36 protein-coding genes, 1 tRNA gene and 1 rRNA gene (1 of these 38 cut by a window edge) are annotated in these 51,675 nt (G+C 72.2%); 14 read left to right on the forward strand and 24 right to left on the reverse strand.

All coding sequences use genetic code 11. The features are described from left to right. Positions 1-6,119: the 3' portion of a LamG-like jellyroll fold domain-containing protein gene (locus tag TNCT1_RS36440; protein WP_235902921.1), read on the forward strand. Its footprint begins 10 nt before the window's first position; 6,119 of the gene's 6,129 nt are visible here — the last part of the coding sequence; the start codon falls outside the window, past its left edge; the stop codon is at positions 6,117-6,119. A gap of 164 nt (positions 6,120-6,283) precedes the next feature. Here TNCT1_RS36440 and TNCT1_RS27195 read toward each other — a convergent pair whose 3' ends face one another. Beyond that, positions 6,284-6,691, reverse strand: coding sequence for a MazG nucleotide pyrophosphohydrolase domain-containing protein (locus tag TNCT1_RS27195; RefSeq protein ID WP_143636963.1), 408 nt, complete (start codon positions 6,689-6,691; stop codon positions 6,284-6,286). Between the two features lie 106 nt (positions 6,692-6,797). Here TNCT1_RS27195 and TNCT1_RS27200 point away from each other — a divergent pair, with 106 nt between their 5' ends. After that, positions 6,798-7,796, forward strand: a complete 999-nt coding sequence (locus TNCT1_RS27200) for a TAXI family TRAP transporter solute-binding subunit (RefSeq protein WP_143636966.1) — start codon at positions 6,798-6,800, stop codon at positions 7,794-7,796. A gap of 135 nt (positions 7,797-7,931) precedes the next feature. Here the strand turns inward: TNCT1_RS27200 and TNCT1_RS27205 are convergent, their stop codons facing one another. Both TNCT1_RS27205 and TNCT1_RS27210 read right to left on the reverse strand, forming a co-directional pair. Further along, positions 7,932-9,338, reverse strand: a complete 1,407-nt coding sequence (locus TNCT1_RS27205) for a HAMP domain-containing sensor histidine kinase (protein WP_143636969.1) — start codon at positions 9,336-9,338, stop codon at positions 7,932-7,934. Between the two features lie 9 nt (positions 9,339-9,347). Next, positions 9,348-10,034 carry a response regulator transcription factor gene (locus TNCT1_RS27210; RefSeq protein WP_143636972.1) on the reverse strand — a complete coding sequence of 229 codons (687 nt, stop codon included), beginning with the start codon at positions 10,032-10,034 and terminating at the stop codon, positions 9,348-9,350. A 295-nt stretch (positions 10,035-10,329) separates the two neighbouring features. Between TNCT1_RS27210 and TNCT1_RS27215 the strand changes: the two genes are divergently transcribed. The 8 genes from TNCT1_RS27215 (at position 10,330) to TNCT1_RS27245 (ending at position 16,719) form a co-directional block, all read left to right on the forward strand. After that, on the forward strand, positions 10,330-11,106 hold the full coding sequence (locus tag TNCT1_RS27215; protein ID WP_143636975.1) for an amino acid ABC transporter ATP-binding protein: 777 nt from the start codon (positions 10,330-10,332) through the stop codon (positions 11,104-11,106). Between the two features lie 85 nt (positions 11,107-11,191). Then, positions 11,192-12,022, forward strand: coding sequence for a glutamate ABC transporter substrate-binding protein (locus TNCT1_RS27220; protein WP_143636978.1), 831 nt, complete (start codon positions 11,192-11,194; stop codon positions 12,020-12,022). Between the two features lie 121 nt (positions 12,023-12,143). Further along, positions 12,144-12,809, forward strand: a complete 666-nt coding sequence (locus TNCT1_RS27225; protein WP_143636981.1) for an amino acid ABC transporter permease — start codon at positions 12,144-12,146, stop codon at positions 12,807-12,809. Continuing rightward, on the forward strand, positions 12,806-13,708 hold the full coding sequence (locus TNCT1_RS27230) for an amino acid ABC transporter permease (protein WP_143636984.1): 903 nt from the start codon (positions 12,806-12,808) through the stop codon (positions 13,706-13,708). The genes TNCT1_RS27225 and TNCT1_RS27230 overlap by 4 nt, the downstream gene beginning before the upstream one ends. A gap of 178 nt (positions 13,709-13,886) precedes the next feature. Beyond that, positions 13,887-15,488: an FAD-dependent monooxygenase gene (locus TNCT1_RS27235; RefSeq protein WP_143636987.1), complete on the forward strand. Its 1,602-nt coding sequence runs from the start codon at positions 13,887-13,889 to the stop codon at positions 15,486-15,488. A gap of 92 nt (positions 15,489-15,580) precedes the next feature. Beyond that, positions 15,581-15,652 (forward strand): putative leader peptide, encoded by a 72-nt coding sequence (locus tag TNCT1_RS37005; RefSeq protein ID WP_309544753.1) that lies wholly within the window; start codon positions 15,581-15,583, stop codon positions 15,650-15,652. 69 nt (positions 15,653-15,721) lie between these two features. Next, on the forward strand, positions 15,722-16,309 hold the full coding sequence (locus tag TNCT1_RS27240; protein ID WP_143636989.1) for a cysteine dioxygenase: 588 nt from the start codon (positions 15,722-15,724) through the stop codon (positions 16,307-16,309). Next, positions 16,306-16,719 carry a rhodanese-like domain-containing protein gene (locus TNCT1_RS27245; protein ID WP_235902923.1) on the forward strand — a complete coding sequence of 138 codons (414 nt, stop codon included), beginning with the start codon at positions 16,306-16,308 and terminating at the stop codon, positions 16,717-16,719. The genes TNCT1_RS27240 and TNCT1_RS27245 overlap by 4 nt, the downstream gene beginning before the upstream one ends. 83 nt (positions 16,720-16,802) lie before the next feature. On the opposite strand, the gene TNCT1_RS27250 is transcribed toward TNCT1_RS27245, so the two are convergent. The 5 genes from TNCT1_RS27250 to TNCT1_RS27270 form a co-directional block, all read right to left on the reverse strand. Further along, complete coding sequence (locus TNCT1_RS27250) at positions 16,803-19,331, reverse strand: FtsX-like permease family protein (protein ID WP_143636994.1); 2,529 nt, start codon at positions 19,329-19,331, stop codon at positions 16,803-16,805. A gap of 205 nt (positions 19,332-19,536) precedes the next feature. Further along, a complete protein-coding gene (gene recX, locus TNCT1_RS27255) occupies positions 19,537-20,373 on the reverse strand; it encodes a recombination regulator RecX (protein WP_143636997.1) in 837 nt (278 codons plus the stop codon). Positions 20,374-20,376: 3 nt separating this feature from the next. Then, complete coding sequence (gene recA / locus TNCT1_RS27260) at positions 20,377-21,498, reverse strand: recombinase RecA (protein WP_143637000.1); 1,122 nt, start codon at positions 21,496-21,498, stop codon at positions 20,377-20,379. Positions 21,499-21,729: 231 nt separating this feature from the next. Then, positions 21,730-22,983: an AI-2E family transporter gene (locus tag TNCT1_RS27265; protein ID WP_174266473.1), complete on the reverse strand. Its 1,254-nt coding sequence runs from the start codon at positions 22,981-22,983 to the stop codon at positions 21,730-21,732. 60 nt (positions 22,984-23,043) lie between these two features. After that, positions 23,044-23,238: a DUF3046 domain-containing protein gene (locus tag TNCT1_RS27270; RefSeq protein WP_143637002.1), complete on the reverse strand. Its 195-nt coding sequence runs from the start codon at positions 23,236-23,238 to the stop codon at positions 23,044-23,046. An 80-nt stretch (positions 23,239-23,318) separates the two neighbouring features. Between TNCT1_RS27270 and TNCT1_RS27275 the strand changes: the two genes are divergently transcribed. Continuing rightward, the gene (locus TNCT1_RS27275) at positions 23,319-24,263 is read left to right on the forward strand and encodes a hypothetical protein (protein ID WP_143637005.1); all 945 of its coding nucleotides are present in this window, start codon (positions 23,319-23,321) and stop codon (positions 24,261-24,263) included. A gap of 12 nt (positions 24,264-24,275) precedes the next feature. Here the strand turns inward: TNCT1_RS27275 and TNCT1_RS27280 are convergent, their stop codons facing one another. Genes TNCT1_RS27280 through TNCT1_RS27290 form a run of 3 tightly spaced genes read right to left on the reverse strand, consistent with a single transcriptional unit; the run spans position 24,276 to position 26,199 of the window. Further along, on the reverse strand, positions 24,276-24,584 hold the full coding sequence (locus tag TNCT1_RS27280) for an AzlD domain-containing protein (RefSeq protein WP_143637008.1): 309 nt from the start codon (positions 24,582-24,584) through the stop codon (positions 24,276-24,278). After that, positions 24,581-25,336: an AzlC family ABC transporter permease gene (locus tag TNCT1_RS27285; RefSeq protein ID WP_143637011.1), complete on the reverse strand. Its 756-nt coding sequence runs from the start codon at positions 25,334-25,336 to the stop codon at positions 24,581-24,583. The genes TNCT1_RS27280 and TNCT1_RS27285 overlap by 4 nt, the downstream gene beginning before the upstream one ends. A gap of 23 nt (positions 25,337-25,359) precedes the next feature. Continuing rightward, entirely contained in the window at positions 25,360-26,199 is an 840-nt protein-coding gene (locus tag TNCT1_RS27290; RefSeq protein WP_143637014.1) for an AraC family transcriptional regulator, read from the reverse strand. A gap of 114 nt (positions 26,200-26,313) precedes the next feature. Here TNCT1_RS27290 and TNCT1_RS27295 point away from each other — a divergent pair, with 114 nt between their 5' ends. Together TNCT1_RS27295 and TNCT1_RS27300 are read left to right on the forward strand one after the other, a co-directional pair. Then, positions 26,314-31,314 (forward strand): ATP-dependent helicase, encoded by a 5,001-nt coding sequence (locus TNCT1_RS27295; RefSeq protein WP_143637017.1) that lies wholly within the window; start codon positions 26,314-26,316, stop codon positions 31,312-31,314. A gap of 269 nt (positions 31,315-31,583) precedes the next feature. Further along, positions 31,584-32,435: an Fpg/Nei family DNA glycosylase gene (locus TNCT1_RS27300; protein ID WP_143637021.1), complete on the forward strand. Its 852-nt coding sequence runs from the start codon at positions 31,584-31,586 to the stop codon at positions 32,433-32,435. A gap of 11 nt (positions 32,436-32,446) precedes the next feature. Here the strand turns inward: TNCT1_RS27300 and TNCT1_RS36445 are convergent, their stop codons facing one another. The 10 genes from TNCT1_RS36445 to TNCT1_RS27350 all read right to left on the reverse strand — a co-directional run bounded on the left by TNCT1_RS36445 (position 32,447) and on the right by TNCT1_RS27350 (position 47,388). Beyond that, positions 32,447-32,896, reverse strand: coding sequence for a hypothetical protein (locus TNCT1_RS36445; RefSeq protein ID WP_373920508.1), 450 nt, complete (start codon positions 32,894-32,896; stop codon positions 32,447-32,449). A 61-nt stretch (positions 32,897-32,957) separates the two neighbouring features. Beyond that, positions 32,958-33,428 (reverse strand): Dps family protein, encoded by a 471-nt coding sequence (locus TNCT1_RS27310; RefSeq protein WP_143637026.1) that lies wholly within the window; start codon positions 33,426-33,428, stop codon positions 32,958-32,960. A 192-nt stretch (positions 33,429-33,620) separates the two neighbouring features. After that, a complete protein-coding gene (locus TNCT1_RS27315; RefSeq protein WP_143637031.1) occupies positions 33,621-33,995 on the reverse strand; it encodes a helix-turn-helix domain-containing protein in 375 nt (124 codons plus the stop codon). A gap of 109 nt (positions 33,996-34,104) precedes the next feature. Continuing rightward, positions 34,105-34,650, reverse strand: a complete 546-nt coding sequence (locus TNCT1_RS27320) for a CinA family protein (protein WP_143637037.1) — start codon at positions 34,648-34,650, stop codon at positions 34,105-34,107. Then, positions 34,647-35,423 (reverse strand): CDP-diacylglycerol--glycerol-3-phosphate 3-phosphatidyltransferase, encoded by a 777-nt coding sequence (pgsA, locus tag TNCT1_RS27325; protein ID WP_143637042.1) that lies wholly within the window; start codon positions 35,421-35,423, stop codon positions 34,647-34,649. Before pgsA ends, TNCT1_RS27320 begins: the two co-directional genes overlap by 4 nt. Continuing rightward, positions 35,420-36,892, reverse strand: a complete 1,473-nt coding sequence (rimO, locus tag TNCT1_RS27330; protein WP_143637047.1) for a 30S ribosomal protein S12 methylthiotransferase RimO — start codon at positions 36,890-36,892, stop codon at positions 35,420-35,422. The genes pgsA and rimO overlap by 4 nt, the downstream gene beginning before the upstream one ends. A gap of 91 nt (positions 36,893-36,983) precedes the next feature. Then, the gene (locus TNCT1_RS27335) at positions 36,984-37,826 is read right to left on the reverse strand and encodes a helix-turn-helix domain-containing protein (RefSeq protein WP_143637051.1); all 843 of its coding nucleotides are present in this window, start codon (positions 37,824-37,826) and stop codon (positions 36,984-36,986) included. A gap of 279 nt (positions 37,827-38,105) precedes the next feature. Beyond that, on the reverse strand, positions 38,106-40,850 hold the full coding sequence (locus TNCT1_RS27340) for a DNA translocase FtsK (RefSeq protein ID WP_174266474.1): 2,745 nt from the start codon (positions 40,848-40,850) through the stop codon (positions 38,106-38,108). 124 nt (positions 40,851-40,974) lie between these two features. Then, the gene (locus tag TNCT1_RS27345; RefSeq protein WP_143637058.1) at positions 40,975-41,655 is read right to left on the reverse strand and encodes a two-component system response regulator; all 681 of its coding nucleotides are present in this window, start codon (positions 41,653-41,655) and stop codon (positions 40,975-40,977) included. 273 nt (positions 41,656-41,928) lie between these two features. Continuing rightward, the gene (locus TNCT1_RS27350) at positions 41,929-47,388 is read right to left on the reverse strand and encodes a HAMP domain-containing protein (RefSeq protein ID WP_143637060.1); all 5,460 of its coding nucleotides are present in this window, start codon (positions 47,386-47,388) and stop codon (positions 41,929-41,931) included. 413 nt (positions 47,389-47,801) lie between these two features. On the opposite strand from TNCT1_RS27350, the gene TNCT1_RS27360 reads away from it, so the two are divergent. Beyond that, positions 47,802-50,561 carry a SpoIIE family protein phosphatase gene (locus TNCT1_RS27360; protein ID WP_143637063.1) on the forward strand — a complete coding sequence of 920 codons (2,760 nt, stop codon included), beginning with the start codon at positions 47,802-47,804 and terminating at the stop codon, positions 50,559-50,561. A gap of 61 nt (positions 50,562-50,622) precedes the next feature. On the opposite strand, the gene TNCT1_RS27365 is transcribed toward TNCT1_RS27360, so the two are convergent. The 3 genes from TNCT1_RS27365 to rrf form a co-directional block, all read right to left on the reverse strand. Further along, positions 50,623-50,695 (reverse strand) — tRNA-Thr (locus TNCT1_RS27365). Positions 50,696-50,779: 84 nt separating this feature from the next. Then, complete coding sequence (locus tag TNCT1_RS27370; RefSeq protein ID WP_143637121.1) at positions 50,780-51,442, reverse strand: DegT/DnrJ/EryC1/StrS family aminotransferase; 663 nt, start codon at positions 51,440-51,442, stop codon at positions 50,780-50,782. Between the two features lie 114 nt (positions 51,443-51,556). Beyond that, positions 51,557-51,673: ribosomal RNA gene (rrf, locus tag TNCT1_RS27375) — 5S ribosomal RNA — on the reverse strand. Positions 51,674-51,675: the final 2 nt, after the last annotated feature.

Raw genomic sequence — 51,675 nt, forward strand, 5'->3', positions numbered from 1 at the left:
TTCGCACACCCATGCGCGCGTCCAGACGCCCGGCCTCCAGACCACTGGCCGTCGCCGTGGTCGCGGCCCTCGCGGCCGGATCGCTGACCGCCACGGTGACGGCCCACGCGGCGCCCGCCGCCCCCGGCCGGCCGTCCCAGAAGTCGCACAGCACGCGTTCCGGGTCCGCCGCCCGCCGCTTCAACGCCACCGAGTCCGCGTCCGCGCGCGCCAAGGCCTCCGGCAAGCCGGTGACGGTCGACCAGCTCACCGACGTCGGCACGACGGTGGTGGCCAACCCGGACGGCACCTTCACCCGCACCGACTCCTCGATGCCGCAGCGCACCCGGCAGCACGGCAAGTGGGTGCCGATCGACACCACGCTGGTGCGGCGGGCCGACGGCACCTGGGCGCCCAAGGCCGCCGTGACCGACGTGTCCTTCTCCGGCGGCGGTTCCCGCGCGCTGGTCACGATGCGCAGCGACGGCGACAGGCTGGGCTTCTCCTGGCCCGGCAGGCTGCCCCGGCCGGTGATCTCGGGAGACACCGCCACCTACCCGGACGTCCTGCCGCAGGTCGACCTCCAGCTCACCGCGGACGCCTCCGGCTACTCCTCGGTCCTGGTCGTCAAGACCCGCAAGGCAGCAGCCGATCCGCGTCTGCGGCACCTCGCGCTGAACACCACCTCGGCCCGTCTGAAGCTGGTGTCCACCCGCGACGGCGGTGCGCAGGCCACGGACAGGCGCACCGGCCGCACGGTCTTCCACAGCGACACCGCGCTGATGTGGGACAGCGCCGGCCGGCGGGCCGGTGGCGCGGCGTTCTCCTCGGCCGGCGCCGAGCACAAGGCCGCGGCGCGGGTCGGCAGGCACCGCGCCCAGGTGCGGGTGAGCCTGAAGTCCGGCAAGCAACTGCTGGGCCTGGACGAGAAGATGCTCGACGCCGGAAGCACCGCCTACCCGGTGTACGTGGACCCGGAGTGGAGCGGCCGGCCCTCGCAGCTCGACTGGGCGCGGATCTCCGACAACGGGTGGAACGTCTACAACTCCACCTCGACGTCGGGTTCGACCAACGCCCGTGAGGGATGGGACAACTCCTACCCCGGCAACGGCGAGCGGGCCCGGACCTACTACCAGATGAACACCAGCGGCATCAAAGGCGCGGTGGTCACCAAGGCCTCGCTGTACGTGAAGCAGCTCTCCGCCGCCTCCTGTGCCGACACCCCGGCCGCCGTCTACGGCACCGACCGGCCCGCCGGGTGGAGCTCCTCCTCGCTGTACTGGGGGCACGAACCCGGGGGGCGCACCGGCTCGCTGGGCAGCAACCCGGTGAGCCACGAGGCCGGCACCTGCCCGGTCACCGACGGCGCGCACTCCTGGGTGAGCCCGCCCTCGCTCGAGTTCGACGTGACCTCACGGGCGAAGAGCGCGGCGGCCGGCGGCTGGAAGAGCATGACGCTGATGGTCCAGTCGCCCGACATGAACGACGCCACCCAGTGGAAGCAGCTCGCCTACGGCGGCGGCGCCACCATGTCGGTCACCTACAGCTACCGCCCGAAGCTGAAGAACGGCACCGGCACCCCGGCCATCAAGCCCTCCATCGTCAGCTCGGGCAAGACGATGACCACCACCCACACCCCGACGCTGTCCGCGCGGGCGGTCGACCCCGACCTGGCCGGCGGCAGCGAGCTGGTGCGCATCGACTACAACGTCTTCAACTCCTCCGGCACCCTGATCCACCAGGGCTTCGGTCCCAACCTCGACTCCAGGAAGCGCGCCCGGTACAACACCAACGGCAGCGACTGGACCACCCCGAGCCTTCCCGACGGCACCTACACCTGGAAGGCCACCGCGCAGAACGCGGCCGGTTACTGGGCCGGCGCCGGCTCCGGCATCTGGACCAAGACGCAGACGTTCACGGTGGACACCAGCGCGCCGCCCGCGCCCACGGTGACCTCCAGCCAGTTCCCGGCCAAGCAGATCGGCTCCGCGTTCGGGGACAAGGGCACCTTCACGCTCAGCAACAACCACACCAACAACGTCACCGGCTACCTCTTCTGCCTGGACGCCACGCTCGGCAGCACGGTGTACAGCAGCGGCGCCACCCACTGGACCACGGGCACGAAGATCACGCCGGGCAAGGTGTACTACGTCACCTCCGACAACGGGCCCGGCACCGGCACCGCGGTCGTCAACGGCAGCGCCTCCCCCGCCTTCGCCCCCGGCACCGCGGGCCCGCACACCCTGTACGCCAAGGCCGTCGACCAGGCCGGCTCGACGTCGATCACCCAGACGTCCTACGCCTTCTACGCCGGGACCAGCACCCCGACGTACGCCTACGGCGACAAGATGATCGCCGGCTGGACGGCGACCAACACCGACGGCACCACCACCGCCGTGCCCAAGGCGACGACCGCCTCCAAGGGCGGTCAGCTGATCAGCCAGGCGGCCGGCAGCGGGTACGAGTTCGCCGACGGCTACCAGGCCATGCTCGCCAACAAGAGCACGACGAAGGTCGTCTCCGGTGACAGCGCCACGTTCGGCTTCGACATCCCCAAGGACGGCCCCTGGAGCTTCGGGGTCAATCTGACCAAGGCCAAGGACTACGGCATCTACCGCCTGGTCCTGGACGCGGGCAAGCCCACCGAGTCCACTCTGATCAGCGGTTTCGACGCCTACAACTCCTATGTGACGACCCGGTTCGTGAACCTGGGCATCCCGAAGGACACGAACGGCCAGCTGCTCACCCTCAAGCAGGGCGCGCACACCCTGACGCTCACCCTGACCGGGAAGAACCCCAGCTCGTCCGGCTACCAGGCGGGCCTCGACGTGCTGCGCCTCGCACCCGCGCTGACCTGCCCGGTCAACAGCACCTCGAGCTGCCTGAACAACACCGCGACCAGCACCTTCACCACGACGACCAGCGCGGCCGACGCCGACGGCTCCGGCAACAGCATCAACTCCGCCGACCTGACCGCCACGGCGGGCTGGCAGAGCGGCAAGCAGGTGACCGTCGACGGCGCCACCATCACGCTGCCCAAGTTCGGCACCGGCAGCTACGACAACATGCTGGCCTCCGGCCAGACCGTCACCGTGCCCGGCAGCGGCGTGGTCAACACCGGTGACGCGCTGGTCTTCCTCGCCTTCGCCACCGGCGGCGCGGCCAAGGGCGCCACCGGCACCGTCACCTACGGCAAGGGCAACTGCCTCGACCCCGACGGCAACCCGGCCGACCAGTCGTACACGCTGGACACCGTGCCCGACTGGATGAGCGGGCCCACCTCCGCGGCCACGCTGACCCTCGTTCACCAGAACCACAGCAACAACACCCAGACCAGCCCGAGCCCGGGGCCGAAGATCTACGCCGTCAGCGTCCCGCTGGCCTGCCCCGGCTCGGTCGTCAGCAGCGTCTCCCTGCCGCTGTTCACCAACGGCGTCCAGTCCGGCCAGCCCACCCTGCACGTGCTCGGCATCGGCGTGCGGCCCCTGACCGGCAACGGCTCCCAGCACTGGGTCGGCACCTTCTCCTCCGTCCAGGACACGGCCAAGGTGCAGCTGACGAGCGGCGCCACCGCCACCGTCAGCGGACAGACGCTGCGCATGCCGGCCCAGGTCAGCATCGGCACCGACGACGGCAACGGGGTGCGCGTCCACCTCTCCAACGCCATGGGCACCGCACCGGTGACCTTCGACGCGGCCTCCGTCGCCCTGCAGGACGCGACCGCGGGCGGCGCCACGACGGCGGCGGCGCCGGTGCCGCTGACCTTCGCGGGCGGCTCCGCCTCCGTCACCGTCCCGGCCGGCGGCGACGTCACCAGCGACCCCGTGACGCTGGCCGTGGCCCAGCAGGCGACCGTGCTGGTCAGCCTGCAGGTGCACGGCTCGGTGTCCGCCATGCCCGGGCACGGCCTGGCCCGGACCCCGGTGTGGGTCAGCGACGCGGCCAACCGCACCGCTGACACCGCGGCCACGAAGTACACCGCGACCACGTACACGGGTCTGCCCTACCTGGCGGGCATCGACGTCACCACGCCGGCCTCCGCGCCGACCGGCTCCCTGGTCCTCTACGGCGACCAGAGCGTCAACGGTGACACCGCGAGCGGCGACGGCCGGCACCACCTCGGCGACGCCATCACCGGCGCCATCGTGAACGACCCCAACGGGGACGGCGCCGTCGACTACGGCGTGCTCAACGCGGGCACCAACAGCACCAGCCTGAGCAGCAACCTGCTGCCGCAGATCACCAACGCCGACGCTCCCACCAACGCGCTCAACCCGCTGGACCGCAACGTGCTGGCCCAGGGCAACGTGCGCACGGTGCTCGTCTCCACCGGCGCCGCCGACCTGCTCAACTGCACCGGCGACGCCAACACCTGCGCCACCAAGGTGGAGAACGGGCTGGCCTCGCTCAACAGCCAGATCGGCTCGTACTACACCGACGACAGCCAGGCGTACGTCAACGGGCAGCCGGTGACGCAGAACTCCAACATCACCGTCTACCTGACCACCATCGCGCCGTTCACCGCCGCCCACCCGGGCACGGCGACGCAGGAGTCGGCGCGCGAGCAGGTCAACGGCTACCTGCTGGACAACTTCCCCACCCAGGTGATCGACTTCGCCGCGGCGGTCTCCACGGACGGCACGGCCACCTCGTCGACCGTCAAGGCGGCCGACCTCTCCGGCGGCAACCCGTCCGACGCGTACTACGGCGACCTCGCTGCCCGCTACGTCAACGACACCAACACCCAGGTCGTCGCCATCGCGCCGAACCTGATCGTCCCCGAGGCCACCGGCAGCGACACTCCCGACAACCAGTGGGACCTGTCCGCCGACGGCAGCGACGCACGCGGGGACAACCCGTTCACCGCGGTCGGGGGCGCCACCTTCAACGCGGCCGGGCCGGACGCGGTCAACGCCCCGGCGGGCGCCACCTCCTTCGACGGCAGCACCGGCTTCCTGGCGAGCGACCACACCGCGGTCGACACCCTCGCCGACTACACCCTCTCCGCGTGGGTGAAGCTGGACTCGGCGGACAACCCGGCCACCGCCATCTGCGAGGGCACCAGCCAGCACCAGGCCTTCTACATCGGCTACGACCGGGGCAACAAGGGCTGGATGTTCCAGACCACGACCACCAACGACGACAGCGCCGACTTCCCCACCGCGGAGGGCGACACCGGCACCGGCGCCCTGGGCACCTGGACGCACCTCCTGGTCACCTACACCGCTCCCGTGGACGGCGACGCCGGCACCGGCCTGATGTCGATCTACCAGAACGGCACGCTGATGGGGACGGCCACCAACCTCACCCCGCAGTACGACTCGTCCATGCCGCTGACCATCGGCGGCTGCGTCAACAGCCCCGACGCGACGTCGCCGTACAACGCCTTCCCCGGTTCCGTCGCGGACGTGCAGGTCTACCCCTACGCGATGGCGCCCGGCGAGGCCGGTGCGAACAGCGTGATCGTCCCGGCCGGCTGGGACAAGGGCATGCCCGAGGACGACTGGAAGCTCGGCTCGGACGGCGCCGACAGCGCGGCCCTGAACCCGCTCACCCCGTCCGGCGGCGTCAGCTTCGGCACCGACGCGCCCAGCGGGCTGTCCGGCAGCGTCGCCTTCGACGGCAGCACCGGGTTCCTCAAGAGCAGGCAGAGCGCCGTGAACACCCTCGGGGACTACACGGTGTCGGCCTGGGTGAAGATCAACTCCGCCCTGGGCACCACCGCGGTCTGCCAGGGCACCACGGAGCACCAGTCCTTCTACCTCTCCTACGACAGACCCAGCGGCGCCTGGATGTTCCAGACCACGACCACCAACGACGACAACGCCGACTTCCCGACGGCGGAAGGAGACAACAACACCGGTCCGGTCGGCACCTGGACCCATCTGGTCGCCACGTTCCGGGCCCCGGTCGCCGGGGACGCCGACACCGGGACCATGGCGCTCTACCAGAACGGCTCCCTGATGGGCACGGCCAAGAACCTGAGCCCGCAGTACGACTCCTCCCTGCCCCTGACCGTCGGCGGCTGCGTCAACAGCGCCTCCGCCACGACCCCGTACATGGCGTTCCCCGGCTCCGTCGCGGACGTCCACGTCTACCCCCGCGCGCTGTCGGCGACGGAGGTCGGCGCCCTGCGCTGACCCGAGCGCCCACGGCGCCACCGCGACGGGCCCCCGCCGCTCCCCTTCCGGAGCGGCGGGGGCCCGCCCGCGTTCCGGGCGGCCGTACGGGGAGGTGGCCGTACGGCCGGCGTCAGGCGGCGCCGTCCGGGCCGCCGCCCAGGAGGGGGGCCGTGCGGCCGGTGTCAGGCTGCGCCGTCCGGTCTCCAGCCCTGCCGGCGCAGTACGGCCGCCACGTCCGGCGCCCGGTAGTGCTCCCCCTTGAGGACCTTGCCGTCGGCACGCCGGGCGACCTGGCCGCCGGGGCCCAGCTTGCTCATGTTGGCGCGGTGGATCTCGGCGATCACGTCGTCGAGGTCGATGCCGTGCACCAGCGCGGTGCCGTACGCCACGTACACCACGTCGGCCAGTTCGTGCGCGAGCCGGTCCAGCGGGCCCCCGACCGAGACCTCGGCCACCTCCGCGGCCTCCTCGGCGAGCAGATCCCCGCGGTGCGCGGCCAGTTCGGGCGCCACCTCGGTGGGCGTGCCGTGCGCGTCGAGGCCGAAGGCGAGGTGGAATTCGCGGACGAGTCGGGCGGGCGATGTGCTCATGCGGCGACTCTAACGGCCGCCACCGACAGCCCGGCTGTGCCGCCGTCGCACCCTGTGGTGACCCCGGCCCTGGTCAGCCCCGCGGGCGGCTGGCAGGATCGCCCGCATGTCCAAGGTGTTCCCCCGTATCAGCAGGCGCCGGGCGCTGCAGGGCGCGGCCGCCGGCGCCGTGGTCCTCGGGCTGCTGCTGTGGTGGCTGCTGCCGCTGGGCGAGAAGCCGCCGAGCGGGACGATCGTCTTCAGCACCGGCACGTCCCGCGGGGTCTACGAGGAGTACGGCAAGCGGCTGCGCACCGAGATGGGCAAGGACATGCCGGGCCTGAAGGTGAAGCTGCTGAACAGCGCCGGTTCGCAGGAGAACGTCCAGCGGCTGGCCGACGGGCACGCCGACTTCACGATCGCGGCGGCCGACGCGGTGGCGACCTACGAGCAGCGGCACCCGGAGGCGGCCGGCCGGCTGCGCGGAGTGGCCCGCCTGTACGACGACTACGTGCAGCTCATCGTGCCCCGCGACTCCGACGTGGAGAGCGTCGCCGACCTGCGGAACAAGCGGGTGGCGACCGGCCTGCCGAACTCCGGGGTGCGGCTGATCGCCGACCGGGTGCTCGAGGCCGCCGGCATCGACCCGCACAAGGACATCACCCCGGTGTCGGAAGGCATAGACACCGGGCCGGCCCGCCTCGCCCAGAGCAGGATCGACGCGTTCTTCTGGTCGGGCGGGCTGCCCACGAAGGGCCTGGAGGGACTGGCCAGGAAGGGCGCCTTCAAGTTCGTGCCGATCGACGGCGAGCTGGTCGCCAAGCTGCACGCGGGCGAGGAGGCCGGACGGTACTACCGGGCCACCAACATCCCCGAGTCGGCGTACGCGCGCGTGCAGCACGGCTCGACGGTGGCCACGATCGCGGTGTCCAACGTGCTGATGACCCGCACGGACGTGGATCCCCGGCTGACCGAGTGGGTCACCCGCACGGTGATCAAGAGCCGGGACGACATCGGCGCCCACGTCCACTCCGCGCAGCTCGTCGACCTGCGCACCGCGATCTACACCGACCCGCTGCCCCTGCAGCAGGGCGCCCGGCGCTACTACCGGTCGGTCAAGCCGTAGCGGGCGCCTTCGTCGCGGGCGCCTTCGTGACGGACGCCTTGGTGGCGGACGCCTTCGTGACGGGCGCCTTCGTGGCGGACGCCTTCGTGACGGGCACTCGCCCGCGAACCGGGACCCGGCCGCCCGGGGCGGTGTCTAGCGCGGCTCGGCGTGCCGCGGCACCGTCACGGTGACCGTGAGACCGCGCGGCTCGTGGTGCGCGTAGCCGATCGATCCGCCGCCCGCCGAGAGCAGGGCACGGGAGATGGACAGGCCGAGTCCCGAGCCCTTGACGTTCTGGTGGCGGCCGCTGCGCCAGAAGCGGTCGCCCACGCGCGCGAGTTCCTCGTCGGTGAGGCCGGGCCCGGTGTCGCTGACCCGGACCGTCGTGCTGTCGGCGTCGAAGGCCACCGCGACCTCGACCGCGCCGTCCTCGGGCGTGAACTTCACGGCGTTGTCGATCAGCGCGTCCAGCGCGCTGGACAGGGCGATCGGGTCGGCCCAGCCGGTCGTGGGCGGGCAGTCGCCGGTGAGGTGGACGCCCTTGGCGTCCGCGGCCGGCGCCCAGGCCGCCACCCGCTCCCCGGCGAGCGCGCCGATGTCGGTCAGCCGGAGGTCGGCCTCGGCGTGTTCGGCCAGCGCCAGGTCGAGCAGGTCGTCCAGCACCTGTGCGAGGCGCTTGCCCTCGGTGCGGACCGAGGCGATCTCCGCGTTGCCCTCCGGGAGTTCGAGGGCGAGCAGTTCGATGCGCAGCAGCAGCGCCGACAGCGGGTTGCGCAACTGGTGCGAGGCGTCGGCGACGAAGGCGCGCTGCTGCTCCAGGACGTCCTCGACGTTGTCCGCCATCTCGTTGAACGACCGTGCCAGCCGCCTGAGTTCGGGCGGTCCGCCGCCGACCGCGACCCGGGACTTCAGCCGCCCGGTGGCGATGTCGTGCGTGGTGGCGTCCAGCACGCGCACCGGTCTGAGCACCCAGCCGGTCAGCCGCAGCGCGGCGCCGACGGCGAGCAGCATCGCGGCGGCCTCGCCGGCCCCGATGACCAGCCAGCCGCGCAGGATGCGCGAGCGCAGTTGCCCGGTGGGCGAGTCGGTGACCACGACCGCCACCACGTCCCCGTCCCGGATCACCGGTGAGGCGACCACCAGCCGGCCGCGCTGCCAGGGCCACACCTGCTGCGGGTCGTGGCTGCGGCGGCTGAGCAGCGCCTCGTCGAAGGCCTCCCGCACCTCCCCCGTCCGCGGTACGAGCCAGTCGCCGGGTGCGTTGGCCATGGCGGCGTCGTTGCTGTAGAAGACACCGGCGCGGATGCCGTAGACGCCGTGGTAGCTGTCGAGTTCGCGGCGCAGGGTCTGCCTGCGCTCGTCCGTGGTGGACGGCCGGGACGCGGTCGGCACGTCGGTGACGAACTGGGCGAGCGCGGCGAAGCGCGCGGTGTCGTCGATCCGGTCGACGACGACCTTCTGCTGCTGGGCGGCGGCCAGGCTGACCGCGAGCGGCACGCCGAGGGCGAGGAGCACGGCCGCCATCAGGACGATGAGCAGCGGCAGCAGCCGGGTGCGCACCTGTCCCCGCTACGCGGCCGGGGCGACGAGCCGGTAGCCGACGCCTCGTACGGTCTCGATCAGCGCGGGCATGCGCAGTTTGGCGCGCAGGGAGGCGACGTGCACCTCCAGGGTGCGGCCGGTCCCCTCCCAGCTCGTGCGCCAGACCTCGCTGATGATCTGTTCTCGCCGGAAGACCACGCCGGGCCGCTGCGCGAGCAGGGCGAGCAGGTCGAACTCCTTGCGCGTCAGCTGGACCACCGAACCGTCCACGCTGACCTGGCGGGTGGGCAGTTCGATGTGCACGGACCCGAGCCGGAGCGCGTGGCCGGCGTCCGGGGCGGGCTCCTCGTGCACGGTGCGCCGGCTGACCGCGTGGATCCGGGCGAGCAGTTCACCGGTGTCGTACGGCTTCACGACGTAGTCGTCGGCGCCCAGGTTCAGCCCGTGGATGCGGGAGCGGACGTCGGCGCGGGCGGTCACCATGATCACCGGGGTGCTGGTGCGCTTGCGGATCTTGCCGCAGACCTCGTAGCCGTCCTGGTCGGGCAGGCCCAGGTCGAGCAGGACCACCCCGAAACCGTCGCTCTCGGGGACGAGCGCCTGGAGCGCCTCCTCGCCGCTGCGCGCGTGGGTGACGTCGAATCCGTGCCGCGCGAGGACGGCGGACAGGGCCGCGGCGACGTGGTTGTCGTCCTCGACGAGCAGCAGTCTCATCGCCGCCCCCTCCGGTTCAGTGGTCGTACGGTCGTCGTTCTCGTTCGGCCGGTATCTCCCGTGCACGCGCGCGTGCAGGATGAAGTCACGCCGATGGACAAGGACGGCGTCAAGGGGCATCCGGTTGCCTGGCGCTTCCGTTATGCGCCCGATACGTGGCACGCGACGCAAGTGCTACGACATGTGTCCGATTGCTATCGGATCGTGATGCTCAGATTCCCCTCAGATGTGATGACGCTGGTCACGGGCGCTCACTACTGTCCACCGAAACCGAGGAGGACGGAGCCCGAGAGCGATGACCGAAGTATCGGTGGCCAAGGAAGACGTGGCCGCGACCGGCGAACTGGTCGTCCTGAAGAGCGTCAACAAGCACTTCGGCGCGTTGCATGTGCTCCAGGACATCGACCTGACGATCGCCCGCGGCGAGGTCGTCGTGGTCATCGGGCCCTCCGGGTCCGGGAAGTCGACCCTGTGCCGCACCATCAACCGGCTGGAGACCGTCGACTCCGGCACCATCACCATCGACGGGAAGCCGCTTCCCCACGAGGGCAGGGAGCTGGCCCGGCTGCGCGCCGACGTCGGCATGGTCTTCCAGTCCTTCAACCTCTTCGCGCACAAGACCGTGCTCGAGAACGTGATGCTGGGCCAGATCAAGGTCCGCAAGGCGGACAAGAAGCAGGCCGAGGAGAAGGCCCGCGCGCTGCTCGACCGGGTCGGGGTGGGCACCCAGGCCGACAAGTACCCCGCGCAGCTCTCCGGCGGCCAGCAGCAGCGCGTCGCCATCGCCCGGGCGCTGGCGATGGGCCCGAAGGTCATGCTCTTCGACGAGCCGACCTCGGCCCTCGACCCCGAGATGATCAACGAGGTCCTCGAGGTCATGCAGCAGCTCGCGCGCGAGGGCATGACGATGATCGTCGTCACCCACGAGATGGGCTTCGCGCGCTCCGCCGCCAACCGGGTGGTCTTCATGGCGGACGGCCGCATCGTCGAGCAGGCCGCGCCCGACCAGTTCTTCAGCGCACCGCGCAGCGACCGGGCCAAGGACTTCCTGTCGAAGATCCTGCACCACTGACCGCGCGGAGCCCCGGCGCTCCGACGTTCCGGGGCCGCCCGTCCCTCACCGGCCCCGTTCTCCCACCACGCAAAGGATGTTCACCATGAAGCTCCGCAAGGTCACCGCCGCCTCGGCCGCCGTACTCGCCCTCGCCGTGGGCGCCACCGCGTGCGGCGGCAGCTCGGACAGCGGTTCGGGCGGCGGCAAGAAGATCAAGATCGGCATCAAGTACGACCAGCCCGGCCTGGGCCTGAAGGAGCCGGACGGTTCCTTCTCCGGCTTCGACGTGGACGTCGCCACCTACGTCGCCAAGGAGCTCGGCTACAAGCCGAACGAGATCCAGTGGGTGGAGACCAAGAGCGCCGACCGGGAGAACGCGCTGGCCCGCGGTGACGTGAAGTTCATCGCCGCGACGTACTCGATCACCGACGAGCGCAAGCAGAAGGTCGACTTCGCCGGCCCGTACCTGCTGGCCCACCAGGACCTGCTGGTCAAGGCCGACTCGAAGATCGCCAAGGGCACGGACCTCAACGGCAAGAACCTGTGCTCCGTGACCGGTTCGACCTCCGCGCAGAACGTCCAGAAGACGATCGCCCCGAAGGCGAACCTGAAGGAGAACAGCACCTACTCCGAGTGCATCGCCAGCCTGCAGAGCGGCGCGGTGGACGCGGTGACCACCGACGACTCGATCCTCGCGGGCTTCGCGGCGCAGGACAAGTACAAGGGCCAGTTCAAGCTCGCCGGCCTGAAGCTGAGCAACGAGAACTACGGCATCGGTGTCAAGAAGGGCGACACCGCGACCGAGGGCAAGATCAACAAGGCGCTGGAGAAGATGGTCAGCGACAAGTCCTGGCAGAAGGCCGTCGACAAGAACTTCGGTCCGGCCGACTACAAGAACGAGCAGGCCCCGAAGATCGGCCAGATCGTCAAGTAACGCGTGACTCCGCCGGCGCTCACTCCGGCGGGTGACGCAGGGTTCCCGCGGTGCGCCGCCGCTCCGGCGGCGGCGCGCCCCGCCCTCCACGTACGCCACACACCCGGAAGCGCGGGAGATCGTGTTCGACTTTCTTCAAGGTTATGACGTCCTAGGGGCGTTCTGGACGACGGTGCAGCTCACCCTCCTCTCCGCCGTCGGCTCCCTGGTCTGGGGCACCCTGCTGGCGGCGATGCGAGTCAGCCCGGTCCCGCTCATGCGCGGGTTCGGCACGGTCTACGTGAACATCGTCCGGAACATCCCGCTGACGATCATCATCCTCTTCACCTCGCTGGGTCTCGCCGACATCTTCCGGGTGACGATGGGCGCCTCCGACTTCAAGGTCCAGGGCTTCCGCCTGGCGGTCCTCGGCCTGATCGGCTACACCGCCGCGTTCGTCTGCGAGGCGATCCGCTCCGGCATCAACACGGTGCCGCTGGGCCAGGCGGAGGCGGCCCGCGCGATCGGGCTGAACTTCACCCAGACCCTGCGCCTGATCGTGCTGCCGCAGGCGTTCCGCGCGGTGATCGGACCGCTGGCCAACGTCCTGATCGCCCTGACGAAGAACACCACCGTCGCGGCCGCCATCGGCGTCGCCGAGGCCGCGACCCTGATGAAGACGATGATCGAGAACGAGGCCCAGACGCTGGCGATCGGCGCGGTCTTCGCGCTCGGCTTCGTGATCCTGACCCTGCCCATGGGCCTGGTGCTGGGCTGGCTCGGCAAGCGACTGGCGGTGAAGCGATGAGTTCCGTCCTCTACGACACTCCGGGGCCCCGCGCCAAACGGCGCAACGTACTGGTCTCCGTGGTCTTCTTCGTCCTGCTCGCCGTGCTGCTCTGGTGGGTCTGGCGGGTGCTGGACGACAAGAACCAGCTCCGCTGGGCGCTCTGGCAGCCGTTCACCACGTCCCAGGCGTGGACGACGTACCTCCTGCCCGGGCTCGTCAACACCCTGAAGGCGGCGGCGCTGGCCATGGTCATCGCGCTGCCGCTCGGCGCGGTCTTCGGCATAGCCCGCCTGTCCGACCACCGCTGGGTGCGGGCCGTGGCGAGTGTGGTCGTCGAGTTCTTCCGGGCCATCCCGGTCCTGCTGCTGATGCTGTTCGCCAACGAGTTCTTCAGCCGGTACACGCAGGTCACCAGCGACGAACGGCCCTTCTACGCGGTCGTCACCGGACTCGTGCTCTACAACGCCTCGGTCCTCGCCGAGGTCGTCCGGGCCGGCATCCTCGCCCTGCCGAAGGGACAGACCGAGGCCGCGTACGCGATCGGTCTGCGCAAGGGGCAGACGATGACCAGCATCCTGCTCCCGCAGGCGGTCACCACCATGCTGCCCGCCATCGTCAGCCAGCTCGTGGTCATCGTGAAGGACACCGCGCTGGGCGGTGTGATGCTGGGCTACGCGGAACTGCTCAGCGAGCGCGGCACCCTCGCGGCCAACTACGCCAACGTCATCGCCAGCTTCGTCGTCGTGGCGGTCGTCTACATCGTCCTGAACTTCGCCCTGACCTCCTTCGCGAGCTGGCTGGAGGGCCGGCTGCGGCGCAGCAAGCGCGGCACCGGCGCGGTGCTCGGCGCCGAGGACCTGGAGGAGCTCAACCCGGCGGCGGTGGGCGGCGGTCTCGGGACCGGAAGCGCCGTCTGACCGGTCGTCACCTCACCCGTTCGGCCCCCGGAGGCAGTGGCATGATCGCCACTGCCTCCGGTCGCTTGACGCGATCTCCGCCAATGGGTTGCATACATTCTGTGATCGTGCACCCTGCTCCAACCTCCTGTTCACACACGTCCCCGAAGGCACCGCTGCGGGCAGGGGGCGCCGCGCCGTGGACCCGGTGATCATCGTCGGAGCGGGGCCCGTGGGGCTCACGCTCGCCCTGGCGCTGGCCCGTCAGGAGGTTCCCTCCGTCGTCCTGGACGAGGGTCCGGGCAAGGACGAACCCCGTCCGGCGCGCACCGTCGTGCTGCGCGAGGACACGGCCGCCCTGGTGGAGCGGCTGACCGGGACCGCGCTCGGCGAGCAGGGGATGAGATGGACCGGATTCCGGGCGGTGCGGCGCAAGCAGGTGACGGGTGAGATCACCTTCGACGCGGCGGACCCGGCTCCGCTGCACATCGCCCAGCACGTGCTCACCGGCGCCCTGCGCGCCGCAATCGCGGACGAGCCGCTGGTCAAGGTCGCCGTGGACAGCCGGCTCGACTCGATGGAGCAGGAACGCTCCGGCGTCACCGCGCACACCCGCGGCCCCGGCGGCACCTGGTGGCGCGGCAGTTATCTGGTCGGCTGCGACGGCCCCCGCTCGACGGTCCGCAAGCTGCAGGACATCCGCTTCCCGGGCCGTACGGCGGTCGAACGGCACGCGGTCGCCGCACTGCGCGCCGAACTTCCCTGGGAGGGAGAGGCGTTGCTCCACCGGATGCCGCCGTGGCGGCAGTCCGGGCCCTCGGCCGTGGAGGTGACCGCCCGCCCCCTCCCGCACGGCGTGTGGCGCCTGGACTGGCTGCTGCCACCGGGCAAGGACCTGGTCACGCCCGAGCTGCTGGTGGCCCGGATCCGCGAGACCCTCGCGGGCTGGACGGACGGCTCCACCCCGCCGTACGACCTGCTCGACACGGGTGTCCACACGGTGCACCACCGGGTGGCCCGGCGCTGGCGGGCCGGCCGGGTCTTCCTGGCCGGGGACGCGGCCCACCTGCTCGGCGCGCTCGGCACCCAGGGGCTCGACGAGGGACTCCGGGACGCCGACAACCTGGCCTGGAAACTGGCCCCGGCCTGGCACCACGGGCATCACGAGGCCCTGCTCGACAGCTACCAGACCGAGCGCCGCGCGGTGGTGGCCGCCCGGCTGCGCGCCGCCGACCAGGCGCTGCCGGTGCTGCGCGGCGGTGGCGGGCTGCGCCACATCGTCCCCGGCGCGGCCCGCGGCCACGACGCGCTGCTCACGGACGGTCATCTGGGGCGCGGCCCGCTGGGCGCGCCGGGGGCGTACGCCGACTCGCCGCTCGCGCCGGAGCGCCTGGAGGGCGAGATCCCGGTCGGGACCGCGCCGGGCGCACCGGTCACGGACGTACGGGTCACCGCGGAGGATGGTTCCTTCGTACGGCTGCGCGACCGGCTGGGCCGCGGCACGCTGCTGGTCGTGCTCATCGCGCCGGGCACGGGCGTGTGGGACCGCAAGCACTGGGTGTCCGCCGGGGTCATGCCCCGGCTGGCCGCCGCGGTGACCGCCCTGCCGCATCCGGCGGAGCTCCTGGTCGCCGAGGAGTACCCGGGTGCGCCTGCGCACAGCGTGCTGCTGGTGCGCCCCGACGGCCACCTGGTCACCGCGCTCAGCGGGGTACGCCCGGCCGACCTGTACACGGCGGCGGAGGCGGCCGTGGGCGGCGCGGTGAGGCGGCAGGCGGAGGCGGGTTCCGGCGTGCGCTGACCGAGGGCTCCGGCACTGGCTGTCCGCATGGTGACGGTGAGTTGACCCGCGTTCGGCGGCGTGCTGTACTCCGGATCGTGACCGACACCTGTGTGCGCCTGTGGCGGAGGGTCCATATGGACCTCGTCCGCTACGCGGGCTGCGTGTGTCGCCCGTCCTGCTGAATTTCGCTCCCCTTTCTTCCGGGCGCCGTCGTGCGCCCGTTTCGGCGAACCTTCCTCAGGACGGTGCACGTGTCTGTCTCCCCCTCTGTCTCCGGCCCCCTCCCCGTTCCCGGCTCCGCTGCCGCCGCCGCCACGCCCCCTGCCGCCGCGGGTGCCGCCGGTCCAGCGCCGACCCAGGCGGACCTCCTCGACTTCGCGCGGCGCACGGCCGCCGACACCGGGCTGATCGCCTCGCTCCCGCTCGACCCGGAGGGCCGCACCTGGGTGCGCCTGGAGGGCCCCGGCGGCAGCGAGGCCTGGCTGATCGGATGGCCGCCGGGCAGTGGCACCGGCTGGCACGACCATGCCGATTCCGTCGGCGCCTTCGTCACCGCCTCCGGTGAACTCCGGGAGCACTCGCTGGCGGCCCGGCTGCCCACCGACGGCTGGAAGACCCTGGAGCTCTCCGAGGACGTCGACCGCCGGCGCCGGCTGCCCGCCGGGCAGGGCCGCGCCTTCGGCCGCCACCATGTGCACGAGGTGCTCAACGAGTCCCCGGACCGGCACGCCGTCTCGGTCCACGCCTACTTCCCGCCCCTGCCGCGGATCCGCCGCTACAGTCGCACGGGCCAGGTGCTGCGCCTGGAGCAGGTCGAACGCCCGGAGGACTGGCAGTGAGCGGCGAACCGACGGTACGGCCGGCCGGCATCGACGAGTTGCTGGAGCGGGTCCGTACGGGCTACCGGCGCGTCGAGGCACGAGCGGCGCACGAGGAGGCCCGCAGCGGTGAGGCCCTGCTGGTCGACATCCGGTACGCGGCGCTGCGCGAGCGGGACGGGCTGATCCCCGGCGCCCTGGTCGTCGAACGCAACGAACTCGAGTGGCGCCTCGATCCCCTCGGCAGCCACCGGGTGCCCGAGGCCACCGGCCACGATCTGCGGATCGTCGTCATCTGCAACGAGGGCTACGCCTCCAGCCTGGCGGCCGCCTCCCTCCACCAGCTCGGGCTGCACCGGGCGACTGACCTGGTGGGCGGCTTCCAGGCGTGGCGGGCGGCGGGGCTGCCGGTGGAACCGGCGGCGGGCTGAACGGCCGCCGGTGACGCCAGCGTCGGCGTCGGCGTCGGCGTCAGGTTGGACGGCTGCCCCGGGTCCGGCCTTCGCCGCTCGCCCTACTCCTTCGCGGTGGCCACCGTCACGGCCGGGACGCGCAGCGCCATCCGCCCGGGAAGGGCGCTGGCGGTGAGCGCCAGCAGGCCGGCCACCGCGACGACGGTGACGTACAGCAGGGGGACGACCGTCGGGGCCGCCCGGCCCGTCATGCCGAGGCTGAACGCGGTGAGCACGGCGAGGGAGATGCCGCTGCCGAGCGCGGTGGCGAGGAGCAGCACGGACAGCGCCTCGGTGCGGAGCATGCGCAGCACCTGGCGGCGGGTCGCGCCGGCGAGGCGGAGGAGCGCGAACTCCCTGACACGTTCCGCGACCGACATCGCGAGGGTGTTGACCACCGCGATGGCGGTGAACGCCAGGACCAGCCCCATGGCCAGGTAGTTGACCTCGGCGTTCGCCTGCTGCCGCTCGGCCTGGAGGGAGTCCGCGGCGGCCGGCGACAGGATCCTCAGCCCGGGGAACTCACGCAGTGTGGTGGCGAGTTCCGTCTTCGTACGGGTCGTCGCCACGAGGACGGAGGAGGCGAGCGGGTTGTCCATGTGGCGGGCCAGCAGGTCGTGGGCGAAGGTGAGGTCGCCGAAGCCGAGACCCCGCCCGTAGACGGCGGCGACGGTGAGCGTGGCGGGCGTCCCGTCGCCGAGCGTCAGTTTCAGACTGCTTCCGGGCTTCAGGTGATGCTGGTCGGCGGCCAAACGGCTGACGGCGACGGTGCCGGGGGCGAGGTCCGCGAAGGATCCGGCGGTGACCTCCGGGTCCCAGGTGCGGGTGAGGCCGGCCGGGGTGACGCCCTGGGCGGCGTACTTGTCGAGCCCGACGCGGACGGTGGTGCGGACGACCTCGGTGACGGTGTCGTGCCGGGCCCGCAGCAGCCGCGCGGCCTCACCCGGGACGCCGGGGCCCTGGGCGGCGACGACCCAGTCGGCGGTGACCCCCTCGCGGGCCTGGGCCCGGGCGGCGCCGCCGAGGGTCGACTGGACGAACAGCACCGTGCAGGTCATGCCGATGAGCAGAGTGAGGGGGGTGACGACGGAGGCCATCCGGGCGGCGTTGCCGCGCAGGTTGGCGGTGGCGAGCCGGCCGCCGTGACCGGTGAGCCGGAGCGGAAGGGCGAGCAGCAGCGCGGCCGCCTTGACCAGCAGGGGGCCGAGCAGGGCGACGGAGGTGGACAGCACGACGACGGCGAGGAAGGTCACCGGGGTCGAGGCGGGCTCGGTGCGCAGGGCGGTGAGTACGGCGACGAGGACGATGCCGCCGGCGAGGCACAGCAGACCGGCGGCGATACGCCCCCAGGCGGGACGGGTGCGCTCGGCCCTTGCTTCGGCCAGGGCCTCGGCCGGGCGGATCCTGGAGACCCGGCGGGAGGCGAAACGCGCCGCCGCCCAGGCGCCGAGCAGGGTCGCGCCGAGCGCGGCGAACGGCGGGAAGACGCTGGTGGTGTGCTGCAGCGTGTCGGGTACGGCGCCGAGGGCGACGAACCTGGAGTGCAGCAGACCGCCCAGCGGCAGGCCGAGGAGCGCGCCGGTCGTGCCCGCCGCCGCGCCGATGATCAGCGCCTCCCGGCCGAGCAGCTTGCGGACCTGTCCGGGTGTGGCGGCGATGGCCCGGAGCAGGGCGAGTTCGCGCTGGCGCTGCTGGACGGTGAGGGCGAAGGTGCCGACGACCACGAGCACCGCCACCAGCAGCGAGGTGCCGCCCATGGCGCCGCCCATGCTGACCAGCCGGGTGCGGGCGGCGGCCGCGTCCAGGAACTCGACGGGGCCGCGCGCGTCGCCGGTGCTGACCTGCGCGGTGGTGCCGTGCAGTGCCCGTGCCACGGACTGCCGCACCGTCTCGGGATCGGCACCCCGGGCCGGGAGGACGCCGAAAGCGCTGACCTGCCCGGGACGTCCGGCCAGCCGGCGGGCCTCCGCGGTGGAGAAGAACAGGGACGTCTGGTGGCGTACGGGCGTGGCCGGGGTGGCGATGCCGGTGATCCGGTACTCGCGCGGTGAGCGCGTGGACTGCACGGTGAGGCGGTCGCCGGGCCGGAGGCCGGCGCGCGCGGCGAGGTCGTGCTCGACGACGAGGTCGCCGGTGGTTCTGGGCGCCGAGCCGACGGTGAGCCGGTACGGGGTCAGCGCCGCCGATTCCCAGGCGTGCCCGTAGGCGGTGCGGCCACCGGTGCCGGCCGGGGTCAACGGCTGTGCGATGAAGGTCAGTTCGGGCACGACCCGGGCGACGCCGGGGGTGCGGGCGAGGGTCGCGCCCAGGCCGGCGGAGAGCCAGGCGCGTTCGGCGACGGGTTTCGCCTTGTGCTTGACCTTGGTCTTGCCCTTCTTGTGCTTCACGGTGGTGCGGTGGACGTACTGGTCGGCGGAGACCACCACGGGAGCGGCGGCGTAGCGCTCGGTGCGGATCGCGCCGCGCAGACCGGTGTCGAGGAGGGTGCCGCAGGCGGTGATCAGAGCGGCCGCGCACATCAGGGCGAGGAAGGCGCCGAGGAAGCCCGCCTTGCGGGCGCGGACGGTCTTGAGGGCATAGCGCAGCATCATCAGGGCGGGCTCTTTCCCGTGGTGAGTCCCGGTGTCCGGTGTCGGCCGGCCTCGGCGTGGGCCGTGGCCCGGGGCGTGGCTACACCTTCGCCCGTGGGGGGCGTCCGGGGCACTGCGGTGGTCAGGTGTCCTGGGCGGGGGCTAGCCCCACCCCGTCACGCGGCCGGCGCCCCCCGGCGGCCCCCGGCGGCCCGGGCGCCCGCCGTCAGAAGCCCTCGCCCTCGAGGAACTCCGTGTCCTCGCCCTCCTCCTCCAGGGCCTGGCGGACGACGCGGAGGGCCATGCCCTCGGGATAGCCCTTGCGGGCGAGCATGCCGGCCAGGCGCCGGAGCCGCTTGTCGCGCTCCAGGCCCCGGGTGGCCCGCAGCTTGCGGGCGACGAGTTCCCTGGCGGTCTCCTCCTCCTGCTCGGAGTCGAGCCTGCCGACGGCCTCGTCGATCAGCGTGGAGTCGACGCCCTTGGTGCGCAGTTCACGGGCGAGTGCGCGGCGGGCCAGTCCCCTGCCGTGGTGCCGGGACTCCACCCAGGCGTCCGCGAACGCGCCGTCGTCGATGAGCCCGACCTCCTCGAACCGCGAGAGCACCTCCTCGGCCGCCTCCTCGGGGATGTCCCGCTTGCGCAGGGCGTCCGCGAGTTGCTTTCGCGTGCGCGGGGTCCCGGTGAGCAGGCGCAGACAGATGGCCCGCGCCCGCTCCACCGGGTCCCCCGAAGACTCCCCCTGCTCGGCCCTCGACGAGGCAGGGGCGCCTTCGTCCTGATCGGGCGGCTCCCCGAAGCCGCCCCGTCGGCGGCCCCGGCCGCGCCCGCGGCCGCCGCGCGATCCGGTGGCCCGCCCCGCGCCACCGGTGCCTTCCCCGTACGGCTCGCCGCCCGGGTGACGGCCGCCGCTCCCGGTCTCCCCGTGTCCCCCGTCGCCCTGTGCGTCGCCGCCGTACCCGTCGTCGCCGGCCGTGGCGGAGCCGATGTCGCCCCCGGTGCCCCTCCCCCGTGGGGCGTCGGGGGTGGCGTACTCGTACTCGGCCCAGTCGGTTCGTCGCGTCACGGGTCAGCTCTTGGCTGCGGCGGCCTTGGGCTTGGTGGCCTTGGCGGCCGCGGGCGCCGTCTTGGCGGCGTCGTCGGCCGGGGTGGCGACCGCCGCGTCGGCGCCCGGCTCGGCGGAGGGCTCCTCCGCGCGGACGCCCACGCCCAGCTTCTCCTTGATCTTCTTCTCGATCTCGTTGGCCAGGTCGGGGTTGTCCTTCAGGAAGTTGCGCGCGTTCTCCTTGCCCTGGCCGAGCTGGTCGCCCTCGTACGTGTACCAGGCGCCGGCCTTGCGGACGAAGCCGTGCTCCACGCCCATGTCGATCAGGCCGCCCTCACGGCTGATGCCCTGGCCGTAGAGGATGTCGAACTCGGCCTGCTTGAAGGGCGGCGCGACCTTGTTCTTGACGACCTTGCAGCGGGTACGGTTGCCGACCGCCTCCGTGCCGTCCTTCAGGGTCTCGATGCGGCGGATGTCGATGCGCACCGAGGCGTAGAACTTCAGCGCCCGGCCACCGGTCGTGGTCTCCGGGGAGCCGAACATCACACCGATCTTCTCGCGGAGCTGGTTGATGAAGATCGCGGTGGTCTTGGACTGGTTGAGCGCGCTGGTGATCTTCCGCAGTGCCTGGCTCATCAGCCGGGCCTGCAGACCGACGTGGCTGTCGCCCATCTCGCCCTCGATCTCCGCGCGCGGGACGAGCGCGGCCACGGAGTCGATGACGATGAGGTCGAGGGCGCCGGAGCGGACCAGCATGTCCACGATCTCCAGGGCCTGCTCGCCGTTGTCGGGCTGGGAGAGGATCAGGTTGTCGATGTCGACGCCGAGCTTCCTCGCGTACTCGGGGTCGAGGGCGTGCTCCGCGTCCACGAACGCGACCTGGCCGCCCGCCTTCTGGGCGTTGGCCACGGCGTGCAGGGTCAGCGTGGTCTTGCCGGAGGACTCCGGTCCGTAGATCTCCACGACGCGGCCGCGCGGCAGGCCACCGACGCCAAGGGCGACGTCGAGCGCGGTCGACCCGGTCGGGATGACCTCGATCGGCTCCCTCGACCGCTCGCCCATGCGCATGACAGCGCCCTTGCCGAATTGCCGTTCAATCTGTGCGAGCGCGGCGTCGAGCGCCTTCTCGCGGTCGGTTCCTGCCATGGGTTCCACCCGGTTTGCTTGAGTCGATCGCTTCACGTCAAAGACGCTAACGCCTGCCACTGACAATGCGCCCCGACGCAGGTCCGGCCTGTGGATAACCTGGGCACACACCCCACACAAAGGGGACAAACTCCCCACTCCGGGCCTCGCCTGAGCTTCCATAAGAATGGATGTTCGATTTTGGTGTCAAGCGCACCGCACGGGCCCCGGAGGCCCGTGCGGTGCGGGCCGCTACGAGGACTCCTGCGACTCCGGCCGTCTGTCCCACAGCAGCCGTACCCGGGTGAACGCGCCGGGACGGCCCGGATCCCGCCGGGGACGCCCGTGCACCCGCGGATCGTCCGTGACGGTGTACCGCTTCACGTACGCCCCAAGGAACGCCTGCAGCGTGGCGACCGCGGGAATGGCGATCAGCGCGCCGACCGCACCGAGCAGCGCGGTGCCCGCGATCACCGAGCCGAAGGCGACCGCCGGATGGATGTCGACGGTCTTGGAGGTCAGCTTGGGCTGCAGCATGTAGTTCTCGAACTGCTGGTAGATCACGACGAAGACCAGCACCCACACCGCGTACCAGGGGTTCACGGTGAACGCGATCAGCATCGGCAGCGCGCCCGCGAGATAGGTGCCGATGGTGGGGATGAACTGCGAGACCAGCCCCACCCAGACGCCGAGCACGGGCGCGTACGGCACGCCCAGCGCCTCGAGCAGGATGTAGTGCGCGATGCCGGAGACGAGCGCCATGAGGCCGCGCGAGTAGAGGTAGCCGCCCGTCTTGTCCACGGCGATCTCCCAGGCGCGCAGCACCTCGGCCTGCCGCGCGGGCGGCAGGACGGAGCACAGGGCACGGCGCAACCGGGGGCCGTCGGCGGCGAAGTAGAACGAGAACAGCGCGACCGTCAGCAGCTGGAAGAGGCCGCCGAGCACCTGGGCGGACACGTCGAGCACGCCGGCCGCGCTGTTCTGCGCGTACTTGCGCAGCCAGTCGGAGTGCAGCAGGCCCTCCTGGACGTCCACGCGTCTCAGCTCCGTGTGGAACGTCGTGTTGACCCAGTTGATCACCGAGTCCAGGTAGTCGGGGAAACCCTCGACCATCTTGATGATCTGTCCCGCCAGCATCGACCCCAGCAGTGTGACGAATCCCGCCGCGGCGACGGTCAGGCCGAGGAAGACCAGGAAGGTCGCGAGGCCCCGGCGCATGCCGTGGGCGGCCATCCAGCTCACCGCGGGCTCTATGGCGAGCGCGAGGAAGAAGGCGATCAGGATGTTGATCAGCAGGCCGGTCACCTGGTGGAAGGCCCAGCTTCCCAGCTGGAACGCGGCGATCAGCGCGAGTGCGAGCACCATGGCGCGCGGGAGCCAGCGCGGCATGCGGCCGGCGGGCCGCCCGGCCGTGTCGTCGTCGGCCGGGCGCCGGGCGGGCGGCGGCGTAGCGGTCGGGGAGGCTGCGTGCCGGACGGCCGGCTCATTGTCGTCAGTGGGTGCCACGCACCCAGTCTCGCCCACCCCGCCGGCGGCCCCGGTCCCATCGGCGGTGCCCGTGTCGGCTCAGTGCCTCTCCCCGGGCACGTTCATGACGGAGCAGACCACGCGCCACACTTCCCTGGCGTCCCAGCCGGCGTCCAGTGCCTCCTGCACCGTGCGCCCGCCCAGCTCCGACATCACATGATCGCGCGCGAAGGTGTCGGCGTACCCCGGACCGAAGTGCTCCGCCATCCGCTGCCAGAAGACCGTCAACCGCATGACTCCAGTATCCCGCCCCTGGGGGTGGGGCCCGCCGGGGAGCGCCTGGCGAGACCGCTTTCCGCCCTACGGTCTGTCGCATGGCCGACTCAGGAGCTCCCCCGCTCTCCCCGACGCCCCCGGCGCGCTCCCCGCTCTTCCGCGCCGAACAGTTCGTCTGGCTCACCGCGCGCGTGCTGGAGCAGCGGCTCTTCGCGCACCACTTCCTGAACGGCGCCGCCGACCCGGTGGAGGCCGCGCTGGACGCCTACCGCAACGAGGACGGCGGCTACGGCCACGCGCTGGACCCCGATCTGCGCGGACCCGTGAGCCAGCCGCTGCACGCCGCTCGCGCGCTGGGCGTCCTGGACGCCATCGGGCGCTGCGGCGGTCAGCGGGTGGAGCGGATGTGCCGTCACCTGACCTCCGTCTCGGCCGCGGACGGCGCGCTGCCGGCGGTCGGCCCGGGTCAGCGCGGCTACCCGGTGGCGCCGTTCGTCCCGGTGGTGGACGATCCGCCGAGCGAGCTGCTGGCCACCGGCCCCGTGGTGGGGCTGCTGCACCGCAACGAGGTGTGGCACGCCTGGCTGTTCCGGGCCACCGACTTCTGCTGGCAGGCGGTGGAGTCGCTGCGGAAGCCCCACCCCCGCGAGGTGCGGGCCGCGGTGATCTTCCTGGACTCCGTCCCGGACCGCCCGCGCGCGGAGGCGGCCGCCGACCGGCTGGGCCGCCTGGTGCGCCGGCAGCGGCTGGCGGCCCTGGATCCGGACCGGCTCGACGCGTACCCGGTCGCGCCCGGGTACGCGCCCGGCGACCACCACTTCCCGCACGACTTCGCGAGGAGCCCGCGATCGCTCGCGCGCGCGTGGTTCACCGACGACGAGATGGCGCGCTCCATGGACTTCCTCGCCGGGTCGCAGCAGGAGGACGGCGGCTGGCCCGTCCGCCGGCCCCGGTGGGCGCCGGCCCCGGTGCTGGAGGCGCGGCCCGTGGTGACGATCGAGGCCCTGAGCACCCTCAGGGCCTACGGCCGCTTCGTGGGCTGAGCCCGGCCGGGCTCAGCCGCCGATCGCCCGTACCCCCGCGGTCACCACCACGGCGGCGGCGACGACCAGCAGGAAGGGTGCGCGCAGCATCAGCGCCACGGCGGCCGCGCCGAGCCCCGCGGCCCTGGCGTCCAGCACCAGGGCGTGCCCGTCGGCGAAGGTCTGCTGGGCCGTGAGCGCGGCCAGCAGGGCGACGGGCAGCAGGGCGGCCAGCCGCCGGACGAGCGGCCGCTCCATGGCGCCCGCGGGTACGAGCAGACCGGCGAGCTTGACGGCGTAGCAGCCGAGAACGGTCAGGCCGATCGCGATCCAGGTGTTCACCGGCCCTCCTCCGTTCCCTCGGGTGCGCCGCGCCGGGCGCGTCCGAGGCGCCGGCCCTCGGCGAACAGTGCGAGCGGCGCCGCCAGCGCCGCCACCAGGACCGGTACGCCGGCCGGCAGGACGGGCAGCAGGCCCAGGCCCAGGAGGACCGCGAGGCCCGCGACCGCGCGCTCGGTGCGCGTCTTCAGCATGGGGGCGAGCAGGGCCAGGAAGACGGCTGGCCCGGCCGCGTCCAGTCCCCAGGCGTCGGTGTCCCCGATGGCCTTCGCGCCCAGCGCGCCGAGCAGCGTGGTGAGGTTCCACAGCAGGTAGAGGCTGAGCCCGGTCACGGTGAAGCCGATCCGCGCGGCGCGCCTGGTCGGCTGGGCCAGGGTCACGGCGGTGGTCTCGTCGATCACCCATTGGGCGGCGAGCGGCCGCAGCGCGCGCGGGACGGCCAGCAACTGCGACAGGCGCAGCCCGTAGAAGGCGTTGCGCACGCCCAGGAAGAAGGCGCCGGCGGCGGCCGTGAACGGGCCGCCGCCCGCGGCGAGCGCGCCCACCAGGGCGAACTGCGAGGCGCCGGTGAAGACCAGGAGGCTGAGCGCGCAGGTCTGCAGGAGTCCGAGTCCGCTGCCGGCCGAGGTCACCCCGAAGGCGAACCCGGACAGCCCCACCGCGACGCCGACGCCCAGGGCGTCCCGTACGACGGCGGCGTCGGGTTTTGCGGTGCCTTCGGCGGAGGGGTCCGCGAGTGCTGTCTGTTGTGCCACGCCCCGGACGGTACGTCCGGACCTCAGTGCGGGTCTTGTACGTTCTTGCGCTCGCGCTGGTAGGCGCCCGGGGGCACGCCGACGATACGGGCGAAGTGCCGGTTCAGGTGGGGCTGGTCGGTGAAGCCGACGGCGACGGCCGCCTCGGCGGGCGCGGTCCCCGCGTCGAGCAGCAGCCGCGCGCGGCGCACGCGCGCGTCGGTCAGCCAGGTGTGCGGCGGCATCCCGTAGGCGTCGCGGAACGCCCGCAGCAGGGCGAAGGGTCCGGTCCCGAGGTCGGCGGCCAGGCGCTCCAGGGTCGGCGGCGCGGTCATCTGCTCCTCCAGCACGGCACGCGCGCGTGCCGCGATCCGCGCTCCGGCCGTCCGGCGCGGCCGCTGCGGCAGCGAGCCGCCGTTCAGCCGCAGCAGCCTGGTCACGGCCACCCGGAGCAGGGTGTCGGCGGCCAGCGCGTTGCCGTCGTCGGCCGCGCTCAGCACCTGGTGGACGAGGCGGACGGTGTACGGATCGTCGAGGACCGGGCGGGCGAAGCCGGGCGTGCCGCGGAGGGTGGTGGTCTCGGCGGCGATCTCGGCCACCACCTCGGGCGAGGGGTAGACGGCGCCGTAGCGCCAGCCCTCGGGGACGCCGGCCCGGCCCGTGTGCGGGGTGTCCGGGTTGACCAGCGCGAGGGCGCCCGCGCCCGCCGACACGTCGGAGCCGCGGTGGTGGAAGACCTCGACGCCGTCGGCGATGGCCGCGATCACGAAGTTCTCGTGGGTGTGCCGGACGAAGGTCTTCTTGATGTACCGGGCACGCAGCAGGTCGACACCGGGCAGCTGCTCGTACCGCCAGTGCCGTGCCCGCTCCGCCGAACCCGCCATGCCCCCATTCTCAGACAGGCCGGCGGGCCCGGGCCCGCCGGCGGCGCACACCGGGGCCCGCCCCGTCCGCCCGGGTCGGCGTGATTGTCAGTGGCCGGGTGCAGGATGGAGGACATGGTCAGCTCCGCACACCGAGCCCTCGACGGCTTCTCGCCCGCGACCCGCGGCTGGTTCACGGGGGCGTTCTCCGCGCCCACCGCGGCCCAGGCGGGCGCCTGGCGGGCCATCGGCGCGGGCTCGGACGTGCTGGTGGTGGCCCCCACCGGCTCGGGCAAGACGCTGGCCGCGTTCCTCGCCGCCCTGGACCAGCTCGCCTCGGCCCCTCCCCCGGCCGACCCGAAGAAGCGCTGCCGGGTGCTGTACGTGTCGCCGCTGAAGGCCCTCGCGGTCGACGTCGAGCGGAACCTGCGCAGCCCGCTGACCGGCATCCGCCAGGAGTCCGTGCGCCTGGGCCTGCCCGAGCCCGAGGTGAAGGTCGGCATCCGCTCCGGCGACACCCCGCCCGCCGAGCGCCGCGCCCTGTCCACGCGCCCCCCGGACATCCTGATCACGACCCCCGAGTCGCTGTTCCTGATGCTGACCTCGGCCACGCGCGACGCGCTGACGGGCGTCGAGACGGTGATCCTGGACGAGGTGCACGCGGTCGCGGGCACCAAGCGCGGCGCCCACCTCGCGCTGTCCCTGGAGCGCCTGGACGAGCTGCTGCCGAAGCCCGCCCGCCGCATCGGGCTGTCGGCCACCGTGCGCCCGGTGGACGAGGTGGCCCGCTACCTCTCCCCGCGCCGCAAGGTGGAGATCGTCCAGCCGGAGTCCGGCAAGGAGTTCGACCTGTCCGTGGTCGTCCCGGTGGAGGACATGGGCGAGCTGGGCGGCGCCCCGGCGGCCGACAGCGGCGACGGGGCCGAGCGGCCCTCGATCTGGCCGCACGTCGAGGAGCGGATCACCGACCTGGTGCAGGCCCACCGGTCCACGATCGTCTTCGCGAACTCGCGACGCCTGGCCGAGCGGCTGTGCAACCGGCTCAACGAGATCGCCTACGAGCGGGCGACCGGCGAGTCCCTGGACGAGCACCACTCTCCGGCGGAGCTGATGGGCGGCTCGGGCGCGGCCCACGGCGCGCCCCCGGTGATCGCCCGCGCGCACCACGGCTCGGTCTCCAAGGAGCAGCGCGCCCTCGTCGAGGAGGACCTGAAGGCGGGCAGGCTGCCCGCCGTGGTCGCCACCTCCAGTCTGGAGCTGGGCATCGACATGGGCGCCGTGGACCTCGTCGTCCAGGTCGAGTCCCCGCCCTCGGTGGCGTCCGGGTTGCAGCGCGTCGGCCGCGCCGGGCACCAGGTGGGCGCCGTCTCCACCGGCGTGGTCTTCCCCAAGTACCGGGGCGACCTGGTGCAGTCCGCCGTGGTCACCGAGCGGATGCGCTCCGGGGCCATCGAGTCGCTGCGGGTTCCCGCCAACCCGCTGGACGTGCTCGCCCAGCAGCTCGTCGCCATGACGGCGCTGGACACCTGGCAGTTCGACGACCTGCTGACCGTGATCCGCCGCGCGGCCCCCTTCGCCTCGCTGCCCGAGTCGGCGTTCACCGCGACCCTGGACATGCTCGCGGGCCGCTACCCGTCCGACGCGTTCGCCGAGCTGCGCCCGCGCGTGGTGTGGGACCGCGTGGCCGGCACGATCACCGGCCGCCCGGGCGCCCAGCGTCTCGCGGTCACCTCCGGCGGCACGATCCCCGACCGCGGCCTGTTCGGCGTCTTCCTCGCCGGTTCCGACCCCAAGAAGGGCGGCGGCCGGGTCGGCGAGCTCGACGAGGAGATGGTGTACGAGTCCCGGGTGGGCGACGTCTTCACGCTGGGCACCAGCTCGTGGCGCATCGAGGACATCACGCGCGACCGCGTCCTGGTCTCCCCCGCTCCGGGCGTGCCGGGCCGGCTGCCGTTCTGGAAGGGCGACCAGCTCGGCCGCCCGCTCGAACTGGGCCGCGCGGTGGGCGCCTTCCTGCGCGAGGTGGGCTCGCTGCCACCGGACGACGCCCGGCTGCGGCTGCTCACCGCCGGCCTGGACGCGTGGGCGGTGGACAACGTCCTGTCCTACCTCAGCGAACAGCGCGAGGCCTGCGGCCACGTCCCGGACGACCGCACGATCGTCGTCGAGCGCTTCCGCGACGAGCTCGGCGACTGGCGGGTCGTCGTCCACTCCCCCTTCGGCGCCCAGGTGCACGCCCCCTGGGCCCTCGCCCTGGGCGCCCGCCTGTCCGAGCGGTACGGCATGGACGCACAGGTCATGCACGCCGACGACGGCATCGTGCTGCGCCTGCCGGACGCCGACCTGATGGGCCTGGACCTGCTCGACCAGGAGCCGGTGAAGGGCGGCGCCGAGTACGACAGCGAACAGGCCCCGATCGGCGCCGCCGACGTCGCCTTCGACAAGGGCGAGGTCGACCAGATCGTCACCGACCAGGTCGGCGGCTCCGCCCTGTTCGCCTCCCGGTTCCGCGAATGCGCCGCCCGGGCGCTGCTGCTGCCCCGCCGCAACCCCGGCAGGCGCACCCCGCTGTGGCAGCAGCGCCAGCGGGCCGCCCAGCTGCTCCAGGTGGCGAGCGAGTTCGGCTCGTTCCCGATCGTCCTTGAGGCGATCCGCGAATGCCTCCAGGACGTGTTCGACGTCCCCGGGCTCGTCGAGCTGATGGGCGACATCGAGTCCCGCAAGGTCCGCCTGGTGGAGGTCACCACCCCGGAGCCGTCCCCGTTCGCCCGCTCCCTCCTCTTCGGCTACGTCGCCCAGTTCCTCTACGAGGGCGACTCGCCGCTCGCCGAGCGCCGCGCGGCCGCGCTCTCCCTGGACTCCCGGCTGCTGGCCGAGCTGCTGGGACAGGCGGAGCTGCGCGAACTGCTCGACGCGGACGTGCTGACCGAGCTGGAGCGCGAGCTGCAGTGGCTGGCGGAGGACCGCCGGGTCAAGGACGTCGAGGGGGTCGCCGACGTCCTGCGGCTGCTCGGCCCGCTCACCGACGCCGAGCTGGCCGAACGGGGCGCCGAGCCGCAGTGGGCGCGGGAGCTGGCCGCCGCCCGCCGGGCCATCCGGGTGCGCATCGCCGGCACCGACCACTGGGCGGCCGTGGAGGACGCGGGCCGGCTGCGGGACGCGCTCGGCACGGCGCTGCCCGTGGGCGTCCCCGAGGCCTTCACCGAACCGGTCAAGGACCCGCTCGGCGACCTCCTCGCGCGCTACGCCCGCACGCACGGCCCGTTCACGTCGGCGACGGCGGCGGCCCGCTTCGGCCTGGGCGTGGCGGTCACCGACGGCGCCCTGCAGCGGCTGGCCGCGGCCGGCCGCGTCGTCCAGGGCGAGTTCCACCCGGCGGGCATCGGCCAGGAGTGGTGCGACGCGGCCGTGCTGCGCCGGCTGCGCCGCCGTTCCCTGGCGGCCCTGCGGCACGAGCTCGAGCCGGTCCCGCCCGCCGCGCTCGCCCAGTTCCTGCCGCAGTGGCAGCACATCGGCAAGGGACACGAACTGCGCGGCATCGACGGACTGGTGCGTGCCATCGAGCAGTTGCAGGGGGCCTCCGTGCCGGCCTCGGCGCTGGAGAAGCTGGTCCTGCCCTCACGGGTGGCCGGCTACACGCCCTCGATGCTCGACGAACTCACCACGGCCGGTGAGGTCGTGTGGGCCGGGGCGGGCGCCCTGCCCGGCAAGGACGGCTGGGTCTCCCTGTACCTCGCGGACGCGGCCCCGCTGCTGCTGCCCCCGCCGCACCCGCTGGAGCTGACGGCACTACACCAGTCCGTCCTGGACGCCCTCTCCGGCGGCTACGGCCTGTTCTTCCGCCAGATCGCCGACCAGGTGCGCGCCACCACGCACCCCGAGGCCACCGATCCCCAGCTGGCCGACGCCCTGTGGGATCTGGCCTGGTCGGGACGGCTCACCAACGACACCCTCACCCCGATGCGCGCCCTGCTCGGCTCCGGCCGCACCGCGGGCTCGACGGCCCACCGCGCCAAGCGCGCGGTACCGCGCGGCCGTTACGGCTCCCTGACCGCCGCGGCCCGCGCCACCTCGCGCAGCGGTCCGCCGACGGTGGCCGGACGCTGGTCCCTGCTCCCCGCGTCGGAGCCGGACGCCACCGTGCGCGCGCACGCGCTGGCCCGCACCCTCCTCGACCGGCACGGCGTGGTCACCCGGGGGGCGGTCGCCGCCGAGGGCGTCGAGGGCGGGTTCTCCGCGGTGTACCGCGTGCTGTCCGCCTTCGAGGACAGCGGGCAGGCCAGACGTGGCTACGTAGTCGAGGGGCTGGGCGCGGCCCAGTTCGCGATGGACGGCGCGGTCGACCGCCTCCGCGCGGTGTCGAACGCCCGCGAACGCGGCCAGGGCCTGCCCGACGGCTTCGGCGGCGACCAGGGCGGCTCGTCCTTCCCCGCAGAGGGCGGCGCCGCCGGCCACACCACTCCCGGCGTCTTCGAGCAGGCAGACGGCGGACTGGACCATCCGGGCCTCGACGGCGACTTCACCTGGCCGCCGGGCGATACGGCGCGGCCGGGCGACGGTGACTTCACCTGGCCGCCGGGGAACGGTGGCCCCGCCCCGGACGAGTACGTCTCCCCGCGCGACCGCTCCCCGGCCGACCCCTTCGCCGCCCCCGGCTACGGCGGCCCCAGAGGCGGCGGTTCCGGTTACGGCCCGTACGGCAACCGCGGACTCGGCGACCGCCGTGGCCGGTCCTCAGCCCCGGACCCGCGCGCCGCGGTCCTCGCCGCGGCCGACCCGGCCAGCGCCTACGGCGCCGCGCTGCCCTGGCCCGAACCACCGGCCGGCGCGGGGCACAAGCCCGGCCGCAAGGCCGGGTCGCTCGTCGTGCTGGTGGAGGGCGAGCTGACGCTGTACATGGAGCGCGGCGGCAAGACCGTGCTGGCCTGGCCCGCCGACCCGGACACGGCCGCCGGAGACGACCCGCGCCTGCGCACCGCCGCCGAGGCACTGGCCGCTGCCGCCCGCGCGGGCTCCCTCGGCACCGTCACGGTCGAGCGGATCAACGGCGCCCAGGCCCTGACCTCTCCCCTGGGCACCCTGCTGGAAGCAGCCGGATTCATCGCGACCCCGCGCGGCCTGCGCCTGCGCGCCTGAGCACGGTGGCCACCCCAACCCCCGCGCGCACCGCCGGCCACAGCATCCCGCGCGCGCCACGTGCCACCTGCACACCGCCGGCGACAGCATCCCGCGCGTGCCACGTGCCACCTGCACACCGCCGGCCATCGCATCCCGCGCGGCCACCCGCACACCGCGGGACGCCGCATCCTGTGCGTACCGCGTGCCACCGCACTACGCAGGAGGCCGCAGGACGCCGCACTCCGCGCGTGCCACCGCACATCACCCGTCCGTGGCACCCTTGACGCATGCCCGAAGGTGACACGGTCTGGCAGGCCGCGAAGCGGCTGCACGAGGCCCTCGCGGGCAAGGTGGTGACCCGAAGCGACTTCCGGGTGCCGCAGTACGCGACGGTCGACCTCACCGGCCGGAAGGTGCTGAGCACGATCCCGCGCGGCAAGCACCTGCTGACCCGCTTCGAGGGCGGCCTGACCCTGCACACGCATCTGCGCATGGAGGGCGCCTGGAAGGTGTTCGGCGCCGGTGAACGCTGGCGCGGCGGCCCCGCCCACCAGATCCGGGTCATCCTCGGCACCGCCGACCGCACGGCCGTCGGCTACCGCCTCCCGTTGCTGGAATTCCTGCGCACCGGCGAAGAGGAAGGCGCCGTAGGCCACCTGGGCCCCGACCTGCTCGGCCCGGACTGGGACCCCGAGCTCGCCCTCGCCAACCTGCTCGCCGACCCCGGCCGTCCCCTCGGCGAGGCCCTGCTCGACCAGCGCAATCTGGCCGGCATCGGCAACGTCTACAAGTGCGAGCTCTGCTTCCTGCTCGGCGCGACCCCCTGGCTGCCGGTCGGCGCGCTGCCGGCGGACCGGGCCGCCCGGCTCCCGGGGCTCGCGAAGAAGCTGCTGGAGAGCAACCGCGACCGTCCGGTCCGGCAGACCACGGGCCTGCACCGGGAGGACCTCTTCGTGTACGGCCGCGCGCCCCGCCCGTGCCTGCGCTGCCGCACGTCGATCCGAGTCGCCGACCAGCGCGACGGCTACCAGGAACGGCCCACCTACTGGTGCCCCAACTGCCAGAAGGGCCCGGCGCCCGCGCGGGGGACGGCCCAGGCGTGGCGTGAGCGCTATCCCCGTAGATCACCCTCCGCCTGACCGAGGAACCGTCAGGAGCGCCCGTCCCCGACATCCGCCGCACCGGCGTCCGGGTCACCTGGGTCGGCGTCCGGGTCACCTAGGTCCGCGGCCCCGGCGTCCAGGCCGGCGACGTCCGGCAGGGACGGACCCGCACCAGCCGAGCAGAGGGCAACCGCCGCCCCGCTGGCGCTTTCGCCCCGCCAGGCGGCCGTCCACCGTCCGGCCGTGACGGCGCCCGCCGCCCGTCCCTCGGGCACGCAGTGCACCGGCAGAACGCTGAGCCCCCAGCCACCTATCGCGACGGCTCCTTCGAGCGCGCCCGCGCCGTGTCCGAAGGCGATCCGCAGCACGGCCCACCACCACACGGCGCCCAGCCCGAGAACGATTCCCCGGCGCACCACCCGCCTGTGCACCGCCGCGGCCTCCGGCCGGACACCGGAGCGGCGCCGGCCCGTACGGGAGGCGCACCAGGGGCTCACGGGCGTGAGGACACCGGGCCGGCGGTCCGGCGGCTCGCGGCCACCGGGCCCGGGCCGCTCCTCACGCGTTCTCCGCCTGGAACATCCAGTGGTGCTTCTCCAGGTCGGCGCTGATCCCGATGAGGATGTCCTGGGAGACGGGGTCGGGCTCGCCGGTCGCCGCCACCCGCTCGCGCATCCGCGTGATCACCGCGCCCAACGCGTCCACCATCGCCCGTACCGCGTCGACGTCCTTGATCCAGCCGGCCGGGGTGGCTCCGATGCCGCTGCCGGCGGCCACGGTGGGAGCACGTCCGTCGGGCGGGACGCCGAGGGCCGAGGCCCGCTCGGCCACCGTGTCGGAGTGGGTGCGGGCGGAGGCGACGACCTCGTCGAGCTGGAGGTGGATGGACCGGAAGCGGGGGCCGACGATGTTCCAGTGGATCTGCTTGGCGACCAGCGAGAGGTCGACCAGGTCCACCAGGGCGCCCTGCAGGGCCTCGGAGACGGTCTTCAGTGCCTCGTCGGGCAGCGGGCTCTTCACGACGTACATCCGCTTCCTCCGGTGGGTGCGCCGGTCACGTCACTCCACGATGACCGCCGCACCGGGTACCGGCAAATGGACGCAGCCACCGGCGCCGACCGCGCGGACGGACGGAAGCCCCGGCCGGGCCGCCAGGTCGAGCCTGGCGAAGCCGGGCCGGGGCTTCATGCGCATCGTGGGGTCAGGCCGTGCTCGCGCACGTCACGCGGCGACCACGTCCACCGCCTCGGCGGGCGCCTTGATGGTCACCCGTTCCGGTGGCACACCGGTCACCGACACGGAACCCAGCATCGGACGGACCGGCGTGGGCACGGGCTCGGTGGCCGTGGCGGACTGGGCCAGTTCGGCGAGCGCCAGTTCGTCGCTCACTTCCCGCATGAGTTCCGACATCCGTACGTCCAGCGCGTCGCAGATGGCGGAGAGCAGCTCGGAGGAAGCCTCCTTCTGCCCCCGCTCCACCTCGGAGAGATAGCCGAGTGAGACTCGGGCGGACGAGGAGACTTCGCGCAGAGTACGGCCCTGGCGTTGGCGCTGCCGACGCAGCACGTCACCCAGCAGGCGACGGAGCAGAATCATCGGTGGCTCCCTCCTCGGACCGCGTAGCCGCATCCTTCTCGCCCCACCGTACCGCCTTGCGCCGCGGCCGTGCGGGGAGCGATGTCTTGTTCACTCAGGGCTGCAAACATCAAAACCCCCCGTTCCGTTCCGTATCCTGTGCCCGCTCATTCCCAGTCTGTTCGCCCGCAAGCTCCTTCAGAAGCAGTGCGAGTACGCTCCGTACACTCTCCATACGAATTTCCGTACGGTCGCCGTTCAACCGCAGCGCCTCCACTTTTCCGCCCGGGGCGGAACCCGGGCGGGCGGGAAGGGGCCCGTCGACGGCGACGAAGACCGTGCCCACGGACTGGCCGTCCTGCGGGTCGGGGCCGGCGACCCCGGTGGTCGCGAGGCCCCAGTCGGCGCCCAGGGCCTTGCGCACCCCGGCCGCCATCTGGCCCGCGACCTGCGGATCCACCGCACCGCGCTCGGCCAGCAGAGTGGCGTCGACCCCCAGCAGTTCCCGCTTCAGCTCGGTGGCGTAGGCGGTGACCGAACCGCGGAAGACCTTGGACGCCCCGGGGACGCCCGTGATCTCCGCCGCCACCAGACCACCGGTGAGCGACTCCGCGACGGCGAGGCTCTCGCCCCTCACGGTCAGTAGCCGCACCAGTTCGGTGGCCTCGGGACTCACGCTTCCTTCTCTCCCAACGCGGCCGCGCGCTCGGCGATTCCCCGCCGGCGCAGCACGACGGCCTGCCGTACGTAGTCGAGGCCGGTGACGACGGTGAGCACCACCGCCGCGGCCATCACCCAGAACCTCATGGTGGCCAGCCACCCCGTCAGCGCCAGGACGTACATCCCGACGGCGATGCCCTGGGTGAGCGTCTTGAGCTTGCCGCCCCGGCTCGCGGGGATCACGCCGTAGCGGATGACGAGGAAGCGCAGCAGCGTGATGCCGAGCTCCCGGCCGAGGATCACGGCCGTCACCCACCACGGCAGATCGCCCAGTGCCGACAGACAGACGAGCGCCGCACCCATGATCGCCTTGTCGGCGATGGGGTCGGCGATCTTCCCGAAGTCGGTGACCAGGTCGTAGGTGCGCGCCAGATGCCCGTCGAACAGATCGGTGATCATGGCGACGGCGAAAGCCGCCCAGGCGAACGAGCGCCAGGCCGGGTCGTAGCCGCCGTCCGCCAGCATCAGCATCACGAAGCCGGGCACGAGGAGCAGGCGCAGCATCGTCAGCAGATTGGCGACGTTCCACACGCTGGCCTGGTTGACGGCCGCCGCCGTCAGTTTCCCGCCGCGCGCGGGACGGACGCCGCCCTCGGGGCCGGGGGCGGGAGCGGAAGAACGGGCGGCGGTGCCGGAGACCTCGGAAGCTGCGCCGTCGGCGGCGGCCGCACCCCGGGCGCCCTGCGCACCGGTGGAGCCGCCCGCGGCGGATGCCGGGACTCCGGTCATCTGCCCGCCTCCTCACTGCACGACGGCGAGCCCGCCAGCGGCTCGGCGACCAGGTCGACGCCTTCGGTGCCGACCACCTTCGCCTCGACCATACGTCCCACGCTCAGGCCCTCGCCGCTCGTGAGGAGCACCTGGCCGTCCGTCTCCGGGGCCTGGTGCGCGGCCCGGCCGTAAACGCCCTCCTCGCCGTCGACGGACTCCACGAGGACGTGCACGGTCTCGCCGAGGCGCTCCTCGGCGCGCTGGGAGACGAGCTCCTCGGCGAGCCGGGAGACCCGCGCGAGACGCTCGGCGACGACGTCCTCGTCGAGCTTGTCGTCGTAGGTCGCCGCCTCCGTGCCCTCCTCGTCGGAGTAGCCGAAGACACCGATGGCGTCCAGGCGGGCGCCGTTCAGGAAGCGCTCCAGCTCGGCCAGGTCGGCCTCGCTCTCGCCGGGGAAGCCGACGATGAAGTTGGAGCGCACGCCGGCCTGCGGCGCCTTGCCGCGGATGGTGTCCAGCAGCTCCAGGAAGCGGTCGGTGTCACCGAAGCGGCGCATCGCGCGCAGCACTCCGGGCGCGGAGTGCTGGAAGGACAGGTCGAAGTAGGGCACGACCTTCGGGGTGGAGGTCAGCACGTCGATCAGGCCCGGGCGCATCTCGGCCGGCTGCAGGTAGCTCACCCGCACCCGCTCGAGGCCGTCGACCTCCGCCAGCTCGGGCAGCAGGGACTCCAGCAGGCGGATGTCGCCCAGGTCCTTGCCGTAGGAGGTGTTGTTCTCGGAGACCAGCATGATCTCCTTCACGCCCTGCTCGGCGAGCCAGCGGGTCTCGTTCAGCACGTCGCTCGGGCGGCGGGAGATGAAGGAGCCGCGGAAGGAGGGAATGGCGCAGAAGGAGCAGCGCCGGTCGCAGCCGGAGGCGAGCTTCACCGAGGCCACCGGCGAGCCGTCCAGCCGGCGGCGCAGGGGCGCGCGCGGGCCGGAGGCGGGCGCCACGCCCTCGGGGAGGTCGGCCGGGCCGTGGCCGGGCAGCGCCACGGCGGCGGCGGACTCCTGCCGCTCGGCAGGGCTGATCGGCAGCAGCTTGCGGCGGTCGCGGGGGGTGTGCGCGGCGTGGATGCCGCCGTTGAGGATGGTCTGCAGGCGGTCGGAGATGTCGGCGTAGTCGTCGAAGCCGAGCACGCCGTCGGCCTCGGGCAGCGCCGCGGCCAGTTCCTTGCCGTACCGCTCGGCCATGCAGCCCACGGCCACCACGGCCTGGGTTCTGCCGTGGTCCTTGAGGTCGTTGGCCTCCAGAAGGGCGTCCACGGAGTCCTTCTTGGCGGCTTCGACGAAACCACAGGTGTTGACCACGGCGACATCGGCGCCCGCGGCGTCCTCGACGAGCTGCCAGCCGTCCGCCTCCAAACGGCCTGCGAGCTCCTCCGAGTCCACCTCGTTACGGGCGCAGCCGAGAGTGACGAGTGCGACGGTACGGCGTTCAGGCATGGGCTCAAGACTACTTTGTCTGGCTGACACCCCACGTCGACGGGGTTGGCCGATCCGAGCCAACCCCGTCACACCCGTGTCCCGGCGGCGCTTATCCGGCCGCGGGGTCGCCCTTCGTGTACGTGAGACGCTCCACGGCGCCGGGCCGGAAGTCGTCCTCGATCTTCTTGCCGTTGACGTACAGCTCGATCGCGCCGGCGTCCCCGAGGATCAGGTTGACCTTGGAGCTGTCCTGGAAGGTCTTGGACTCGCCCTTGTTCAGCAGTCCGTCGAAGAGCATCCGGCCGTTGTGGTCCTTGGCGGAGATCCAGCTCCGCCCGTTCGGCGCGCTGACCTGGACGGTGACCTTGTCCTGCGGCGCGGCGGCGATGGCGCTGTCGGAGGGCTCGGGCGACGGCGCGGCGGGCTTGTCTTTCTCGGGCGCGGGCGAGGAGGACTTGCTGGGCGCGGGCGTGGCCCCCTCGGCGACCTGTGCCTTGGCGTCGCTGCCGCCGTCGCCGCCCTTGAACGCGGTGAACCCGACGAAACCGACGACGGCGACGATCGCGGCGACCATGGCCGCGGTCCAGTTGGGGCCACGGCGCTCGGGGCGGATGCGTTCCGCCTCGAACATCGGCGCGGCCGGGGTGGGCTCGGGCCGCCCGCCGTGCTCGGCGTCGTACTGCGCGATCAGCGGGGCGGGGTCGAGACGCACGGCCCTGGCCAGCGTGCGGATGTGCCCGCGCGCGTACACGTCACCGCCGCAGGGTGCGAAGTCGTCCGCCTCGATGGCGTGCACGATGGCGATACGGACACGAGTGGCGCTGCTGACGTCGTCGACCGTGAGTCCGGCCGCGATGCGCGCCTGCCGCAGGGCACGGCCGACGGAGGGACGGGTTTCCTCGGACACGTCGTGGAACGGACGCTCGTCTTCAGGGGAGTTGCCGATGGACACGGGGGCGCCTTTCGAGCGTGTGAGCCACCTGTGCTGGAGGTTCAGTCTAGGCGGGTACGAAAGGGTGGGGCGAGCGGGCGGGGGCCTTTGTACGCCATCGGTATGACCCGACAACCCGATGGTGGGACAGACACATACCCCAGGATGGGATCCGTACCGGTCCTTTCGCTCAACTTGACGTACCGCGAGGGGAAACGGTTGCTCGCCGCTCCCTAACGGGTGGATCACGGTGCTGCCGCCACCCGGCGTAACCTCCGACACGCCGGGCGGCCCGCTTCCCTACCCGTCCGACTCCCCACGGATCACCGCGAGTACGCCGTCCAGCTCGTCGGGTTTGACGAGGACGTCACGCGCCTTCGACCCCTCGCTCGGCCCCACGATGTTGCGGGACTCCATCAGGTCCATCAGCCGTCCCGCCTTGGCGAAGCCGACCCGGAGCTTGCGCTGCAGCATGGACGTCGACCCGAACTGGGTGGAGACGACCAGCTCGGCCGCCTGGCACAGCAGGTCGAGGTCGTCGCCGATGTCCTCGTCGATCTCCTTCTTCTGCTTGGTGCCCACGGTGACGTCCTCGCGGAAGACGGGCGCCATCTGGTCCTTGCAGTGCTGCACGACGAGCGCGACCTCGGCCTCGGTCACGAACGCGCCCTGCATACGGGTCGGCTTGTTCGCGCCCATCGGCAGGAAGAGGCCGTCGCCCTTGCCGATCAGCTTCTCGGCGCCGGGCTGGTCCAGGATGACCCGGGAGTCGGCGAGCGAGGAGGTGGCGAACGCCAGGCGGGAGGGCACGTTGGCCTTGATCAGCCCGGTGACCACGTCGACCGAGGGGCGCTGGGTGGCGAGCACCAGGTGGATGCCGGCCGCGCGCGCGAGCTGGGTGATGCGCACGATGGCGTCCTCGACGTCACGTGGGGCGACCATCATCAGGTCGGCCAGCTCGTCCACGATCACCAGCAGGTACGGGTACGGCTGGAGCTCGCGCTCGCTGCCCTCCGGCGGCTTGACCTTGCCCTCGCGGACGGCCCGGTTGAAGTCGTCGATGTGCCGGTAGCCGTAGGCGGCGAGGTCGTCGTAGCGCAGGTCCATCTCGCGCACGACCCACTGCAGCGCCTCGGCGGCCCGCTTGGGGTTGGTGATGATCGGGGTGATCAGGTGCGGGATGCCCTCGTAGGCGGTCAGCTCCACGCGCTTGGGGTCGACGAGGATCATCCGGACGTCCTCCGGGGTCGCCCGCATCATGATCGAGGTGATCAGGCAGTTGATGCAGGACGACTTGCCGGAGCCGGTGGCGCCCGCGACCAGCATGTGCGGCATCTTCGCCAGCGAGTGCATCACGTACCCGCCCTCGACGTCCTTGCCGAAGGCGACCAGCATCGGGTCGTCGTCCTCGGCGGACTCCGCGAGGCGCAGCACGTCACCGAGGTTGACCATCTCCCGGTCGGTGTTCGGGATCTCGATGCCCACCGCCGACTTGCCGGGGATGGGGCTGATGATCCGCACATCGGGGCTGGCGACGGCGTAGGCGATGTTCTTCGTCAGGGCGGTGATCCGCTCGACCTTCACCGCGGGGCCCAGCTCGACCTCGTAGCGGGTGACCGTCGGGCCGCGGGTGAAGCCGGTGACGGCCGCGTCGACCTTGAACTCGGTGAAGACCTGGGTGAGCGAGGCGACGACCGCGTCGTTGGCCGCGCTGCGCGCCTTGCCGGGGCCGCCGCGGGTGAGCAGGTCCAGCGACGGCAGCGCGTAGGTGATGTCGCCGGACAGCTGGAGCTGCTCCGCGCGCGCGGGCAGGTCGCGGGGCTCGTCGGGGGCCTTCTTGGTCAGGTCGGGGACGCTGCCGCCCGTCGGCTCCTCCCGCTCGGGGCGGGCGGCCGGGACGGGCTTCGGGGCCTGGGCCGGGACCGGCTCCGGCGTGGGCACCGGGGTGGTGTCCTCGCGCTCGCCCGCGCTCACGCCCTGGGTGAGGTCGGCGACGACCGGGGACGGCGGCATGCCGTGCGTGACGGCCCCGTCGAGCGCGGCAGCGGCGGCCGCGGCGACGTCCACGGCGTCCATCCGCCGCCGCGGGTCGGGCTGCGGCACCGCGGAGCGCCTGGGGCGGCCACGGCGCTGGGTCAGCGCCTCCTCCTCGGCTCCCTCGGGGTCGTACGCCTGCGGGGCGCTCCGGCGCCCGCGCGGGCGCGCGGGCAGCGCCTCGCGCCACTGTTCGTCGTACCGCTCGTCGTCCCAGGCGGGCTCGAACTCCTGCGGGTCGGACAGCAGGCCGAGGCGCACGCCGAGCGCGCGCAGGCGCTGCGGGATGGCGTTGACCGGCGTGGCGGTCACCACGAGCAGTCCGAAGACCGTCAGCAGCACCAGCAGCGGTACGGCGAGCACCTCGGTCATGGTGTACGTCAGCGGGGTCGCCGCCGCCCAGCCGATGAGGCCGCCGGCGTCCCTTATGGCCTGCATGCCCGAGCTGCGGGCGGGCGAGCCGCAGGCGATGTGGACCTGTCCGAGCACGCCGATGACCAGGGCGGACAGGCCGATCACGATCCGGCCGTTGGCCTCCGGCTGCTCGGGATGGCGCATGAAGCGGACCGCGATCACCGCGAGCAGTATCGGCGCCAGCAGGTCGAGCCGGCCGAAGGCGCCAGTGACCAGGATCTCGACCAGGTCGCCGACGGGACCGCGCAGATCGGCCCAGGTGCCGGCGGCGACGATCAGCGCGAGGGCGAAGAGCAGCAGTGCGACGCCGTCCTTGCGGTGCGCCGGGTCGAGGTTCTTCGCGCCCTGCCCTATGCCGCGGAAGACGGCGCCGACGGCGTGCGCGAGCCCCAGCCAGAGGGCGCGCACGAGCCGGTACACGCCCCCCGTGGGACTCGGCGCCTGCCTGGCCGACACCACCTTCTTCGCCGGGGCCCGCCTGGCGGGCGCCTTCCTGGCCGGAGCCTTCTTCGCGGCGGCCTTCCTCGGCACAGCCTTCGCGGGAGCGGCCGCCTTCTTGGCGGGCGGCTTCTTGGCTGCGGAGGGACGTGAGGCCATGGGTGTGAGATTACCGGGGGAGACGACGGCGGACACGTGTGCCCACTGCTTCACCCGTTCGTGTCGCCCCTGCCGGGGCGCGGAACTGACGCACGCTCATGGGCAACTGCCGTCCCGGCCGTCGTCAGTTCTGCGTCGGCACCGACTGGCTGCCGGCGCCCGCGCCCGGCTCCAGAGCGTCCAGCGCCCGCCGCAGTCCCGTCAGTTTCCGCTCCAGATGGGCGGCCGTGGCCACCGCGGCGGCGTCCGCCGAGTCGTCGTCGAGCTGCTTCGACAGTGCCTCGGCCTGCTCCTCGACCGCCGCCAGCCGTGCGGACAGTTCGGCGAGCAGCCCCGCGGACTCCTTGCCGCCGACCGCGCCCTTGCCGCCGCCCTCCAACTGCAGCCGCAGCAGCGCCGCCTGCTCCCGCAGCTGGCAGTTCTTCATGTACAGCTCGACGAACACGGAGACCTTCGCCCGCAGCACCCACGGGTCGAACGGCTTGGAGATGTAGTCGACCGCGCCCGCCGCGTAACCCCGGAAGGTGTGGTGCGGGCCGTGGTTGATCGCGGTGAGGAAGATGATCGGGATGTCCCGGGTCCGCTCGCGCCGCTTGATGTGCGCGGCGGTCTCGAACCCGTCCATGCCCGGCATCTGGACATCCAGCAGAATGACCGCGAAATCGTCCGTGAGCAGTGCCTTGAGCGCTTCCTCCCCGGACGATGCCCGAACCAGCGTCTGATCGAGCGCCGAGAGGATGGCCTCCAGCGCCAGCAGATTCTCCGGCCGGTCATCGACCAGGAGGATCTTGGCCTTCTGCACCATGGCCCGCCCTCCTCGCCCCGGCGGTACACCGGGCGCCGCCCCAGGGGACGACTCCCTTTCGCCGCCCGTCCTTGTGCCGGTCATCGTAGCCGCACCCTGCCCATCGCCACACCCTGTCACCGCGATGTCACAGTGCACACAACGGAAACGCCGTGAGTGACCCGAAGGTTCCCGGAATCCCGGATTCCCACACGCCACGGCGCCCCGCACTCGGACAACTCCGCGTGCGGGCCGAAGGTTCCCACCGCGCTCACAGCCGTTTCCGCCGGCCCGTCACCGCTCACTCATCCACTGCCGCATGACCGCCAGCAGGTGGTCCGGATCCACCGGCTTCGTCACGTAGTCGGAGGCGCCCGAGTCGATCGCCTTCTCCCGGTCGCCCTTCATCGCCTTCGCGGTCAGCGCGATGATCGGCAGCCCGGCGAACTGCGGCATCCTGCGGATCGCCGTGGTCGTCGCGTACCCGTCCATCTCCGGCATCATGATGTCCATCAGCACCACCGCCACGTCGTCGTGCTGCTCCAGCACCTCGATGCCCTCGCGGCCGTTCTCCGCGTACAGCACCGACAGCCCGTGCTGCTCCAGCACGCTGGTGAGCGCGAACACGTTGCGGATGTCGTCGTCGACGATCAGCACCTTCTCACCGCCGAACCGCACCGCGCGGACCGGCTGCGGGATGCTCTCCTGCTCGGCGACCGTCGTCCACTGCTCCGGCCGGTGCTCGGGCGGCGGCAGGCTCCGGCGGCGGCGCCTGAAGAGCGCTGCGGCGCCGTTCTGCGTCTCCCGGTACGACTTCACCTCCGCCGGCGTCTCGATCTCCGCCGCCGACAGGTCCGAGTCCGGCCGACCCTCGGAGGCGAGCAGCTCACCGGCCTCCAGCGCCTGCACGGACTGCTGGTAGCCCTGCGGCGGCAGTTCGCTCGGGTGCATCGGCAGGTACAGCGTGAACGTCGAGCCGCGGCCCGGTTCGCTCTGCGCGTGGATCTCGCCGCCGAGCAGCTGCGCGATCTCCCGCGAGATCGACAGGCCCAGACCGGTGCCGCCGTACTTGCGGCTGGTCGTGCCGTCCGCCTGCTTGAACGCCTCGAAGATCACCCGCATCTTGCTGGCCGCGATGCCGATGCCGGTGTCGGTCACCGAGAACGCGATCAGGTCGGCGTGCGGGTCGCTCAGCGAACCGGCCTCCAGCATCTGCTCCCGGATCGACTGCGGCACATCGGAGCCGGCGGGCCGGATCACCAGTTCCACCGAGCCGGAGTCGGTGAACTTCACCGCGTTGGACAGCAGGTTGCGCAGCACCTGCAGCAGCCGCTGCTCGTCGGTGTGCAGGGTGGCCGGCAGCTCAGGGGAGACCCGCACGGACAGGTCAAGGCCCTTCTCCGCGGTCAGCGGCCGGAAGGTCGCCTCCACGTAGTCCACGAGCTGCACGAGCGCGATACGCGTCGGGGAGACGTCCATCTTGCCCGCCTCGACCTTCGACAGGTCCAGGATGTCGTTGATCAGCTGCAGCAGATCGGACCCGGCGCCGTGGATCGTCTCGGCGAACTCGACCTGCTTCGGGGAGAGATTGCCCTCCGCATTGTCGGCGAGCAGCTTGGCCAGGATCAGCAGCGAGTTGAGCGGCGTGCGCAGCTCGTGCGACATGTTGGCGAGGAACTCGCTCTTGTAGCGCATCGACACCGCGAGCTGCTCGGCACGCTCCTCCAGGACCTGCCGGGCCTCCTCGATCTCGGTGTTCTTCACCTCGATGTCCCGGTTCTGCCGGGCCAGCAGCTCGGCCTTCTCCTCCAGTTCGGCGTTGGACGCCTGCAGCGCCTTCTGCCGGTTCTCCAGCTCCGCCGACCGCTCCCGCAGTTGCTCGGTCAGCTCCTGCGACTGCTTCAGCAGCAGCTCGGTCTTGGTGTTCACCGAGATGGTGTTGACGCTGGTCGCGATCATCTCGGCGATCTGGTTGAGGAAGTCCTTCTGGATATGCGTGAACGGCGTGAACGAGGCCAGCTCGATCACACCGAGCACCTTGCCCTCGAACAGCACCGGCAGCACGATCACCTGCGCCGGCGGGGCCTCGCCGAGCCCCGAGGAGATCTTCAGGTAGCCGCTGGGCGCGTTCTCCACGAGGATCGTGCGCTTCTCCAGGGCGGCCGTGCCGATCAGCCCCTCACCCGGCCGGAACGACGTCGGCATGGAGCCCATCGAGTAGCCGTACGAGCCGAGCATCCGCAGCTCGTAGTGCTCCTCGGCGTCGGCCCCGAGGTCCTGTCCCTCCATGAGCGGCATGGTCAGGAAGAACGCGCCGTGCTGCGCGGAGACCACCGGCGTCAGCTCGCTCATGATCAGCGAGGCCACGTCCGCCAGGTCCCGGCGGCCCTGCATCAGCGCGGAGATACGGGCCAGGTTGCCCTTCAGCCAGTCCTGCTCCTTGTTGGCGATCGTGGTGTCGCGCAGGTTGGCGATCATCTTGTTGATGTAGTCCTGCAGTTCCTGGATCTCGCCGGAGGCGTCGACGTCGATCTTCAGGTTCAGGTCGCCCCGGGTCACCGCGGTCGCCACGCGCGCGATGGCGCGCACCTGCCGGGTCAGGTTTCCGGCCATCTCGTTCACGGACTCCGTCAGGTCCCGCCAGGTGCCGTCGACGTCACGCACGCGCGCCTGTCCGCCGAGCTGTCCCTCGGTGCCCACCTCGCGGGCCACCCGGGTCACCTCCTCGGCGAAGCTGGAGAGCTGGTCGACCATCGTGTTGATCGTCGTCTTCAGCTCGAGGATCTCCCCGCGCGCGTCGATGTCGATCTTCTTGGTCAGGTCGCCCTTGGCGATGGCGGTCGTGACCATGGCGATGTTGCGCACCTGGCCGGTCAGGTTGGACGCCATCTGGTTCACGGACTCGGTGAGGTCCTTCCAGGTGCCGGCCACACCCGGCACGTGCGCCTGGCCGCCCAGGATGCCGTCGGTGCCCACCTCACGGGCCACCTTGGTCACCTGGTCGGCGAACGAACTCAGCGTCCGCACCATGGTGTTGAAGGTGTCGGCGAGCTGAGCGACCTCACCGCTCGCCTCGATGGTCACCTGTCGGGTCAGGTCGCCGTTGGCGACCGCGGCCGCCACCTGGGAGATGTTGCGCACCTGCATGGTCAGGTTGTTGGCCATCAGGTTGACGTTGTTGCTCAGGTCCTTCCAGATGCCGGTGACACCCGGGACGTGCGCCTGGCCGCCCAGGATGCCCTCGGTGCCCACCTCACGGGCCACCCGGGTCACCTGCTCGGCGAAGCTGGAGAGCTGGTCCACCATCGTGTTGACCGTCGTGACGAGTTCGAGGATCTCGCCCTTCGCGTCGACGGTGATCTTCTTCGACAGGTCGCCCTTGGCGACGGCGGTCGTGACCTCGGCGATGTTGCGCACCTGGATGGTCAGGTTGTTCGCCATGAAGTTCACGGACTGCGTGAGGTCCTTCCAGGTGCCCGAGACGCCCTGGACCTCCGCCTGGCCGCCCAGCATGCCCTCGGTGCCCACCTCACGGGCCACGCGCGTGACCTCCTGGGCGAACGACGAGAGCTGGTCGACCATCGTGTTCAGCGTGTTCTTCAGCTCCAGGATCTCCCCGCGCGCGTCCACGGTGATCTTCTGGGAGAGGTCGCCGCGGGCCACCGCCGTGGCCACCTGGGCGATGTTGCGCACCTGGGCGGTGAGGTTGCCGGCCATGCCGTTCACGGAGTCCGTCAGGTCCCGCCACACACCGGCCACGCCCGGCACCTGCGCCTGACCGCCGAGCCGGCCCTCGGTGCCCACGTCCCGGGCGACCCGGGTCACCTGGTCGGCGAAGGCGGAGAGCTGGTCGACCATCGTGTTGATGGTGTTCTTCAGCTCCAGGATCTCCCCGCGCGCGTCGACGTCGATCTTCTGCGACAGGTCACCGCGGGCCACCGCCGTCGTCACCTGGGCGATCTGCCGCACCTGGGAGGTGAGGTTGCCGGCCATGAAGTTGACGGAGTCCGTCAGCTCCTTCCAGGTGCCCGACACCCCGTCCACCCGCGCCTGACCGCCGAGCCGGCCCTCGGTGCCCACGTCCCGGGCCATCCGCGTCACCTGGTCGGCGAAGCTCGAGAGCTGGTCCACCATCGTGTTCACGGTGTTCTTCAGCTGGAGCATCTCACCTGAGACGTCCACGGTGACCTTCTGGGACAGGTCACCGTTGGCCACCGCCGTGGTCACCTGGGCGATGTTGCGCACCTGCCCGGTCAGGTTGCGGAACGCCGTGTTGACGGAGTCCGTCAGGTCCTTCCAGGTCCCGGCCGCGCCCGGCACCTGCGCCTGACCGCCCAGCTCACCCTCGACACCGACCTCCCGCGCGACCCGGGTCACCTCGGCGCCGAACGCGGAGAGCTGGTCCACCATCGTGTTGACGGTGTTCTTCAGCTCCAGCATCTCCCCGGCCACGTCCACCGTGACCTTCTGCGACAGATCGCCGCTGGCCACCGCGGTCGTCACCGCGGCGATGTCGCGCACCTGCGTCGTCAGGTTCCGGAACACCGTGTTGACGGAGTCGGTCAGGTCCTTCCAGGTGCCGGCGACACCCGGCACCGTCGCCTGACCGCCCAGCCGGCCCTCGGCGCCGACCTCGTTGGCCACGCGCGTGACCTCGTCCGCGAAGATCCGCAGCGTCTCGGTCATCTGATTGATCGTCTCGGCGAGCTGCGCGACCTCGCCCCGCGCCGGAACCGTCACCTTCTGCGACAGGTCACCGTTGGCCACGGCGGTCGTCACCTGGGCGATCCCGCGCACCTGGGCCGTCAGGTTGCCGGCCATCAGGTTCACCGAATCGGTGAGTTCCTTCCACGTGCCGCCCACCCCCGGCACGTGCGCCTGGCCGCCGAGGATGCCGTCGGTGCCGACCTCCCGCGCGACCCTCGTCACCTCCGAGGAGAAGGCGGAGAGCTGGTCGACCATCGTGTTGACGGTGTTCTTCAGCTCCAGCATCTCGCCGGCCACGTGCACGGTGACCTTCCGCGACAGATCGCCCTTGGCGACCGCGGTGGTCACCAGCGCGATGTCCCGCACCTGGGCCGTCAGCCGGGACGCCATCGTGTTGACGGAGTCCGTGAGGTCCTTCCACGACCCGGACAGCCCGCGCACCCGGGCCTGGCCGCCGAGCTTGCCCTCGGTGCCGACCTCGCTGGCCACGCGCGTGACCTCGTCGGTGAACGTCGACAACTGGTCGACCAGGTTGTTGACCGTGCGGCCGACCTTCAGGAACTCGCCGCGCAGCGGGTGCCCGGTGCCGTCCGGCGCCTGTGTGCGCAGGTCCATCCGCGGCGACAGATCACCCTCCGCGACCGCCGTCAGGACCCGGCTGACCTCCGAGACGGGCCACACCAGGTCGTCGACCAGCGCGTTGGAGTTGTCGACGGCCGTCGCCCACGAGCCCTCGCAGGCACCCGTCTCCAGCCGCTCTGTGAGTTTTCCCTCACGCCCCACCATGCGCCGCACCCGCGACAGCTCACCGGTCAGGTGCAGGTTGCGGTCGGCCACCTCGTTGAAGACCGCGGCGATCTCCGACATCACGCCGTCGCCGGACACCGTGAGCCTCTTGCGGAAGTTCCCGTCCCGCATGGCGACCAGGGCCGCCTGCAGCCGGTTCAGGGCAGCGGTGTCCACGGCGGTGGTGCCGCCGCTCCTGCCCAGGGACTGTCCGCCCTTCGCGCGCGCCTTCGTGCCCCGCGTCGCTGCGCCAGACTCCACTGTGTCCCTCCCGAAGGGGTAGACCGTTACTGCTGTGCTCGGCCACATCGGCCCGGTGCGCCACTCCCCGGCACACCGGATTGCTTCCGCGTACCCGTTACCGCTCGGTACCTCCGCCGGACGGTATCCGGCCACACCAAGGGCTGCTGCCCGCCGTGCACGGAACACACTCGAACCGACCGGACCTTCGTCGGAAGCTTGCCCAGTGTTTCACCCCGGCCGAACCAGGCCATAACAGTTCGGCAGCTTCGCACATCGTCCGCACACACCCTGGGGGGTTAAACAACGGCGACCGGCATCCGCTCGGACGGCGAAGGTAAGTAACCTTGCATGCGGCTGTCCAGCCGCACCGGTCCGTCCGGCCTGGGCGGTGGCACCAGAACGAGCGGGCATCGGAGGGGCGGCCGCAGACCATGACCACCGGACTGATCCCCGGGGCACAACCCCCGGAGCCACGGCCGACGGGTGAGCTGATGCCGCAGCAGCGGCGCGAGCCGGCCGGCCCCGCAGCCCTGTCCGCCGACACCAGGCCGAGGAGTTTTGTGATCACCGCGCGCGCGGCCGCCAGCTTCGAGCCCGTCGGACGATCGGTGGCGACCGCCCGGTCCTTCGTCCGCGACACCCTCCAGGGCTGGGGTTTCGCCGACATCATCGACGACGCGGTGGTTCTCACCAGCGAACTCGTGACCAACGCCGTGGTCCACGCGGGCACCCACGCGGAGGTGCTGTGCCTGCGCACCGAGGACGGCGTGCGCATCGAGGTCTCCGACCGCTACCCCGAGCGCGAGCTACCCCTGCAGAGCGCCCACGCCGTGATGGCCAACCCCGACCGCGAGGGCGGCCGCGGCCTGCAGCTCTGCGCGGCCCTCGCCGCCCGCTGGGGCGTGGACTACACGCCGACCCACAAGAACGTCTGGTTCCAGCTCGACCTGCCCGAACGCCCGGTCGGCACCCGCGCAGCCGGCCCCTGCCTCCCCGCCGACCTGCTCCCGATGGCCGACGGCCGGATCCGCGTCGCGGTCCTCCAGGTCGACCGGAAGGGCTCCGTCAGCGCCTGGAACGAGGACGCGGAGGAACTGTTCGGCCACCGGGCGAGCGAGGTCGTCGGCAAGCCCCTCACCGACCTCGCGGCCTGGCCGCACACCCCGGGCACCGGCACCGGCATCGCCGAGGCCCTGCGGCTCTCCCGCTGGGAGGGCAGCTACGGCATCCGCCGCGCCGACGGCCGGGTCGCCTCGGTCTACGCCTCCCACCTGCGGGTCCGTGACACCGGCGGCGAGCCGTCCACCGTGTGCCTCCTGGTGCGCGACCACGAGCGAGCCATCCTGCAGACCCCGCAGCGCGGCCCCGCCACCGACCAGACCTCGGCCTCCGACGGGCAGAGCACCGACCCGTTCGAGGTGTTCATCGGCTCCCCCGCCCCGGACGACCTGGACGGCCTGCTGCAGCGCACGGTGGAGCGGGCCCGCGACATGCTCGACGGCGACTCCGCCTTCCTGCTGCTCGCCACCGACGACGAGACCGAACTCGAGGTCCGCGCCTCCACCGGCCTGCCCTCCGCCCGCCAGCGCTTCGCCCGCGTACCCGTGGAAGCCGGCCCCGGCCGCTACGGCTCCGCGCGCATGCCCGCCGTCCACGACGACCTCACCGCCGTCCCCGGGGCGGTGCCGCTGCTGTCCGGCACCGGCATGCGCTCCGTGGTCACGGTCCCGCTGAAGGTCGAGGGCCGTCTGACGGGCTCCCTCGGCGTGGCCGCTGAGGGACCCGGCCGGTACTCGAACGAGGAGGCGCTGCGCCTGCAGTTCGCCGCCGACCGCATCGCGCTGGCCGTCGAGTCGGCGCGGCTGGGCGAGCTGGAGCGGCTGCGCCGCGGCTCCCTCAGCTTCCTGGTCGAGGCCTCCGACCTGCTGGCCGGCACTCTGGACCGCGACCAGACCCTGGCCCTGATGGCACAGATGACGGTGCCGACGCTCGCCACCTGGTGCGCGGTCTACACGATCGCCGACCAGGCCTCCGAGCCGTACCTGTCGTACGTGCTGCACGAGGACGAGGACCTCATCGACGGCATCAAGTCGCTGCTGTCGAAGGTACCGGCACCCGACCCGGTGCCCACGCCCGGCGCCCGGATCTGGTCGGCGCCCGGCGAGGTCGCCCACCAGGCGGCCCTGCGCAGCTCCATGCGCAGTCTCGGTCTGTCCGGCGGTCCCACCCGTCAGGTCGCCTCTGGTATCGGCCCGACCCTCGCCACGGCCTCCGCGGTCGGCGGCGAGACGGTCGTCCTGCCGCTGGTAGCCCGCAACCGCGTCATCGGCATGCTCACGCTGGGCAAGCCGACCGACGAGCACTTCCGCCAGGAAATCCTGGAACTGGCCGAGGACTTGTCCCGACGGGCCGCCCTCGCCCTGGACAACGCCCGCCTGTACTCGGAGCGCACGGCCATCAGCCAGGCCCTCCAGCGCAGCCTGCTCCCGCCCGGCCTGCCGAACATCGACGGCGTCGAGGTCGAGGTCATCTACCGGGCGGCCGGCGAGGGCAACGAGGTCGGCGGCGACTTCTACGACCTCTTCCCCATCGGCAACGGCGCCTACGGCTTCGCCATCGGCGACGTCTGCGGCACGGGCCCGAACGCGGCGGCGGTCACCGGTCTCGCCCGGCACGCGCTGCGCCTGCTGGCCCGGGAGGGCCTCTCCGGCCCGGCGGTGCTGGAGCGGCTGAACTCGGCCATCCTCGACGAGGGCGACCGCAGCCGCTTCCTCACGCTGCTCTACGGCGAGATGCGGCCGCAGGAGGACGGCAGCGCCGAACTGAAGGTGGTCTGCGCCGGCCACCCGCTCCCGCTGCGCCTGCGCCAGGACGGCACGGTGGTCGCGGCGGCCGAACCGCAGCCGCTGCTCGGTGTCATCGAGGACCTGGAGCTGTACGAGGAGACGGTGATGCTCGATCCCGGCGACGTCCTCCTCTGCGTCACCGACGGGGTCACCGAACGCCGCGAGGGCACCCGCATGCTGGGCGACGACGGTCTCGCCGACGTCCTCAGCACGTGCACGGGGCTCACCGCGGGCGCGGTGGCCGCGCGCATCATGCGGGCGGTGGAACGCTTCGCCTCGGACGCTCCGTCCGACGACATGGCGATTCTTGCCATGCGGGTGCCGGAGCCCCACCAGGAGCCGTGAGCGAGATCGGCCCGAGGGCATGAGAAAGGCCCCGCCCGAATGGGCGGGGCCTTTCTGTCGGAGCCCCCAAACGGAATCGAACCGTTGACCTTCTCCTTACCATGGAGACGCTCTACCGACTGAGCTATAGGGGCCTGTCGCTTTCGAGGTTTCCCTCGCGGCGACAAGAAAACCATACCCTGAACAGGCGCTGGTTCCCAAACTCGTTCGGCTTCCGCTCAGAAGGCGGGTTGCAGCAGTCCCCCGAGGGCATTGCAGGCCGCGACGATGCGCTGCATCTCCCGCTTGGTCAGCGAGGCGTCGACAGGCAGCGCGAGCGTCTCGTCCGCGGCCCGCTCGGTCTGCGGCAGCGCCACACAGCGCCGGAACTCCGGGAGCCTGTGCACGGGCGTCTTCACCGGGACGCGGCACTCGATTCCCTTGGCCCGCAAGGCGCGTGCGAAGGCGTCGCGGTCCGGCCGGCCGTTGCCCGGCACCCGCACCACGTACTGCTGGTAGGTGTGCCCGGGACCGCCGTCCGGCGTCCGCACCCCCCTCAACTTGGCGTCGAGATAGGCGGCCCGCTCCCTGCGCTGCGCCATCTCGTCGTACGGGGCGTCGGACTCCCCCTGCTCCAACACGAGCAGCCCGTGCCGCCGGCCGAGCTCGTGCAACGGCGTGATGTCCGTGCGCCGTCCGAAGCGGTGCACGACAACCACGGCCGTCGTGCGGGGAGTTATGACGCTCTCCACGGCGGACGCGTCGAGGCAGTAGCTCGCCGGATCTATGTCGGCGAACACCGGAAGCGCACCCGTCTGGGTCACGGCCTCGGCCACTTCGACGTTCCCGAAGGCCGGTACGACGACCTCGTCACCGGCTCCGACGCCGGCCGCCCTGAGCATTGCAGCAGTACCCATGCGTCCGATGCTGGGCGTGGAACGTGAACTCGAAGTGACGCAGAACAAAAAAGGGTTGGACCCGGAACCGAAGTTCGGGGTCCAACCCTTTCAAAATTTGTTCGGCGGCGTCCTACTCTCCCACAGGGTCCCCCCTGCAGTACCATCGGCGCTGTGAGGCTTAGCTTCCGGGTTCGGAATGTAACCGGGCGTTTCCCTCACGCTATGACCACCGAAAC

It is taken from the genome of Streptomyces sp. 1-11 (genome assembly GCF_007176755.1).
Classification (GTDB): domain Bacteria; phylum Actinomycetota; class Actinomycetes; order Streptomycetales; family Streptomycetaceae; genus Streptomyces.

Excerpts from the sequence above, each read along its gene's own strand:
- TNCT1_RS27195 (WP_143636963.1), bottom strand. The coding sequence starts at position 6,691 with ATGAGCACATCGCCCGCCCGACTCGTCCGCGAATTCCACCTCGCCTTC.
- TNCT1_RS27300 (WP_143637021.1), top strand. The coding sequence starts at position 31,584 with ATGCCCGAAGGTGACACGGTCTGGCAGGCCGCGAAGCGGCTGCACGAG.
- TNCT1_RS27200 (WP_143636966.1), top strand. The coding sequence starts at position 6,798 with ATGTCCAAGGTGTTCCCCCGTATCAGCAGGCGCCGGGCGCTGCAGGGC.
- TNCT1_RS27310 (WP_143637026.1), bottom strand. The coding sequence starts at position 33,428 with ATGTACGTCGTGAAGAGCCCGCTGCCCGACGAGGCACTGAAGACCGTC.
- rimO (WP_143637047.1), bottom strand. The coding sequence starts at position 36,892 with ATGCCTGAACGCCGTACCGTCGCACTCGTCACTCTCGGCTGCGCCCGT.
- TNCT1_RS27360 (WP_143637063.1), top strand. The coding sequence starts at position 47,802 with ATGACCACCGGACTGATCCCCGGGGCACAACCCCCGGAGCCACGGCCG.
- recA (WP_143637000.1), bottom strand. The coding sequence starts at position 21,498 with ATGGCAGGAACCGACCGCGAGAAGGCGCTCGACGCCGCGCTCGCACAG.
- TNCT1_RS27230 (WP_143636984.1), top strand. The coding sequence starts at position 12,806 with ATGAGTTCCGTCCTCTACGACACTCCGGGGCCCCGCGCCAAACGGCGC.
- TNCT1_RS27345 (WP_143637058.1), bottom strand. The coding sequence starts at position 41,655 with ATGGTGCAGAAGGCCAAGATCCTCCTGGTCGATGACCGGCCGGAGAAT.
- TNCT1_RS27340 (WP_174266474.1), bottom strand. The coding sequence starts at position 40,850 with ATGGCCTCACGTCCCTCCGCAGCCAAGAAGCCGCCCGCCAAGAAGGCG.
- TNCT1_RS27250 (WP_143636994.1), bottom strand. The coding sequence starts at position 19,331 with ATGATGCTGCGCTATGCCCTCAAGACCGTCCGCGCCCGCAAGGCGGGC.
- pgsA (WP_143637042.1), bottom strand. The coding sequence starts at position 35,423 with ATGACCGGAGTCCCGGCATCCGCCGCGGGCGGCTCCACCGGTGCGCAG.
- TNCT1_RS27370 (WP_143637121.1), bottom strand. The coding sequence starts at position 51,442 with ATGCTCAGGGCGGCCGGCGTCGGAGCCGGTGACGAGGTCGTCGTACCG.
- TNCT1_RS27220 (WP_143636978.1), top strand. The coding sequence starts at position 11,192 with ATGAAGCTCCGCAAGGTCACCGCCGCCTCGGCCGCCGTACTCGCCCTC.
- TNCT1_RS27290 (WP_143637014.1), bottom strand. The coding sequence starts at position 26,199 with ATGGCGGGTTCGGCGGAGCGGGCACGGCACTGGCGGTACGAGCAGCTG.
- TNCT1_RS27210 (WP_143636972.1), bottom strand. The coding sequence starts at position 10,034 with ATGAGACTGCTGCTCGTCGAGGACGACAACCACGTCGCCGCGGCCCTG.
- TNCT1_RS27215 (WP_143636975.1), top strand. The coding sequence starts at position 10,330 with ATGACCGAAGTATCGGTGGCCAAGGAAGACGTGGCCGCGACCGGCGAA.
- TNCT1_RS27315 (WP_143637031.1), bottom strand. The coding sequence starts at position 33,995 with ATGATTCTGCTCCGTCGCCTGCTGGGTGACGTGCTGCGTCGGCAGCGC.
- TNCT1_RS27295 (WP_143637017.1), top strand. The coding sequence starts at position 26,314 with ATGGTCAGCTCCGCACACCGAGCCCTCGACGGCTTCTCGCCCGCGACC.
- TNCT1_RS27270 (WP_143637002.1), bottom strand. The coding sequence starts at position 23,238 with ATGCGGTTGACGGTCTTCTGGCAGCGGATGGCGGAGCACTTCGGTCCG.
- TNCT1_RS27275 (WP_143637005.1), top strand. The coding sequence starts at position 23,319 with ATGGCCGACTCAGGAGCTCCCCCGCTCTCCCCGACGCCCCCGGCGCGC.